Here is a 57,671-nt window from a genome sequence, read left to right as displayed (position 1 = left end):
ATCCTTCCGGCAAAGCACCTAAGACAAAATGTCCGGTTTCCCGACGAGACAAATCATAAGTCATACCGTCTAAACATTCATAATCATTCTCTAATCCGTACGAAAGCTGTATATGTGATTTCTTGGTAAAAGCATGTGTATAGCCCAAACGCACTTCATCATTCATCGAGCTTTGAGGCGTATGGCGGTACTGGTTCTGGTAATAAAGCGAATCACCTCCCGACACATTCTGCAATTGGTAATAGTCTATAGAAGAAAGTGTATAAGCATGCTGGCGGTTCTTTTGATAAGTATGGTTGACATCAAGGCTTAAAAAATCTCCCTTCGTGCCGATTTTCTGCACCAGTTCCAGGCGCAAATCATAATTGAAACGTTTGCCTCGCCCCAAAGTTTGCTGACGGTTGTCGTTTATCCACATCTCCCTGCCTATCTCGTCAATATGGGCAAAAGGTGCTTTCGTGTCAGCATCCAGAGGAGCATTGAAAGTAGCGGTACGGCTTTCGTTCCGGCTTTCATCATCGCCATAACCTCCCATAGCAGAAAAGATAAGAGTGGTCTGCTTGCTGATATCCCAGTTCATATCGAAACGTCCATTCGTATTCTGGTTCTTCCCCAACTGATCATTTTCCGACAAAAGATACTGATTACCACTACTCAAGTATTGTTCACTATATGTCCCTGATTGCCCTCCGTCACGGTTATACATGTAATTGACATTTCCCGACAGACTTAATCCTTCTTTCACATTCTTCGAAACATTCAGGTTGACCGAATTGGAAATGTTGTCTTCATCAGCGGTGGTAGAATTGCGGTTAGTCGAACGTGCGCTTACCATAAAATTATCCCCATTCTCTTTAAAACGCATCATCCTGCCATTCAGATCACGACGTTTGTGCGTGCCATAACCAGCTTCAATATTTGCCAGCAGGGTTCCATTAAACTCCCGTTTGGTTTGCAAGTCGAGCACATAATTTTTCTCATTCGATTTCATGCCGGTAATCTTTTCCTGTTTTGTCGGTTTGTCATACACTTTCAGCTGGCTGACAAATCTAACAGGCAGGTTTTCCAGAACCACATCTTTGTTTCCACGGAAAAAGTCTTTCCCGTTTACCGTAATCTGCCGAATAGGATAGCCGTTAAATTTCATTTCTCCGCTCTTCGGATCATACGACAACCCAGGGATGCGCCGTACCAAGGCTTCCAAATATGAACCTTCGGGAGTAGGAAATGCCGCTACATTGTAAATGGTAGTATCCCCCTTCTGTTCCATCGGTTTAAGTGGAGCTGTCACTATCACTTCCGAGAGACGTAAAGCTTCATCATGCATCCGCAACGTTCCCAACCGGATAGTATCTCCCACTTCATCAAGTACTTTCAGCAAAGGAACACATCCGGTAAATGAAGCCCTCAATAAATAGCCGATTTTACTTTTTCTCTTGAAGTCTAGACAAAAATGTCCACTGGTATCCGTAACCACACCTTTCACCAAGAGCGTATCCGGTAAACGAAAAACCGCCACGTTGGCATATGAAAGAGGTTCTTCATGATTCCCGTTTTCCAATACCAACCGTCCGGTCACTATCTGATGTTGAGCTTGTGCGGCTGTTATTCCCAAGAACCATCCGATTGCTATATATATAATAAGGTATAGATATTTCATGACTCTTTTGCTAACGAAAGGGCAAAAATAACGAAAAACCCGACACATCCGCATTAATAAAGTCTAAATCGAACAGTAACAACCTGCCAATACTGCATTGATATCCGGTTCGAAAAAGCCACAATCTGCACTTCTATCCGACACACTGTCTAAGCATATCTATTTAGCTTGTCAGTTTCGACCGACATTTTGTCAGTCCACACAAAACAAAACAAAGGACTTTTACGCTTGGCACGGCATTTGTTTACTAATAAGCGTAACGCTTCGGTGTTACAAAATCAACTTAATTAGCAAACAAATAAAAAAAATACAATTATGGGAAAGATTATTGGTATTGACTTAGGAACTACAAACTCATGTGTAGCAGTATTCGAAGGTAACGAACCGGTTGTGATTGCCAACAGCGAAGGCAAACGCACCACTCCTTCAGTCGTAGCATTCGTAGACGGCGGCGAACGTAAAGTGGGCGACCCCGCTAAGCGTCAGGCTATCACGAACCCGAAACGTACAGTATATTCTATCAAACGTTTCATGGGTGAAACATACGACCAAGTTCAGAAAGAAATCTCTCGTGTTCCTTATCAAGTAGCAAGAGGAGAAAACAATACACCGCGTGTAGACATCGACGGACGTCTGTACACTCCGCAGGAAATTTCAGCCATGATTCTTCAGAAGATGAAGAAAACCGCTGAAGATTATCTGGGCCAGGAAGTAACCGAAGCCGTTATTACCGTTCCGGCATACTTCTCAGACTCACAGCGTCAGGCAACGAAAGAAGCCGGACAGATTGCAGGACTGGACGTGAAACGTATTGTCAACGAACCGACAGCAGCCGCTTTGGCATACGGTGTCGACAAAGCCAACAAGGACATGAAAGTAGCTGTGTTCGACCTCGGTGGCGGTACATTCGATATTTCAATACTGGAATTCGGTGGCGGCGTATTCGAAGTATTGGCAACCAATGGTGATACACACCTGGGTGGTGATGACTTCGACCAAGCTATCATCAATTGGCTGGTTCAAGAGTTCAAGAACGATGAAGGTGCCGACCTGACTACTGACCCGATGGCTATGCAACGTCTGAAAGAGGCAGCTGAAAAAGCAAAGATTGAATTGTCTTCTTCTTCATCTACCGAAATCAACTTGCCGTACATCATGCCGGTAGCCGGTGTGCCCAAGCACTTGGTTAAGACACTGACTCGTGCTAAATTCGAACAATTGACCCACGATTTAATCCAGGCTTGTCTGGAACCGTGCAAGAAAGCCATGAGCGATGCAGGCTTGAGCAACTCGGATATCGACGAAGTCATCCTTGTAGGTGGTTCTTCACGTATCCCGGCAGTTCAGCAACTGGTTCAAGACTTCTTCGGTAAAGTTCCTTCAAAAGGTGTAAACCCGGATGAAGTAGTAGCCGTAGGTGCAGCTATTCAGGGTGCCGTATTGAACAAAGAAGCTGGTGTAGGCAACATCGTATTGCTGGATGTCACTCCGTTGACCTTGGGTATCGAAACCATGGGTGGTGTCATGACCAAACTGATTGACGCCAACACGACTATCCCGTGCAAGAAGAGCGAAGTATTCTCTACGGCAGCCGATAACCAGACCGAAGTGACTATCCACGTATTGCAAGGCGAACGTCCGATGGCAGCACAGAACAAGTCAATCGGTCAGTTCAACTTGACAGGTATCGCTCCGGCTCGCCGTGGTGTTCCCCAGATTGAGGTTACATTCGATATCGATGCCAACGGTATTCTGAAAGTATCTGCCAAAGATAAGGCTACCGGCAAGGAACAGGCTATCCGTATCGAAGCTTCCTCTGGCTTGAGCAAAGAAGAAATCGAACGTATGAAAGCCGAAGCATCTGCCAATGCAGAAGCCGATAAGAAGGAACGTGAGAAAGTAGATAAGCTGAATCAGGCAGACAGCTTGATTTTCACCACCGAAAATCAGTTGAAAGACCTTGGCGACAAGATTCCTGCCGACAAGAAAGCTCCTATCGAAGCCGCTCTTCAGAAATTGAAAGATGCCCACAAGGCTCAGGATTTGGCAGGCATAGACACCGCAAGCGCAGAACTGCAGGCTGCCTTCCAAGCCGCAAGTGCTGAAATGTACGCACAGACCGGTGCTCAAGGCGGTGCACAAGCTGGTCCGAACGCAGGTCAGGCAAACAACAGCCAAAGCACAAACAACAAAGACAATGTGCAGGATGCTGATTTTGAGGAAGTGAAGTAAGTATCAGTAAACAACGATAACTAACGATAGTAAAATAGGGTGTAACTCAATGAGTTGCACCCTATTTTCGTTTTAATGCTTTCGGATGTATTTGCTTGTTTCTCGGATTTTTATTGTATATTTGTACCATATTTGTACCGACACTTAAAAGTAGATAATGTGACACATAATACGTTGTCGGTGCTGATAGTGAATGGTTTATATTAAAAAGACAGCTATGCCAGCAGCAAAATTCGAGATTGTACGCAAATGTAAGGTCTGCGGAGAATTGTTCAAAGCGAAGACCATTGAATCTTGGTATTGCTCCCCAAGATGCTCCAAGATAGCGTGGAAACGCCGTAAGGATGAGGAACGAAAAATGCAAAGATTGGACGAGGTTGTAAAGAAGATACCTGAGTCCAGAGATTATATCACCGTTCCTGAAGCCTATGCTTTGTTTGGGATCAGCAAGGAAACTCTATATCGCCTGATTCGCAAGGGCTGCATTTCAAGCGTGAACGCTGGCCAAAGACAAATCCGTGTAAGTAAGGATGAATTAATGAAGCTATATCCACTGCGAAAGAAAGCCTTGACAAAGTCGAAGCCTGTTGCCAAACTTTACAGTCTGGAGCCAAAGGACTGTTACACCATCGGTGAAATAGCTAAGAAATATCATTTGGACGACAGTACGGTGTATCTTCATATCCGTAAATACTCTATCCCCACCCGACAGATAGGGAATTTTGTCTATGCACCCAAGAAAGAAATTGATAATCTATATAAAGGAGCGAAGCAATGAAAAAAGCGTTGGTCAATACACGAGTCTCGGTAAAACTCCGCAAGTCGGAATACCGTGAGGAATGGTATCTGTATGTTGAAGCCTATCCGGTTTTTCAAGCAGATAAGTCCACCCCTCAAAGAGTGCGTGAATATTTGAACCGCACCATTACCACTCCCATTTGGGATAAGTCCCAAAATGCCCGATCAGGCAAAAACGGCAAGATTACCTATAAGCCTAAACGCGATTTGAATGGCATTATACAATGTAAATCGCAGTTAGACCAGGAAGCATGTATTTATGCCGACAAGGTAAGGAGCCTGCGGCAGAAGGAATACGACAATGCCTCATTGTATTCGGAAACCGATGCGGAACAGGCGGAGCAGTTGGAACGTTCTCGTTGCAACTTTATCGAATACTTCGACCATGTGCAGCAGTTGCGTCACGCCCATAATTCTGATTCCATTATTGTCAACTGGAAGCGGGTACATGATTTGTTGAAAATCTTTGCGAAAAGCGATACTATCCTTTTCTCACAAATAGATTTGAAGCTGATAGAATCATTCCGTATGTTTCTGCTGAATGCCCCACAGGGCGGTAGCAAGAGTGGTACTATCTCGCAAAATACGGCTTCCACCTATTTCTCTATATTCAAAGCTGCGTTAAAACAAGCGTTCATAGACGGCTATCTGACGGTTGATGTATCTGCAAAAGTCAAAGGCATTCAAGGAAAGGAAAGCCGTAGGGAATATCTGACGGTTGATGAGCTAAACCGTCTGGCGCAAACACCGTGCGACCCGTTGTTGAAACGCGCATCATTATTTTCTGCCTTGACAGGACTCCGCCATTGCGATATACAAAAATTGAAGTGGTCAGAAATAGAGGAATTCAATGGCGGTTACCGTTTGAATTTTACCCAGCAAAAGACAAAAGGGGTTGAATACATGCCTATATCCGAGCAAGCCTACCAGTTATGCGGTGAACGCCGGGACGGTGATTTGTTAGTCTTTGCCGGACTTCCCGACCCGTCATGGATTAACCGTCCCATAAAGAAATGGGTAGCAGAAGCAGGAATAACGAAGCACATCACCTACCATTGTTTTAGGCACTCGTATGCGACCCTACAACTTGCTGGAGGAACAGATATTTATACAGTCAGCAAGATGCTTGGCCATACTAATGTCCGTACCACACAAGTGTATGCAAAGGTGGTTGATGCTAAAAAGGAAGAGGCGACAAAGACAATTAAGCTGGATTTGTCTGTGACCGAATGACCTTTATTTATACTCCTACTTATGTCATAAGCCATCTACATTTTCCATGCAGATGGTTTTTTATTTCTGTGCATTCTTATCTTCACAACCTTATGATTCGATGATGATTCCCTTATGGCGAGAGGCATAAACGAAAAAATCTAATAATGGAATTTTCCATTATAGGTGCTGATAATCAGCGTATAACGTTTATGATTCTTATGACCTGCTGATGTTTCTTTATGTGATGTTTGTCACCCATAAATCAGTATTAGGATTTTCTATTATTTCGCGGAAGAAATTAAATGATAACAATATGAACGATAAGGACATCACATTCGAGAACTTACCTAAAATTATGTCTTGGGTGATAGACAAGTTGAACAAACTTGACTCCAAGCTCGACAGTTTGAACAGCATTCCGCAAGTCCCATCAGCTGACCAATGGATGAACTTGAAAGAATTGTGTGAATATCTACCCAGCCATCCTGCAGAACAGACTGTTTACGGATGGACAAGCTGTCACCAAATACCATTTCACAAGAGAGGCAAGCGTATTATGTTCCTCAAATCGGAAATTGACGCATGGCTTCATGCCGGCAAGCGGAAATCGCAGAAAGAGTTGGCGGAGGAGGCTGCACAATTTATCAACGCCAGACAAAAAAAACGTTCTAATGGGTTCATTTAACTTGTGCAACAACATCAGAATAAAGTTCAAGGGTGTCACTCAAAACAAGATACCCTTGAGCATGTTTTTCCTTTTTATGACTTTGGTATGATGGTAGGTATGTGTATAACGACAATCATCTGCTGGGGACTGAATAGCATCCGTTTATTCCTTATGGTTAAGAAAATAAAAATGGCAAGTAAACTAAAACCATAAATCCTTGCCACTTGCGGAATATTATAGTTTGCAGAAAATAGTTATAAAAATATTTGTAGAATTTATAAATCAAATATTTAAGAATAAAACTAAATGCAAATCTAATAGCAATAAATCATTTGTATTCAATATATTATGTAGATTTTAATTCTTATCAACTAATCAATAAGTCTTGTCTTTGTATATTAGTGCGTATGTTTTTGTTTCATTTTTGTTTCTTATTTCAATATATATTTGTTATTTTTGTATAGCTCAATCAATAAATCAACAGTCATGGCAAGACCGAGGAAAATCAACAAGGCCAAAGAGCCAATCCGGCTTAGAATGAAAGACCTAAGTAACGGTAACAAGAGCTTGTATCTGGATATATATCGTGCCGGAAAGCGCTCTTATGAATACTTAAAAATGTATTTAATCCCGGAAACCGATTACAATGCAAAGATGCAGAACCAAGCCACACTCACTGCGGCCAATGCCATTAAGTCTAAACGCATCATCGAAATAATCAATAGCGAAGCAGGCATCAAACAAGAGACAGACACTTCCAAGGTTTACTTGCTGGACTGGATGGAGACATATATGGAAAATCAAGCCAAGCGTGGCAAGAAGGATAGAAACCAAATAAAGAAAACCATAGATATTCTCAAGGCATACGGGGCAGAGACCGTCACGATGGACATGATAGACAAACCGTTTTGCCAAGGTTACATCAACTACTTGACAACAGAATACCGTCCGAAAGGAAAAACTGTGTCGAATTTTACCATTCACACCTATTATCAAGTTGTCAATGGAGCACTGAACGCTGCCGTCCGTGCGGATATACTGAGTGAAAATCCGTTCAATAAAATCAGCAGCTCGGAAAAGATACATAAGCCGGAAAGTAAGCGTGAATACATGACGATAGACGAAGTGCGCTCTTTGATAAAAACGCCCACGAGCAATGAGGCTGTGAAAGGAGCCTATTTGTTTTCATGTTTCTGTGGATTACGCATAAGCGACATCAAAGGACTGACATGGGAAAACGTGTATTGCGACAGCGGACAATACCACTTGGAGGTGATGATGCAAAAGACGAAATCGCCTTTGTATCTGCCATTGTCATCCGAGGCATTGAAATGGCTGCCGGAACGGGGAAATAAATCCGGTAAGGAAAAGGTGTTCAAGCTTCCTTCTTCTGCCGGGATAAACAAACTGTTGAAAACTTGGGCTCAGAAGGCAGGTGTCAGCAAGCATATTACCTTTTGCACAGCCAGGCACACGTTCGCCACGATGATGTTGACGCTTGGCGCAGACCTTTATACAACTTCCAAATTATTAGGGCATACCGATATGCGGACAACCCAGATTTACGCCAAAATCGTTAACCGTAAAAAAGACGAGGCCGTAAACTTGGTCAATGGACTGTTCGGGTAACGGCCTATGGCATTTCCGTTGCAGAACAAATAGTAAGCAGTGCTTTTAAGCGGTACGTCACAGTTAAGTATAATAATAGTTACAACCATATTATTCCATAACACTTTAAAAACAAGAGACAATGAAGAATCAGATTGTCATCCCTCTCTCTCTCTTTTTGAGGGTAACTGCAATGAGTGCCCGCTACAGGGCAAGAACCCGTTTATAGGCAAAGACGGCCTTTACAACTTGGTTTATGCCGCTTATAGGCAATATTCGGATGAGGTAATGGTAAAAGGCAAACTGTACAGGAGGTACGTGGAAGATTTCCTGAACGGACATACCCATTCCATTTGCCCATGTTATCGTGGAAAGAACGAATACGGAAAGAACCTCGGCATCATCAAAGGCATACTTCAAAGCCGCCAGAATACCGTGGAGGAACTTTGGCGTAAAGGGTATTTCGAAAAGGGAGACTTTACGGTCATGCAGCGGCTTTACGACACTACCGACAAGCCGTTACCCCATGAACCTGAAGCACCAGCCTTACGAAATGGCACAAGCCGTCTAACGCTTGAGTGCTATCTCAATACAGAACAAATGAGTCTCATCGCGCAATGCGTAAATGAGGCTCATTTGTTTTCTGATAAAGTCTCAACTGATGATATAGAGGCCCTGTTGCATTGTAAGGAGGGATTCCACCTTTATGCCAAGCGGCTTAATCAGATAGCTAAACTATTCGACCGCTTGAGTTTTCATCACCTTATCTGCCATAACTGGCAAAGTGTATTATCCGAGAACTGTCTGCTCCGCTCTTCGAGAACCGGATTGCCCGTCAGCCGCAGCAACCTCTCTTCCGCATTGTCGCAGTTGAATAAGAGGGACGATGCCACCGCGGACCATATCGAACAGATAGTGAAAGAAGTGAAAGCAATGGGGCAAACTGACAGAAACACAAACATCTGAAACGCCAAAGAATGACAGTTGGAATGATACGTGAGAACTGTCATTCCCCTTAATGGCAAAAGAGAACGGCTTCACTCTACCTTTGTCCTCCGAGACCGGACGGTCTTGGAGGATAACCCTCCTTTTGTCTAATGTAAAAATGATTTCAATTATGCAAACGATTATGGAACGCATGGAAGAGCGTCTGTCTTCCGTGGAAGCCACCCTGCAACAGTTGGGACCTGTACAGGTCTTGCAGGAACGCTTGTCGCAACTGGAACAAAACATCTATTCGACCAAGAACATGCTGACCTTTGATGAAGCCTGCCGATACCTCGGCGTATCGGAAAGCCTGCTGTACAAGCTGACCTCCACCAAGGACGTGCCGCACTTCAAGCCAAGGGGCAAGATGCTGTACTTTTCCAAGGCGGAACTGGACGCATGGCTCAGCCAGAATCCCGTCAAGACCTTGAAGCAGGCCTCGCAAGAGGCGGCTGACGAGGCCCGGATGACACCTTATTTTAACAGAAAGCGTTATGGAAAGAGAACGAAATGACAGTTGCGTACAGGAAACGGCTGCTGATGACAGCCGCCTGTCGAAGATTCTCAATGACGCACTCATCAAGGCAACGGACACTTACGAGAACCCTCCTCAGATTATCTGGGTGGACAATTCTACCATCGCGACTCTCGGCAATTTCAGCGCATCGACCGGCAAGGCCAAAAGCCGCAAGACCTTCAATGTGTCCGCCATCGTAGCGGCGTCACTGGCGGGCGGCAAGGTGCTGAACTACCGCGCCTGCCTGCCGGAAGGCAAGCGGAAAATACTCTATGTGGATACAGAACAAAGCCGGTTCCACTGCCACAGCGTACTGGAACGCATCCTGAAACTGGCCGGATTGCCCACCACGGTGGACAACGAGAACCTGGATTTTATCGGCCTGCGCGAATACACTCCGACCCTGCGCCTGCAGCTCATTGACTATGCGCTGCGCCGGGAAAAGGGCTACGGGCTGGTCATCATCGACGGCATCCGCGATCTGATGTATGACATCAATAATGCCGGGGAGTCCGTGGAACTCATCAACAAGCTGATGCAATGGTCGTCACGTTACGACCTGCACATCCATTGCGTGCTGCACCTGAACAAGGGCGACGACAACGTGCGCGGTCATATTGGCACTGAGCTGAACAACAAGGCGGAAACGGTGCTGGTCATCAGCAAGAGCAGCAACCATCCGGAAGTGAGCGAAGTCCGCCCGATGCACATCCGTGACAAGGATTTTCTACCGTTTGCCTTTCAGGTCAGCGAAGACGGGCTGCCGGAGGCGGCGACCGGATACTCTTTCGAGGAAACTCCCAAACGAAACGTGCGCACCAACTTCAGGGAACTCTCTTTGGAGCAACACCAGAAAGCATTGGAAACCGCTTTCAACGGGAAACCCATAAAAGGATTTGAGAACACCGTGCAGGCCCTTTGCGCCGGTTATGCCTCCGTTGGTTTTGAACGCGGACGCAGTGTCATGGTCAAGCTGTTGCAATACCTGACTGACGAGCTGAAACTGGTAACCAAGCACGACAAGTGCTTCTATTACGGTGACGCAGGGACTGAAGCCGGACTGTTTGAGGATGGCAGAACGTAAAAACACTTCGGAAAACGCTTTTCTTTAGTCCGTGTATATATAATAGATATACGAAGTAAAGCGTTCAGAAAGCGGAAACACTGCATACAGGAACACAGAGAAAAAACGGAATAAACATTAATGTCATTATGAACATATCAGAAGCAAAGAAAATACGGATAGTGGACTACCTACGGTTTCTGGGCCACGAGCCGAAAAAAACACAAGGCTGGCAATATTGGTATCTTTCCCCTTTCCGGGAAGAAAAGACACCTTCTTTCAAGGTCAACGACCGCCGCAATGAGTGGTATGATTTTGCATTGGGCGAAGGCGGAGACATTATCGACCTGGGCAAGCAACTGTTCGGGACCACTTCCATAGAAGAAATATTAAAGAAAATCGAAGGACGTGCCTCCGACTGTCGGCGTATTCACCCTTTCACCAGCTTTCAGGAACGTGTGAAAGAAGAAATGAGGGATGTACAGGTAACGGCGCTCGGTCACCATGCCCTGCTGTCCTACCTTGTTTCCAGACGCATCGACCTGTCGATAGGCAGGCAGTATTGCAGGGAAATACACTACGAACTGAGGGGCAAACATTATTATGCCATCGCTTTCGCCAACCGTTCCGGCGGCTTTGAAGTTCGCAACCCGTATTTCAAAGGCTGTCTTGGCTGTAAGGACATTACCCTTGTCAGACACGGTAAACCGGGAATGCAAGACCGCTGTTGTGTGGTGGAGGGCTTCATGGATTTCCTGTCCTACCTGACCTTACAAAGTAAAGGCGACAAGGACATCTGCCGTGAAGAGCCGTGTGACTTCATCGTGCTGAACTCCGTCCACAACCTGAAAAAGTGTCTGGAATGGCTGGACGGATACCGGCATATACATTGTTACCTCGATAACGACCTTGCCGGACGAAAGACGACCGAAACCATCGCCGGACTGTACGGGGAACGGGTGACGGACGAATCCGACCGTTATGCAGGATATAAAGACCTTAACGACTGTCTGCTCGGGCGAAGCCAATAACCGTTCGTGCCGACAAGCAACTACAGGCTGAAAAAGTCCTTTCAGCCTTCCGTAAAGCCTTCCGTAAACGGAGGGCTTTTATTGTGTCCATACTCCGTGGAATTTCATATTTGAGTATGATTTTAGAGTATGATTTGAGGTATAATTATAAATCGGGTTAAGAAAATAAAGAAATATACCCGGACATTCTTTTTTGTCAAGTTTAGCCTGTTATTTTGTGCCTGTATTCGGGAATACAAGCAGTATATTCCAGTTTGTATCATTCCGGGACATTTACTTGCATAAACAGAGAAATTAAAAATCATACTTAAAATGAGTCCGTTTTTCATATTCGCCATTGTGCTGACCATCGCCTACCTTATATACTATACGGTGGTCATACTCCATGACCTGTATGGCAAGAAGGGCGAGAAGAAGCCCGAAGAGGAATTCTTTGAAATCGACACCTCCGAAGATGCGGAAGAAAGCGTGGAGGTGAGCGAGAGCGAGATGGGGTTCAGCGTAGGCGGCAACGATTACGAGGTGGGCATGGATAAACCGTCGCCTGTACCTGTTGCAGGACGTCAAGAAAATACTAAAGACGAAAGGGAATCCAAGGGAAAAGCTCTGGAAAAGGTGAAGGCAAAGGTGGAAACGAAACTGGAGGAGTTCAATTCTGAAATGTCCAACCCGTACTACAATCGGCAGCTTTACAAGCTGATGATGAGCGGAGGACGGATGGACGGGCATCCGGCCATAGAAGCCATCCCCGTAAGAAACGAAATCTGATGACAACGAATGAGCAAGACAAAAAACACCCTGACGGTATCGCTCGCGGCGGCCATGCCCGTCTTGGCGTTTGCCAAAGGCGGCAGCGTGGACTACAGCTGGGGTGCGGACGCACTGGCGACGATGCACGACTATGTCATCACGTTGGCTCTGTACGTCCTGTACCTGTGCTACGCCATTGCCGCCATCATGGCAGTCATTTCAGCCGTGCAGATCTACATCAAGATAAACATGGGTGAGGACGGGGTGACCAAATCCATCGTGACGCTCATCGGCGCGTGCCTGTTCATCATCGGCGCATCCATCGTCCTTCCGGCCTTTTTCGGCTACCGCATATAAAGAGACCCAAACATATAGTAACCATCAAAATTTAGAAGCATGATTGAAAGATTGAGACAGAAAGTGAAAACGACGCTCTTCTCCGAAAGGGCGAAGATGCTTTTCTTCATGTTGCTGGTCGGTGTGACGGCAGCCGTGGCGCAGAACTCCGCAGGAGACTACACCGCAGGCACCAACGCACTGACGACGGTGACGGAAGAAATCGCCAAGTATGTGCCCATCGTGGTGAAGCTCTGTTACGCCATTGCCGGTGTGGTTGCCGTGGTCGGTGCCATTTCCGTGTACATCGCCATGAACAACGAGGAGCAGGACGTAAAGAAGAAGATCATGATGGTCGTCGGCGCCTGCATCTTCCTGATTGCGGCCGCACAGGCATTGCCGCTGTTCTTCGGCATCACCACCTAAAGCAAGGAAAGGATGGGAAACGGGAAAGAGCGTTTTCAGGATTACCCGGTATTCAAGGGGCTGCAACGGCCTCTTGAATTTCTGGGCCTTCAGGGCCGCTACATCTATTGGGCGGCTGGCAGCGCGGGCGCGTCCATAGCCGGATTCATCGCAGGCTACTGCCTGGCAGGGTTCGTCGCCGGGCTCGCCATCCTTGCCGTGCTTGCCTCGGCAGGCGCGGCACTCATCCTCTTCAAGCAGCGCAAGGGCCTGCACAGCAAGAAGGATGGACGCGGCATATACATCTATGCCCGTTCCAGACAGATATGAAGCACTTAAATACAAACCGGATGCCTGATGTGTGGCATGAACGAGAATGTTGAACGCGGCAGGCTCTCTCCGCAAGGACGGGGCCTGCCTTTATTGAATGGAAAAGGAACATGGTAACTTACATCTTATTATCCTTCGCGGCCCTTTGCCTGGGCATGGCCATTTCCGTCAAGGCTTTCGGCACTGGCGGAAAGCGCAAGCACATCTTCCAGGACATCTACTTCTCCGTGGAGGACACGGAAGGCATCGGCGTTCTCTACACCAAGACCGGGGAATACTCCGCCATACTGGAAATGGAGAATCCGGTGCAGAAGCATTCGGCCGACACAGACAGCTATTACGACTTCACCCGCCTGATGTCCGCACTGGCCCAGACGCTTGGCGAAGGGTATGCCCTGCACAAGCAGGACATCTTCGTGCGCAGGAGGTTCGAGGAAGAAAGCGGCAAGAGGCACGAGTTCCTGACGGAAGCCTACTTCCGCTACTTCAAGGGGCGTGTCTATACCGACAGCATGACCTACCTGACCGTTACCCAAGAGGCCAAGAAAAGCCGACTGTTTTCCTATGACGGCAAGAAGTGGCGCGACTTCCTCGTGAAGATACGCAAGGTGCATGACCAGATGCAGGACGCAGGCATCCGTGTACGCTTCCTGGGCAAGCGTGAAGCCAGCCGCTATGTGGACCGCTTCTTCGCCATGAACTTCCGCGACAAGGTAGTGTCCATGACAGGCTTCAAGGTGGATGAGGAGTGCATTTCCATGGGCGACAGACGCTGCAAGGTGTACAGCCTGGTGGACGTGGACTGCGTCAACCTGCCGACCGTGATACGTCCTTACAAGAATATGGAGGTGAACGGCGCGGAAATGCCCATTGACCTGGTGTCGCTGGTTGACCACATCCCGAATGCGGAAACCGTGGTGTACAACCAGATAGTGTTCATTCCCGGACAGAAGAGGGAGCTTGCCCTGCTGGACAAGAAAAAGAACCGCCACGCCAGCATACCGAACCCGAACAACCAGATGGCCGTAGAGGATATCAAACAAGTGCAGGAAGTGGTGGCGAGGGAAAACAAGCAACTGGTGTACTCCCACTTCAACCTGATTGTGACCGTCTCGCCGGACACTGACTTGCAGAAATGCACCAACCATCTGGAAAACAGCTTCGGGCGGCTGGGCATCCACATCAGCAAGCGTGCCTACAACCAACTGGAACTGTTTGTCGGCTCGTTCCCCGGCAACTGTTATGCCCTGAACGAGGAATACGACCGCTTCCTGACTTTAGGTGACGCGGCGGCCTGCCTGATGTACAAGGAAAAGGCGCAGCGCAGCGAGGACACGCCGCTGAAAATATACTATACCGACCGCCAGGGCGTGCCGGTGGCCATCGACATCACCGGAAAGGAAGGGAAGGAAAAGCTGACGGACAACTCGAACTTTTTTTGCTTAGGGCCTTCGGGCAGCGGCAAGAGCTTTCATATGAACAGCGTGGTGCGCCAGCTACACGAACAGAACACCGACGTGGTGATGGTCGATACGGGTAACAGCTACGAAGGATTATGCGAGTACCTGAACGGCAAGTACATCAGTTACACGGAAGAGAAGCCCATCACCATGAACCCGTTCCGCATCAACCGTCAGGAACTGAACGTGGAAAAGACCGGTTTCCTGAAGAACCTCGTGCTGCTGATATGGAAAGGATCGCAGGGAACCGTCAGCAAGACCGAGGACAGGCTCATAGACCAGGTAATCACCGATTATTACGATGTATTTTTCAACGGCTTTGACGGCTTCACGCCCATGCAACGTGAGGACTTGCGCAAGAGCCTGCAGGTGGATGCCCGGAACAACGGCTACGGTACATCCGAAACGGAAAAGGAAAAGGCGGAGCGCATCGAAAGGGAGATTGACGAGATTGAGCGGCGGCGCAAAGAACTGAAGGTGGAGAGCCTCTCGTTCAACACTTTCTACGAATACTCGGTGCAGCGCATCCCCGACATCTGTCATGAAAACAACCTAACAGGCATTGACCTGTCAACCTACCGCTACATGATGAAGGACTTTTACCGTGGCGGCAACCACGACAAGACCTTGAACGAGGAAATGGACGGGACGCTGTTCGACGAGACGTTCATCGTATTCGAAATCGACGCAATAAAAGATGACCCGCTGCTTTTCCCCATCGTGACGCTGATTATCATGGACGTGTTCCTGCAGAAGATGCGCCTGAAGAAGAACCGCAAGGTCCTGGTAATCGAGGAGGCGTGGAAGGCCATCGCCAGCCCGCTGATGGCCGAATACATCAAGTTCATGTACAAGACCGCAAGAAAGTTCTGGGCCGGCGTGGGCGTGGTGACGCAGGAGATACAGGACATCATCGGCAGCGAGATTGTGAAAGAGGCCATCATCAACAATTCCGACGTGGTGATGCTGCTCGACCAAAGCAAGTTCAAGGAACGCTTCGACGGCATCAGGGCCATCCTCGGCCTGACCGACGTGGACTGCAAAAAGATATTCACCATCAACCGCCTTGAAAACAAGGACGGGCGCAGCTTCTTCCGTGAGGTATTCATCCGCCGCGGCCACGAAAGCAATGTGTACGGCGTGGAGGAACCCCGCGAATGCTACATGACCTACACCACCGAACGGGCGGAAAAGGAGGCATTGAAACTATACAAGAATGAACTGGGGTGCAACCATCAACAGGCCATCGAAGCCTATTGCCGTGACTGGAACGCCTCGGGCATCGGCAAGTCGCTGGCTTTCGCCCAAACGGTGAACAAGGCCGGACATGTATTGAAACTGGAATCCAAAACAAACGATACAAAGGAATGAAACGTACACTGCTCATCATAACCGTCTTGCTGTCAGCCGCCACATTTCCTGTTCGCGCGCAGTATTACAGCGTGAACTATGACAAGGAAACCGTGGCCGCGATGGCTGCCGCCTTTGCCGCTGAAGCCGTGGCCGAGGGCTATTATGACGAGCAGGTGGCCGCCATCCTGAAACATTACCAGGCCGCCGAGGTGGCCGCAGCCGGGATATTCGCCTCGAAGTTTCTGGAGCGTAAGGCCATGACCGACCTCGGCATCTGGAGCAGCGGCACCGAGAACTATTACTACCGCCGCATCTACAACATGGTGGCCCATAAAATCCTGCCCAAGATTTGGACGGTGGCCGGGATGATGCTGGAAAGCCCGCAGACCGCACTATATTGGGGCAGCTACCTGATGAAGATATGCGACGAGACCAAAAGCCTGTGTATGCAGTTCGAGTCCGTGGTGACGAACTCCACGCTCACGTTCTCCGACATCGCTTTTCTGGAACTCAACCCGGAGATTGCCGCCCTGCTCAAGCTGTCCGACATCGGCGGGGTGGATTGGGAACGGATGCTGGACGACCTGGCGGCGGTACCGGGCAACTTCACCGTTGACAATCTGAAAGCCGACCTCGACAACCTGTACAACATGGGTGTGTCGCTGGCCACCGCCGGCATCGGCAACATCGGCGACGCGCTGCTGCAGCAAAACCAATTCCACGATCTGTTCCAAGGGAAAATCGGCACGGTGCTGACCCTTGCGGAACACTACCACGACCTGTTCAGGAGCGTGGAGAACAGTGTGGGCAACACCCTGCTCGGCATGATCGGCGGCAAGGACAACGTGGCCGGCCTGTTCAGCCTCTCCAACTACAACCTGACGGCATGGATCTCAGACTATATGGAAGAAACCGCCGGGAACTACTACACCCAACGCTGGTACATCGCACGGCGCGACCAAGGTTCGGAAACGCTGTGCGACTACTATCCCCCGACGGACGACAACAGCATCATCAACGGAAGCGCCTGGACGCGCTTCAACACCACGGACGCGAATTTCTATCCCAACTCGGCACAACGGGAGCAAGTCATCGCCAATTCGGAAAACCATGCCGGGTGGTCGAGAAGCCGGGTGCGGCAACTGAACAACGCGAATGAAGGCTTTACCTACAGCATCAGTTACCCGATGAGCGGCTATGTCATCAGCCGGAACGGGAGGCAGACCAAGAAAGCCTACGCCTGCGAGATACACGTGCGGAAAAGCTGGAACAACGTGGAAGAAGTGTATGAGGACGTGTTCGATTCCTATTCGATGGACCTAAACACCTTCAAGGCGCAACTCAACTCCCGCCTCTCGGAGTTCAACGACAACGAGGAGGGCTACGTATATTACATCAGTTCCGACGCAAGGAACTACTACCAGGCGACGGATGCAGCCAAGCTGGCCGGATGCGAGAGCGTGACCATCAGCGTGACCTGCTCGGACGGCGTGACGCTCGGCCAGGGAACGACCCAATACAAATGCCGTGGCTGCGGAAGCTCGCTGGACGGACATTCCAAGGAGTGCGCCATGCAGACCACCGTGACGGACAACGGGCTGGACACGTCGGAACTGGACGGGATGGCACAGGAGGCCGACAGCGAGATAGCCGCCCTACAGGCACAAATCGAAGCGTTGGAAGCGGAGAACGCCGCCCTGCTGGACAAGATAGCCAACGCCAGCGTGGAGGATGCCGCCACCTACCGCCGGGAATACAACCGTAACAAGGACGAGATAAGCCGCCTGAACGGCGAACTGTCCGACTGGCAACAGAAAAGGCAGGACATCACCGAGGCGCAGGCCGAAGCCGCCGCCGACAACAGCGTGGCCACGGACGACTACTACCGCATACCGGCCATCATGCAGGACTGCAAGACCGCCTACGGCCTGACTTGGCAAGGCGAAGGCTCGTGGAACGGCTATTCGTATGTGCGCAAGGCCACCATGCCCAACATCAACGGCGTCATCACGTTCACAGCGACTCTTTCGATAGCCCGAAAGCCCAAATACTTCCTCGGCATCAAGATACACCGCGCCATCCTTCAGATCAGTTGGGAACTGACCTCGGAATACAGCACCACGAGCGTGGCCGACGTGCTGCCCCTCGATGCCACGCAGACGGACGCGGAAAAAGCGGAAACCGTGAACCGGCGCATCTCGGAAATCGCCCGGGAACATCCCGGCTGCGACATCACCACCGAATACGCGAGGAGCGCGCCGCAGGAAGAGAACGCCACAAACGACACCTACCACCTGCTGTGGTCCAGCGACCGCTTGGAGATAGCCCGCGAGGTGGACACCCGCATCACGAACATTTACGCTGACTTAGTGTCGCTGGAGAAGATGATGCACTACAAACGGAGCATCCTTGACGTGCTGAAGGACATCGCCCCAAGCATCGACAGCGACCAAGGGCGCAGGCTGACACTGGTGGAAGAATGCCACGAGCGGTGGATGGAAAATGCAAAGAACCTGCAATCAGGGGAGGACGGACTATGAAATCAGAAATCAGTCATAAGGAACTCACGCAGGTGGACATGGATAATGCCCGGATACTCGGGAAGTCCTCCACTGACCGGGTCCATCGAGACGACATACTTCGGGTAGTTGTCGCGTATGGCCTGCAGGTTGCCGAACTCCCTCACTACGGTCTCTTCCGAGCCGAGCAGGTAAACAGCCTGTACATAAAGCCGGCGCTCATCGCGCACGGCCACGAAATCCACCTCGCCATTACGGAGTATGCCCACTGTTACTTTGAAGCCTTGCGTGACCAGATGGTGGTGGATGACGTTTTCCATCACCTTCTCGATGCTGCCGCGCAGGTTGAACCCGCAGAGCAGGTTGCGCAGGCCGTGGTCAGCAAAATAGAACTTGTTGTTCTGCTCGAAGATGCGCCTGCCGTGGATGTCGTAACGCTGCACGGGGGTGATGATGAACGCTCCGCACAAATAGCGCAAGTAGGTGGACGTAAGCATCTCGGACACCTTCTCGCCGTGCGACTTCATGGTGTTGGTGATGTTCCTCACGGAAATGAGCTTGCCGATGTTGTCGGCCACGAACACGGCCAGGTTCTCGATGAACGTCACGTTGCGTATCTCCTCCCGTGCGATGACGTCACGCAGCATGATGGTATTGTAAACCCCTTGCAGATAATCCCTCACCAGGCTCTCGTCCTCAATGTCATAATGGCAAAGGCCCGGAAGTCCGCCCACGCGGAGATATGCCAGGAGGCTCTTGTCCGTGTCCTCCAGCCCGTGGAAGCGCAGGAAGCCTCTGTACGTAAGACTGTGTATGGGTATCTCCACATAGCGGCCGGAAAGCATGGTACTCAGCTCCGAGGAGAAAATGTACGCGTTGCTGCCGGTGGCCACGATTTGGCAGCGGTTCTCCGCATGGAGGCTGCGCAGTGCGTCCTCGTAGCCGGTTATGTCCTGCACCTCGTCGATGAGCAGGTAGTTGTCGCCGCCTTCGGGCAGGTGTGCCGTGGCGTACCCGTACAGGTCGTCGGCCGTGGCGATGTCCTTGAAGGCGTGAAGCTCCTTGTTGACATACACCACGTTGGCCGCACTCCTGTTGGCTTGCAGCCAGGACTGCAGCTGCTTGAGCATAAAACTCTTGCCGACACGACGTTGGCCGACAAGGATAATCATCATCCCCTTGCCCAGGTGGGATATGATGTGATGAAGATAGGCAGGACGCTCGATTATTTCCATAAGCAAGATATATTGGTGCAAAGATATAAAATACGGATGACAAAAACGAACAATATCTGCAAAAATACAAAATATACATTGGTAAATAAAACAGCATCAGGAAATATGCAGAATACGTTTATATACAGATTAGGCTTTCTCATGGTTCTTTTATGCTGCTTTCATACAGCCGGAAAGGCGCAGTGGAGCTTTGACATCACCTCCATAGAGGCGTACATTAACGACCACAAGAAACAGCGCAGCCTGCTGCTGGCCCGCAGTACGCTGGAATACAGCAACAAGCTGCTGCACGAATACAGCCGGGAGGCGACGGTGGAATACAAGAATATCAATATCGACCTCGACAAGTACACCCGCGCCTTTGACATTATCGACGTGATGTACCAGTCGTTGCGCACCGTGCTGAACGTGAAGGACAGCTACGAGACTGTCCGGGAGCGGCTGTCGGACTACGAGCGGCTGATGGGCGACTTCCATGAAAAGGTCATCCGGCGGAACCGCATCGAGCTGGCCGACACGCTGCTGATAGCCATCAATGCAAGGGCGATACGCAACATTGCGGACGAGGGCGAACACCTGTACCGCTCTTTCTCCGACCTGGTGCTGTACGTCACCGGAGCTGCCGCCTGTTCCACCGCCGACCTGTTGATGGTGCTGGATGCCATCAACACTTCCTTGGATAATATCCAACGCCACCTGAACCGCTCCTATTTCGAGACCTGGAGGTACGTGCAGGTACGCATCGGCTACTGGAAGGAACAGGTGTACCGGCGGAGAAGCATCAGGGAGATGGCGGAGGACGCCTTTTCCCGTTGGAGGGTGGCCGGAAAACTGGACTATTAAAAATTAAGAATGAAGAATGAAAAGTGAAGAACGGAGAATTTGAGAATTGTGTAATCCTATAATTAAATAAGGTATATGAGACATACGGGAACTCTTATCGGTATGGGGCTGCTATGGCTGGCAGGAGGAAACATTCTCCATGCGCAGAGCGTGACCTACAACCATGATTCGTCGAAAAAGAACCAGGTGACGGTAATGGAGACGGGAGGTGGCGCACTGACCCCGGAAATCTATTACACCCTGCTGCACAACAACTACAAGAAGTCGGCAGCCGCCAAGAACAAGCTGTCGTTTCGCACCCAGGCAGGCATCCACCTGTACAACCAGGTGGATGAAGCGGAAGCCATCGACTCGGCGTTGGTCAAACGGGCCGAGATTGAAGCATTGAACATGGCGGACCGGACTGCAGACCTGGCCTGGCTGGCAGAAGGCGGCAAGATAGAGAAGCAAATGGAAAACTTCAAGGGGAACATTGACCGCATCCTCCTTGTGGGCGGCACCCTGTCCGAGAAGGAGCGGTGGACGGAGTATTACAATGTGTATGACTGCGCTATCCGTGCTACCAAGGATGCCTATATGCCCAACGCACAGCGGAAAAAGGAATACCTGCGTATCTACGCTGACGTGGCCCGGCAGAACGAGATACTGGTGAAATATCTCGTGCGGCTGCATAACGCCTCTCTGACGGACGAGTTGCTTTCGGCGACCCATCAACGAACGATTGATAATGGGAACATAGCAGCGAAAGCCTTGAACCGATGGAAAGCCGCCCGCCAGGAAGTGCGTAGCTTATCGTCCGGTGACGGGAACGGAAATACAGACAACGGTAACGGAGAGGAAACAGTGGAAAGGTGACAAGGACGAAATAAGGGAAAAGAAGAAATTACAACCAAATATGAAACGGATATGAATGACAAGATTCAGGTGTTCAATCATCCGAAATTCGGGAATGTCGGCACCATAGAAACGGAGAATGGGAAAGTGCTTTTCAAAGCAACAGATGTCGCAAAGGCATTAGGATACTCAGACTCCCCGAAGGCTGTAAGAATGCACTGTAAGGGGGTGGCCATTTTGTCCACCCCCTCTGAAAACCAGTTCGGTGCGGTCGTGATGCAACCGACCAAGTACATCACGGAAGCGGACATCTACCGGTTGGTGATGCGCAGCAAACTGCCGGAAGCGGAGAAGTTCCAGGACTGGGTTTGCGAGGAAGTGCTGCCCAGCATCCGCAAGCGCGGGGCGTACCTGACCGATGCGGCCCTGCAGCGCGTAGTGACCGAGCCGGATTTTCTTATCGGACTGGCCAACGTCATCAAGGAGGAACGCAGGAACCGCATGGCAGTGGAAGCCCGATGCGAGGAACAGAAACTGCTTATCGGGAAACAACAGGAACAGATTGAGGAACTGGGCAAGCGGACAAACTATGTGGAACTGGTGCTGCAATGCAAAGGTTTGCTCGATATTACCCAGATTGCACAGGACTATGGCTTGTCCGGGCGCAAGCTGAACGCCCTCCTCCATGAAAAGGGCATCCAGTACAAGGACAACCGGCAATGGATTCTGTATGCTCCATACAAGGACAAGGGCTATGTGCATAGTGCCACTCTCTCGCTGGAAAGTGGCAAATCGGTGATGCGCACCCAATGGACGCAGAAAGGAAGGCTGTTCATCTACGAGCGGCTGAAGAAAGACGGCATACTGCCAGTCATGGAACGTGAGCAGGCAATGAAAGTAACCACGGAAAAAGAATAAGTATGGCAGACAACATATTATCCGACTTCGGCATCAACATCCTTGAGGAAGAGATTGATGACGTGATATTCCAGACCAACGAGTTCCTGACCGATGCCACGTTTACCGGTGCTCAAGGTCCGTTCTGGTGGATTCTTCAAATGTGCATGGCACTTGCCGCCCTGTTCGCCATCGTCATGGCAGCGGGCATGGCCTACAAGATGATGGTGAAACACGAGCCGCTGGACGTGATGAAGCTGTTTAAGCCGTTGGCCGTGTCCGTCATCCTGTGCTGGTGGTATCCGCCCGCCGATACGGGCATGACCCACAGCGGAAGCAACTGGTGTTTTCTGGACTTTCTGTCCTACATTCCGAACTGCATCGGGTCGTACACCCATGACCTGTATGAGGCGGAAGCCACGCAGATAGCGGACAAGTTCGAGGAAGTGCAGGAACTTATCTACGTGCGCGACACCATCTACTCCAACCTGCAGGCGCAGGCGGACGTGGCCCATTCCGGCACCTCCGACCCCGACCTGATAGAGGCCACGATGGAACAGACCGGCGTGGATGAAGTGACCAACATGGAGAAGGACGCAAGCCGCCTTTGGTTCACTTCGTTGACTGCAGGTATTGTGGTAGGAATCGACAAAATCATCATGCTCATTGCCCTGGTGGTATTCCGTATCGGGTGGTGGGCGACGATTTACTGCCAGCAAATCCTGTTAGGTATGCTGACGATATTCGGGCCGATACAATGGGCTTTCAGCCTGCTGCCCAAGTGGGAAGGCGCGTGGGCGAAATGGATAACGAGGTACTTGACGGTACATTTTTACGGGGCCTGCCTGTACTTCGTGGGGTTTTACGTACTGCTGCTGTTTGACATCGTGTTGTCAATACAGGCAGAGAACCTGACGGCCATCACCGCATCCACGCAGACGATGGCGGCCTATCTGCAAAATTCGTTCTTCTCGGCAGGCTATCTGATGGCGGCCAGCATCGTGGCCCTGAAATGCCTGAACCTTGTGCCAGACCTGGCCGCATGGATGATACCTGAAGGCGATACGGCATTTAGCACGAGAAACTTTGGCGAGGGTGTGGCCCAACAGGCCAAAATGTCGGCTACCGGGGCGATGCACACCGTATTGAGATGATTATCAACTAAAACAATGACAATATGAAGATTGAAAAGAAAATCGAAAGCTGGTGCCAAGATGCGCATTTCATGGATTTTGTCCACCGGCGTATGCACCAAGAACTGACGGAAAGACCCGAAAACGGGCGTTACGACGACCTCTTTGAGGAACTGGACGAAGCGTTTGACCATGACGACCGCTACATCGAGCCGCTGGTGGAATACCTGACCTGCCGCCTGCATATCGCCAAGCTCTGCAAAAACGCCCGCCAGCGTGAACGGGGCATCTGGTGGGTGTGGTTCCAAGTGGTGATGGAAGGCCATTACGTGCAAGCGTTCTCAGAATACTTTGACCCATTGCTGGCCGAATTGCAAACCACCCTGATGCCCATGCTGTACAAGGAATATGTCCGCCTGAACACCCTAAAAGAGAAATAAGCCTATGGTAATAAAGAATTTGGAAAACAAAATCAAGTTAGTGACCATTCTCTGCTGCTGTTTCCTGCTGGGCTGCATCCTTATCTGCATCGCCAGCATCTGGACGGCACGTGGCATGGTGGCAGACGCTCACAAGAAAGTGTATGTCCTGGACGGCAACGTGCCGGTGCTGGTGAGACAGACCGACATGGAGGAAACGCTCGACGTGGAAGCCAAGAGCCATGTCGAAATGTTCCACCACCTGTTCTTTACCCTTGCGCCGGATGACAAATACATCCGTTATACGATGGAGAAAGCCATGTACCTGGTGGACGAAACGGGACTGGCACAATACAACACGCTGAAGGAAAAAGGCTTTTACTCGAACATCATGGGAACGAGCGCGGTGTTCAGCATCTTTTGCGACAGCATCAAGTTCGACCGCGAGAAAATGGAGTTCACCTACTACGGCAGACAACGCATCGAACGCCGCAGCAGCATCCTGATGCGTGAGCTGGTAACGGCAGGAAAGCTGAAACGGGTGCCGAGGACGGAGAACAATCCCCACGGGCTGCTAATAGTGAACTGGAGGACGCTGCTCAACAAGGACATCGAGCAGAAGACAAAGAACAGCTATTAGCTGACTTACGAAACGAAACAAGTGAAGACATGAATATGAACATAAGACATTACGGACATGAAAGGATTTAAGAGAATGCTGTTGGGCGAAAAGATGCCCGACAAGGACGACCCCAAGTATAAGGAGCGGTACGAGCGCGACGTGCAAGCCGGACGGAAATTCGCCCATGCCCTCGGTATTGACAGGGCGGCAGCCTGCGTGCAACGTTTCGCGGACCGCCACCGGACGCTGTTCCTGGTCATCGTGTTCGCCTTTGTGGCCTTCAGCCTCGGTCTCAATATCTACCGCATTGCCACGGCCTGCCAACGTCCGTCCGTGCGGCAGACCGCCACAGCCGTGCAGGATTCGGTGTGGAAAGCCCGGCACAAGAGCCATCCGCACACCATTCAACCAATGAAAGAACCCATAAACAGTGAAGGACAATGAAGATAACCGACAGAATCAATTTCCGACAGACCAAATACAGGCTGCCCGCCATCCTGTACGTCCCCCTGCTGATTGCAGCCTATCTTATCTTCGACCTGTTCGATACGAAGGTGGCCGAAACGCCGGACAAGGACATGCAGACAACGGAGTTCCTAAATCCCGAACTGCCCGACGCGAAGATACGCGGCGGAGACGGCATCGGGGGCAAATACGAGAACATGCAGAAGGCATGGGGAAAGATTGACGACTACACCGCCATAGACAACATTGACAGAGACGAACCCGATGAAAACAAAGAAGAATATGAATCCAAGTACACCCAGGAGGACATCGCCCTGCTGGACGAACAGCAGAAGGACAAGGATGTGGATGCACAAGCGTCCGATAGCCGGTCGGGAGAGCAGGAAGCCTTCGAAGAGCTGCGGAAAGCCCTTGCCGAAGCGCGCCTGAACGGACAAAAGGGACTTATGCCGCCAGACACGGCAACTATCGCTCCCCAAGACACCGCCAGGCAACATATCCCCACGCAGGGCAAGGTGGAGGAAAACAGCCGGGCGGTCAACGCCCTCACCGACGCGGAAAAACCCGTGGAGATGGTAAAGAAGATAAAGACAGCCTCCGACTACTTCCACACCATTTCCCAAACACAGCACGAACCCCACCTTATCAAAGCCATCATCGACGAGGACATCAAGGCCGTGGACGGTTCCCGCGTAAGGTTGCGCCTGCTGGACGACGTGGAAATCGGCGAGGCCGTGCTGAAAAGCGGCACCTACCTCTACGCCACGATGAATGGCTTTGGCTCGCAAAGGGTGAAAGGCAAAGTACAGAGCGTGCTGGTGGACGACAGGCTGGTGAAAGTGAACATTTCCCTCTACGATACGGACGGGCTGGAAGGACTGTACGTGCCTGAAAGCAGTTTCCGCGAGACGAGCAAGGACGTGGCCAGCGGAGCCGTGACGGGCAACATGAGCCTGAACAGCGGCAGCTACGGCAACAGCTTCTCGCAATGGGGTATGCAGGCCATACAGAACGCCTACCAGAAAACCAGCAACGCCATCGGCAAGGCCATCAAGAAGAACAAGGCCAAGCTGAAGTACGGCACGTTCGTCTATCTGGTGAATGACAAGGGAGAAACGAAATGAACGAAATAACGGATAAATAAAGAACAGCTTATGATTGAGAAAGACCATATTTACTTAGAAGACTGCTTGGAGGGTATGAAGCGCATGGAAGCCCGCAGTGTGGATGCCGTGATAGCCGACCTGCCCTACGGAGTGCTGAACCGGCAGAACGAAGCGGCCCGGTGGGACAACAGGATTCCGCTGGAACCCCTGTGGAAACAATACAAACGAATCACCAAGCCCGACAGTCCCATCATCCTGTTCGCGCAAGGGATGTTTACGGCCGAACTTGTCCTCTCACAGCCCAGGCTGTGGAAATATAACATGGTGTGGCACAAGGACCGGGTGAGCGGACACCTGAACGCTAACCGTATGCCCCTGCGCCAGCACGAGGACATCCTGGTTTTCTACAAAAAGCTGCCTGTGTACCATCCGCAAATGAGACCGAGCAGCCCCGAACAGCGCAACCACGGGCGGAAAGTCCTGTCCGGCTGCACGAACCGGTGCTATGGGAACATGAAACTGACACCCGTGCGCATCATGGACGAGAAATATCCCACCTCCGTCATCTACGCGCCCAAGGAGTTCAAGAAAGGCACCTTCTACCATCCGACCCAGAAGCCGGTCAGCCTGGTGGAATACCTGATACGCACCTACACAGACGAGGGAGACGTGGTATTGGATAACTGCATCGGTTCCGGAACGACTGCCGTCGCCGCCATCCGTTGCGGCAGGCACTTCATCGGATTCGAGACGGACAAGGGCTATTACGACATCGCCCTCCGGCGGATAGAGGAAGAACGAGAAAAGATGAACAACCACCCCGAAACAAACCTACAGCAACAATGAAAACGAGTATCAGACTGTTCCTGCTGCTGGCAGGAATGATGTCCGCATGGACGGACATCCATGCCCAACAGACCTACGAAGAAATGGTGCGGCTGACTGTGAACGAGCAGGTGACGACCGTCATCACCGCCTCCGAGCCAGTCCTGTTCGTGGACATCTCCACCGACAAGGTTGCCGGAGACCAGCCGATGAAGAACACCATCCGCCTGAAGCCCAAGGAAGCCGGACACGCGGACGGCGAGGTGTTGGGCATCGTCACCATCGTAACGGAACGTTACCGCACCCAATACGCCCTGCTCTATACCACCCGGTTGCAGGAGGCGGTGGCGGACAAGGAAATCGCCGTGGCTGAACGCCATGCCTACAACAACCCTGCGGTCAGCATGTCCACCTCGGAAATGCTGCGCTATGCCCGTAGTGTGTGGAATTCCCCGGCCCGCTACCGCAACGTGGGCACCAAGGCACACCGGATGACCATGCGACTGAACAACATCTACGCCGCAGGCAACTACTTCTTCATCGACTTCTCCGTGGAGAACAAGACCCGCATCCGCTTCGACATCGACCAGATACGGGTGAAGCTGGCCGACAAGAAGACCTCGAAAGCTACCAACGCACAGGTGCTGGAACTGACGCCCGCCTTGGTGTTGGAAAATGCCTCGTCATTCCAACGCGGCTACCGCAACGTCATCGTGCTGGAGAAGATGACCTTCCCGAATGACAAGGTGCTGACCATCGAAATGAGCGAGAAACAGATTTCAGGGCGCACCATCGCACTGAACATCGACTATGAGGACGTGCTATCCGCCGACTCGTTTGACGCCGCCCTGCTGGAAGAAGAGTAATATCAATTAAGAATGAAGAATTAAGAATGATGAGTGAAGCATTGAGAAACAAGGGAAGGACAAGAAACAGGCTGCTTGCCTTGGTGATAGTCGTGTTCGCCTTGTCCGTGACCGCTTCGGCGCAGAACAGCACCGGGCGGATTGCGGTAGGCGTGGGTCTGCTGTATGAGAACGGGCTGGATGCCACGGTAGCCTACGAATGGGAAACGAAGCACCACAACGCATGGGAGTTTTTCGCCAACGGCTACCTGAAATGGGACGAATGCGCCACGTGCGGACATATCTGCCCGGAAAGTTTCTGGAACAACTACCGGAGCTACGGTTTCGGGGCGGCCTACAAGCCCTGCGTGGTGCGCGGACACAACCACCACGGCAACCTGCGCATCGGGGCATCGGCAGGAAGCGACACGGAGCGTTTCCTGGGCGGCATACACTTAGGCTACGAACACAACTATGCGTTGCGCTCGGGCTGGACGTTGTACTGGCAGGTGAAAGGCGACCTTATGATAAAGGGCGAAGACCTACTGCGCACGGGCATCGTGCTGGGATTCAAGATACCTTGTAAATGAAGAATTGAGAATGATGAATTTAAGTGAAAGTTATATGAAAAAGCGATTGAACAGTCTACTGACGTTAATGACCGCAGTTCTGCTGGCCGCCTGTGACGCCCATATTGAGGAGCCAGATACGGCGGTGAAAGTTGGTCATGTGCTTTGTACGGACGGCAAGGCCATAAGCTATAAAGACTATACAGGAAGCGGCAAGGAAGCCATTGCCATCGTGTTTTACCTGAACCGCGACCCGGAAATGGCAGGCAACGGCTATGCAGTGTACCTGCACGACCTGCCTGCGGAAGCCTTCGCGGACAGTATCGGCGTGGCTCAAGGCACGTCAGCCGACCTGACAACATACGATGGTAACGAGAACACCTTTGCGCTGTATGACACGGAGGAAGTGTCATCACCGATAGCGGAACGGGTGTTCGACCTGTGGCGGTACGGGCAAAGTGCCTATATCCCCTCGGTGGCACAGATGCGCCTGCTGTACGCCGCCAAGGACATCATCAATCCATATATTATACGTTGTGGCGGCGAACCCTTGCCTGATACTGCTGACGACTGCTGGTACTGGACAAGTACTGAGGTGGAGGGACAGGAAACGGCCAAGGCGTGGCTTTACTCAATGGGCAGCGGAGCCATACAGGAAACTCCGAAGTGGCAAGCACACAAGGTGCGGCCGATAATAACCTTAAACGAATAAGACAAGAAATATAACATAAAAGAATAAATGGAAGAAAGCAAGGAACTGCAAGGTGCATACAAGATATTCAGGGCGGTCATCTACTTGTCTGTTCTGATGGAGTTTTTCGTGTACGTCTTCAATCCCGCCCCATCGGACGGCTGGGAGAATATCCTGTATGACATTCATGCCAGAATCCGGCACTGGCTCATCTATCAGGACGGACATATAGTGTATAGCAAGGTTGTCACCTTTATATTAGTGTGCATCACCTGTGTAGGGACGCGCAACAAGAAGCATCTGGAGTTCAATGCCCGGAAACAAGTGCTTTATCCCCTGGTAAGCGGCATACTGCTGCTTGTGCTGTCCGTGTGGCTGTACAACCACCCCATAGATGTTTACCTCTATTCCCTTAGATTGAACGTCATCCTTTATATGCTCACCACCGTCATCGGCGTGGTGTTGGCGCATATCGCATTGGACAACATCTCGAAATTCATCAAGGACGGTCTGCTGAAAGACCGTTTCAACTTCGAGAACGAGAGTTTCGAGCAATGCACGGAATTAGTGGAAAACAAGTACAGTGTGAATATCCCAATGCGCTATTATTATAAAGGTAAGTTCCGCAAGGGCTGGGTGAACATCAGCAACCCCTTCAGGGGAACGTGGGTGGTCGGCACTCCGGGAAGCGGCAAGACTTTCTCCATCATCGAACCGTTCATTCGCCAACACTCCGCCAAAGGCTTCGCGATGGTGGTGTACGACTACAAGTTCCCCACGCTGGCCACCAAGCTGTATTACCATTACAAGAAAAACCAAAAGTTGGGCAAGCTGCCACCGGGCTGCTCGTTCAACATCATCAATTTCGTAGATGTGGAGTACAGCCGGAGGGTGAACCCGATACAACTGAAATACATCAACAACTTAGCGGCAGCGAGCGAGACAGCGGAAACATTGCTGGAATCCCTGCAAAAAGGCAAGAAAGAAGGAGGCGGCGGCAGTGACCAGTTCTTCCAAACTTCGGCGGTGAACTTCCTTGCCGCCTGCATCTACTTCTTCTGCAACTACGAAAAAGAGCCTTACGACAGCCAAGGAAAGAAGCTGCTGGCTGAAAAGGTGGAGGATAAGGCCACCAAACGGATGGTGCCGACCGGCCGTGTGTTCGACGCCGACGGCAACGAGGTGGAGCCGGCCTATTGGCTGGGCAAATACTCGGATATGCCGCACATCCTCTCCTTCTTGAATGAGAGTTACCAGACTATTTTCGAGGTGTTAGAGACCGACAACGAGGTGGCTCCGCTGCTCGGTCCGTTCCAGACTGCCTTCAAGAACAAGGCGATGGAACAGTTGGAAGGTATGATTGGTACATTGCGTGTCTATACTTCAAGGCTTGCCACCAAGGAAAGCTATTGGATATTCCATAAGGACGGGGACGACTTCGACCTGAAGGTGAGTGACCCGAAACATCCCAGCTACCTGCTGATAGCCAACGACCCGGAGATGGAGAGCATCATCGGCGCGCTGAACGCCCTGATACTGAACCGCCTTGTGACCCGCGTGAACACCGGGCAGGGCAAGAACGTGCCTGTAAGCATCATCGTGGACGAGTTGCCCACCTTGTATTTCCACAAGATAGACCGCCTGATAGGCACAGCCCGAAGTAACAAGGTGAGCGTGGCGTTGGGCTTCCAGGAACTGCCGCAGTTGGAGGCCGACTACGGCAAGGTGGGTATGCAGAAAATCATCACCACGGTAGGCAACGTGGTGTCAGGCTCAGCCCGCTCCAAAGAAACCTTGGAATGGCTTTCAAGTGACATCTTCGGCAAGGTGGTGCAACTGAAGAAAGGCGTGACCATAGACCGAGACAAGACCAGCATCAACCTGAACGAGAACATGGACAGCCTGGTGCCCGCCTCGAAAATCTCCGACATGGCGACCGGTTGGATATGCGGACAGACCGCCAGAGATTTCGTTGCCACCAAGACCGGAAGGGGCGGTACGATGAAGATACAGGAGAGCGAAGAGTTCAAAACCACCAAGTTCTTTTGCAAGACCGATTTTGATATGGCTGAAATCAAGAAAGAGGAAGCCGGGTATGTACCACTACCGAAATTTTATACTTTCAAGTCTAAGGAAGAACGGGAACGCATCCTGTACAAGAACTTCGTGCAGGTAGGGCAAGAGGTGAAAGAAATGATTGAAGACGTGGTGAACAAAAAGAACGCCCGATAAAAATATGGAATTTCCGTATGGATACGAATTAACTAAAAACTATAAATATGGCAACAGTAAAAATCAAATTCCGCCCATCGTCAGTGGCAGGCAAAGAAGGAACACTCTACTATCAGATTATACACAACCGGATAGTACGGCAAGTAAGTACGGGATACCGCATATTCCCAAGAGAATGGGACAACGGCAAGTTGGCTTTCCCTGTGCAAGGTGAACAGACAGAGCGGAGCCGCTATCTTGCCACGTTGGAAAGCCGGCTACAAAAAGAAACAGACAGGCTGGCAGCCATCATAAAGCGGTTGGACCAGTCGGAAAACGCATATACATCCGAACAGGTAGCAGATGCCTTTCTGGCATCGGACGATGACGAAAGCCATCTGTGCGTATTTGTCCGGGCAACGGCCAAATTGCTAAAGCGCATAGGGAAAGCCCGCTTGGCAGAAACTTACACCTCTTCCATGAACAGCTTTATGCGTTTCCGTGGAGACAAAGGTGACGTACGCTTTGATGAAATGACATCGGACATGATGATGGAATATGAAGCCTATTTGAAAGAACAGGGATTGGTGCCGAACACCACATCTTTTTATATGCGCAACCTCCGTGCCGTTTACAACCGTGCCGTGGAAAAAGGGCTGACCGATGATCATGCTCCGTTCAAACATGTCTATACAGGCATTGACAAGACTGTCAAACGTGCCGTATCGTCCAAGGTCATTACGGAAATCAAAGAGTTGGACTTATCATTGAACGCCTCGTTGGCACAGGCTCGTGACCTCTTCATGTTCAGTTTCTATACACGGGGAATGTCTTTCATAGATATGGCCTTCCTGAAGAAGAAAGACCTGCAAAACGGGGTCTTGGTATATAGAAGGCAGAAAACCGACCAGCAGTTGTTCATCAAATGGGAAAAGCCCATGCAGGACATAGTAAACCGGTACTCAAATCCGGACTCCCCCTACCTGTTACCCATCATAACACTGCCAGGCAGTGACGAGCGGAAGCAATACCTGAATGCCATCCACCTGATGAACGCCCACCTGAAAGCAATCGGGGAAAAAGTGAAATCACCGGTCCGGTTGACATCCTACGTCGCGAGGCACGGTTGGGCCAGTATAGCCAAAAGCCGGAATGTGCCCCTCTCGGTAATCAGCGAAGCCATGGGACATGATTCTGAAAGCACCACACGCATCTATCTGGCTTCGCTTGATTCCTCTGTGGTGGACAATGCGAACAACAAAGTGATTTATTCTGTCTAAAAGGAATCACCCTCCAGCATGACAAAAGCCGACAACAGCAAATAGCATACCTGACAAGTATGCAATTTATTTTGGAACTATCGTTACACATCTTGGGGAAGCATCTGCAACTTGGATGTGCAGGACATTATTGCCTTTCAAAATCGAAAGCCTTTTATTTTTGACACCATCTCATTTTCTTGAAAAGGGATAATACATTCTTGAGGTTATAAAACACTAAAATAACTCCATAAACGCAAAACTCCAGTCAGAATATCCATTTTACACTGCCATTTTTGTTTTGCAAATATTCCTATCTCTCTTTAAGAGATGGCTTTACGACGTGCAAAGGTAAGAAAAAACCAATAAAACCAACTATATGATAAAGAAAAATCATACAAAAACACATGCTTTTATTGGACATGTTTTGGTAGGAAAGATAGTTTGTTAAGCGAACTTTAATGAATGCAATTAGTAAAATGCAATAAATCAGAGATTTATTATTCTCTTTCATCTCTTAAAGAGAGATGAACCATAAACAGACAAAATTAAACCAAAAACGCCAAGGATTTGGATGTAGAAAAAGGGAACAGAGTAATATTCAACTGAATAAGATATGGTGGAACAGAGTAGGAAAGTTGGGCAAACTTCATCATCTCTTGGTAAGAGATGTTTAGGCATATTTGAGAGTGTGTAACAGACAGAAAAAAAGGCTGTAACAGCTCCAAAGATTCTATATTTGCTCAACAAATGTTTGATAAATCCAAACTGGGCTTATTAAAAAATATGTTTCGGAAACATCTTTTTTGCCTCTTCTTACTGCTTTGTTTTCATTTTTGTGTATCTTTGCACCCGTCCAACATCTCTTACCAAGAGATGTACTATTCCAAACATCCATTTTGCTTGGGGTATTAAGACTGAGGAATAAAGTCCTCATAGGTAAAAAGATGAAAGAGGAGGAAACAGGCGAAATGCTTGAACTTTTTTGTGGAATGCGTGTAACTTCAAGTTTTTCAATAAGATACAAAAACTTGAAGGATTAGAAGGTTTTGTCTTTACCCTAAACAGAGGACATTATGAACGATAATGACATCAATTGGTTTGTGATGCGTGACCTGACCCGATACCATTCTAAACTGCCGGCTTATCAGATGCTTGACAACCTAAAAATAGAAAATTATACGCCAAAGGTTCAAAAGATATTCATCAAGAACGGGAAACGGGAGTGCAGGGAAGTCCCTTTTATCCACGATTTGCTTTTTGTGCATGATAGCCGATTGCACATAGACCCGATTGTAGAAAAAGTAAATACCCTTCAGTACAGGTACTTGAAAGGCCGGATACCGATGGTGGTGAGAGATAAGGATATGGAAAAATTCAAAAATGCAGTGGAATCCTCTTTTGCTCCACAATTTTATCTGCCCAAAGACATCACTCCGGATATGCGAAAGCGGAAAATACGCATCATAGGCGGAGTGCTTGACGGATATGAAGGAACATTGGTGACGGTGAGAGGTTCAAAAGTGAAAAGGATTTTAGTGGAACTGCCAACTTTGTTGGCGGCAGCCGTGGAAGTGAATCCGGAATATATCCAGTTACTATAAATTTTTATTATATATAAAATTCAACTAATAAGCAGGTATCAATTACATCAACACATCCAAAGAAAAATTTAAAGTAATGAAAAAATATACCTTAGTTTTATGCTCCTTGCTTTTATCCGTTATGAGTGCAGGAGTATTGAGTTCTTGTGGCACATCAAAGGATGTGGTCTATTTTCAAGACCTTAAGCCCGGAGAGAGTGAGATAACCATGCCAGAAGTGCAAGCCATCACTGTGCGACCTGAAGACAAGATTTCCATCATCGTGAATAGTCGTGACCCACAGTTGACAGATTTGTTTAATCTGCCGATAGTTTCCAGACAGTTAGGACAATCTCTACGAACAAGTTCCTCTAATGCCTCAAACTCTGGCATTTCAGGTTACACTGTAGACGCAAAAGGTTATATAGATTTTCCCGTATTAGGCAAAATACAAGTAGCAGGCATGAAGCGTGAGGAAATTGCCGAACACATTAAAAACGAGTTAATAACTAAGAATTTGGTGAAAGATCCTGTGGTGACCGTGGAGTTTATGAACCTTTGCGTATCCGTGATGGGCGAAGTGAACAACCCTGGACGTTTCGCAATCGACCGCGATAGGTTGACCATCCTTGACGCACTGAGCATGGCGGGCGACCTGACCATTTACGGCAATCGTCAGAAGGTACTGGTACTGCGTCAAGAGAACGGGCAGCAACGGGTCTATGGTGTCAACCTCACTTCGGGTGAACACGTATATACCTCCCCCGCCTATTACTTGCAACAGAACGATGTTGTATATGTAGAGCCAAACGAAGTAAGGTCCCGCCAGTCCACCGTCAACGGTAACAACGTGCGCTCCACTTCGTTTTGGATTTCATTAGCATCGCTGTTAACTTCAGTAGCGATACTCATTTTCAATTAATAACTATTTATGTATTAACTATTATGAACGAAAATAATACCAAATCAGATCTTTTCCTACAGGAATCACTAAATTTAAAAGATTTATTATTTTCATTATTAAAAAAGTGGTATTGGTTCGTTATTTCAATACTTATCAGCATAACCATTGCTATCTTTTATATTATGTGTACACCTCCTATTTACACTCGTTCCGCTTCTTTGTTAATAAAGGAAGACAATAAAAGCAATTCGCCTTCAGGCAATGCCGGAGTTTTGTATGATTTGGACTTATTCCAAACAGGTACAAATGTAAATAATGAGATACAATCATTGCAGTCGCCTGCAGTAATGTACGATGTCGTAAAGCGATTACATCTAAATATTAATTATTATACAAAAGGGGTATTCTATAATCATATACTGTATGGACAAAACTGCCCATATGAAGTGGAGTTTTTTGATTTGCAAGACAATGACGTAGCTTCATTCACTATTTTTCCCGTTTCTGGTAACAAAGGCGTGGAATTGACAGATTTCATACATGGAGGAGAAGAATCGGATAAACGTATCGTGGTTGAGTTTAACGATACAATCAGCACTCCTGTTGGACGATTGTTGATAAAGCCCACACATGGAATAAAAGATTTTAAAGAGACTGTTTACATATCTCATTCGGGGCTACAAGCGACGACATCTGTTTATTCAGGTAAACTGACAGTAGCACTGAAAGATGAAAAATCTACAGTCATCAATCTTTCAATAGAAGACGTATGTATCCAACGTGCGGAAGATGTATTAAATACTTTGATAGCAGTATATAATGAAAACTGGGTAAAAGACAAAAACCAAATAGCTGTCAGTACGTCGATGTTCATTAATGAACGTTTAGAGGTGATTGAGCAAGAGTTAGGTCATGTAGACGAGAACATATCTTCTTACAAAAGTGAGAACCTGCTACCAGATGTACAGGCTGCGGCTAATATGTATATGACACAAAGTAATGCCACCAATTCGCAGATACTTGTTTTGAACACTCAACTTGCAATGACTCGCTATGTTCGAAACTACCTAACAAATAACAATAACAAGAACCAACTTCTACCAGCCAATTCAGGTATCGAAAGTTCTGGCATTGAAAATCAGATATTGGACTATAACACCTTACAATTACAACGTAACAACCTCGTAGCCAACAGTAGTGTGAATAACCCTTTGGTAGCAGATATGGATCAATCATTACAGAATATGCGAAATGCCATTATATCGTCAATAGACAATCACATCACAACTCTTAATACTCAGATAAAAGCCCTTCAACAAAGTGAGAGGCAGACTACGGCAAGGATTGCAGCCAATCCGACACAAGGGAAATATCTTTTATCTGTAGAACGACAACAGAAAGTGAAAGAAGCCTTGTATTTATTCCTGTTGCAAAAGCGTGAGGAAAATGAGCTTTCACAAGCATTTACAGCTTATAATACACGCATCATTATGCCTCCTTCTGGTAGCATGTACCCTACGAGTCCCAATAAAAAGAAAATTATTATGGTAGCTTTTGTTTTAGGGTTAATTTTACCAGCTTGTATAATCTTTGCTCAAAAACAACTTTATACAAAAGTACGTGGACGAAAAGATTTGGAGTTTCTCTCACTTCCTTTTGTAGGAGAAATTCCCTTGGCTTACAAAAAGAAAAATAGCCAAGAAAGTGGCAAGGAAGAAAGTCACTTCACAATACTTATCAAGCAAGGAAGTCGAGATGTCTTGAATGAGGCTTTTCGTGTGTTACGCACAAACATAGAATTCATACTTAACGCTAATAATACAGGGATGGCTGATGTCGTAATTGTTACCTCCTTCAATCCGGGCAGTGGAAAAACATTTGTTACAATAAATATTGCAGCCAGCCTTTCTTTAAAAGGGAAAAAAGTGTTAGTGATAGACGGTGATTTACGAAGAGGTACACTATCACATTATCTACGCTCACACACAAAAGGACTAAGCGATTATTTGGGCAAACGTGAAGACAATCCACAGACTCTAATACAGGATGTACCTAATTATCCTGGCCTTTCTATTTTGCCTGTAGGAACTATTCCTCCAAATCCGACAGAATTATTAGCAGAATCACGTTTTTCGGAATTTATTGAAAAAGTACGTGTTGAATACGATTGCATTTTCATAGACTGCCCCCCAATAGATATAGTGGCAGATACTCAAATAATTGGACAATATGCAGACCGAACACTATTTGTCATTCGAGCCGGATTATTAGAGCGTGAGATGTTGCCAGAACTCCAACGTGCCTATGATGATAAGAAATTTAAGAATATGGCAGTTATATTAAATGGAACAGATAGAGGAAGTGGGCGTTATGGATATAAGTATGCATATCATTACGGATATGGAAATGAAAACTACTTAGCAAAAGATAAAAATTAAGAAATAAAACGTATTCCTTACATACATTCTTGATAAAATATGTGGCCTTTTAATAAAAAGAGACAGATACCGCTACGAAATAGTCTGTTTTGTGGCTTTACTGATTGGCATAGCCACATTCTTCCTGGAGTAGATGACGGGGTACAGACCATGAGCGAAGCCTTACAAATTCTTACGGAATATGAACGGCTCGGTGTAAAGGATGTGTGGCTTACACCTCACATTATGGAAGACATACCGAACACGACAGCCTGTTTACGAGAACGTTTTTCTGAGTTACAAAGTAAATATCAAGGAGCTATCACGTTGCATCTTGCTGCCGAGAATATGCTAGACAATCTGTTTGAGGAACGTTTGAAAAATGATGATTTATTACCTATTGCTATAAACAAAGATCATCTCTTAATAGAAACTAGTTACTATAATCCTCCGATAGATATGGAAAATATCCTCCGATGCATAAAAGCAAAAGGGTATCATCCTATACTAGCGCACCCTGAAAGATATATTTATATGTCAGAAAGAGATTACCATAATTTAAAGGAAATGGGGGTTAAGTTTCAATTAAGTATTCCGTCAATAGTAGGAATGTATGGAAAAGACATTCAGAAAAAAGCAAAAAAATTGCATAAAAAAGGATTCTATAATTTTAAGGGAACAGACCTGCATAGCTATAAAACATTAGAATTCCTATTGCAGAATCTATAGAGCGATAAATACTATTTCAATATAATCATGAGTGAAACTCTTTATCAATTCATTGTATAAGTCATAATCTATGAATAAGAACTATAAAATCGCTGTGGCTGGAACCGGTTATGTAGGTCTAAGTATAGCCACTTTGCTCAGTCAACATCATTCGGTAACGGCAGTAGATGTCATACAAGAAAAAGTGAATTTACTCAACCAACGTAAATCGCCTATTCAAGACGAATATATCGAAAAATATCTTGCTGAAAAGGATTTAAATTTGACAGCAACATTAGATGGAGCAAAAGCATACTCTGATGCTGACTTTGTAGTGATTGCCGCTCCGACCAATTACGATCCGATAAAGAACTATTTTGATACCAGTCATGTAGAAGAGGTGATAGAATTAGTGATGAGTGTCAATCCGAAAGCCATTATGGTTATCAAAAGCACCATTCCCGTAGGTTATACCGAAATGATTCGCAAGAAGATGCATTCTGACAACATCATTTTCTCACCTGAGTTTCTGCGTGAAAGCAAAGCTCTGTATGACAACCTTTACCCAAGTCGCATTATTGTAGGCAGGCCTGAAGACAATAAACGATTGGATGAAGCCGCCCACATCTTTGCCGGTCTTTTGCAAGAAGGCGCGATAAAAAAAAATATCGATACATTGTTTATGGGTACAACAGAAGCCGAGGCTGTGAAACTCTTTGCCAACACTTACCTTGCTTTACGTGTTTCTTATTTCAATGAGCTGGACACTTATGCCGAGATGAAAGGATTGGACACAAAGGCCATTATCGATGGCGTGTGTCTTGACCCGCGTATCGGAGCACATTATAACAATCCAAGTTTCGGTTATGGCGGTTATTGTTTACCGAAAGATACGAAACAGTTGCTTGCCAATTATGCTAATGTGCCGGAAAACCTCATTCAGGCCATAGTGGAAAGCAACAGAACACGTAAAGACTTCATTGCCGACCGTGTGCTTCACAAAGCCGGTTACTATGACTATTACAATCGAGGAGATTTTAATCCGTCAGATGAAAAGAAGTGTGTTATCGGTGTTTACCGCTTAACTATGAAGTCAAATTCAGACAATTTTCGCCAATCGTCAATCCAAGGCGTAATGAAAAGAATAAAGGCTAAAGGTGCAGAAGTTATAATATATGAGCCTACATTGGAAAACGGTAGTACATTTTTCGGCAGTAAAGTAGTAAATGACCTTGATTATTTTAAGCAACAAAGTCAGGCTATTATAGCCAATCGATACGATGTCTGTCTTGACAATGTTAAGGAAAAAGTCTACACACGGGATATTTTCAGAAGAGATTGAAAGGTTGTCTTTGTCAACTGTAAATTTATGCCTCATACAACAACTGATAACAAACGAATTGCTAAAAATACATTGGCTCTATATGTGCGAATGATATTATCCACACTCGTTTCTTTGTATACATCGAGAGTGGTTCTCAATACCCTTGGTGTCGTTGATTACGGTATATACAATGTGGTAGGTGGTATTGTTGTAATGTTTGCATTTCTTAATAGCACTATGGCCGTATCAACACAGCGTTTTCTCTCCTATGACATAGGGAGGAATGATTCTGTAATGATGAACAAAACATTCAACATTGCAATGGTCATTCATATTATGATTGGTATATTCGTAATACTACTTGGAGAAACTGTTGGCTTATGGTTTTTATACAACAAGATGATTATACCGGTAGAGAGAATGACATCGGCATTATGGGTTTATCACTTGTCATTAGTTTCTTTTTTCTTCTCTGTAACCCAAGTTCCATATTCTGCCTGCATAAACTCGCATGAAAAAATGGACATATTTGCCTATTTTGGTATATTGGACGTTTTACTAAAATTAGCAATTGTGTTTCTTTTACGAATTGGAAATACAGATAAACTTATTCTATATGCTATACTTATGTTTACAGTAACGCTTTTGATGCGTATTATATATAGGTGGTATTGCATAAAACAGTTTAAAGAAACGAAGTTACAATTAGTATGGAATACTAAAAGGTTTCACGATATGCTTGGGTTTGCAGGATGGAACTCTACAACACACTTTTCTTTGGTTGCGAGAACTCAGGGAGTAAACATATTGATTAACCTTTTTTTCGGACCGGCTTTAAATGCAGCAAGAGGTGTTGCCACAACTGTATCTATGAATATATCGTCTTTTGCTAATAACTTCATTTTAGCAATTATCCCACAAACAGTTAAATTGTATGCAAATGGTAATGTAAATGATATGAATAACCTTGTGATTAAGGGATGTAAATACTCTTTTTTACTATTATATTTTATTTCTTTTCCAATGATTATAGAAGCTAATTATGTCATGACACTATGGCTTAAGAATCCACCAGAAATGTCCGTATTGTTGTGCCGATTAGTACTTTGTTCCGCATTGATAGACAACTTGTCCACGGTAATTGGTTATGGTCCCCAAGCCGTAGGCAGAATAAAAATATATCAGACAACCATGAGTTGTTTATTCCTTATGGTTCCAATTATTACATATGTTGCTTACCGTTTAGGATATGGGGTTGAAATGTGCATCTATTCTGAAATAATTATATATATATGTGCCTTGTTTTTACGTCCGCTACTATCGCAGAAAGTAACCAAACTTAATATTAGGATTTTTTTTAAGGAAAGTGTTTTTAGAAATATATTAGTCGTTTTAATATCTATGCCTATCCCCATAATCATTTATATCAACATGAATGAAGGATTTGTTAGATTGCTTATTGAATGTATTACTTGTGTTATCTGTACAACATTATCAATCCTCACTATCGGATTAAATTCAAGCGAGAGAAAAATGCTTATTTCATATATATCAAATAGGATTCATCATACATGGAACAGAATGGAGAAATAGAAAAAATATTTATGAAGCCACTTTTTCGATGTATTTAATCGTTTATTTGTTTACTTATTATTCTTCCTCTTAACTTTTATGTTACTACGAGTATAATATTTGTTCTATGTTTAATTTTATAAAGTATGAAAGAAACAGATTCAATTTTCAAATATGGAGTAATCGTACATGGTTCTTCAAAAGTTGTGAATATAGGTGATTATATCCAGGCTGTAGCTTCAGCACAATTTTTGCCCCATGTTGACATATTTCTTGAAAGAGAAAAAATCGGAGAATATGACGGAGAGGAAGTAAAAGCAATTATGAATGCTTGGTATATGTATGATGCGAACCAATGGCCGCCATCAAAAAAAATTCACCCTTTATATATTTCTATTCATATAAACAAAACAGCCAAACATATTTTTTCCACTCCTGAAAGTATTGATTATCTCAAAAGCTATGTTCCGATAGGTTGTCGCGACAAAAGCACAAAACAATATCTTGACAATCTTGGTATTAATGCATATTTTAGTGGTTGTATGACACTTACACTTGGTTTCAAGTATAAAAGCAATGTTCATAATAAAAATGTCTATTTCGTAGATCCAGCAATGCCTGGCATTGGTAATATTTTCAATCAAATGCGCTTACTTTTGAAATCTATATTTCATTATAAAAAAGTAAGTTCTGTTTTTAGGAAGAAATACCCTCAGGCTAAGACAATATTTAAGGAACACAGACGTTGGCTTGCTACTGCTGCTTTTTATGTTGAATACCGAAAATATTTTGATGAAAATATTCTGTTAAATGCAGAATATATAAATCAAGAAAATATTTACTATAAACAAAATTTTCAAACGCATAAAGAAAGATTCATTGAAGCGGAACGATTGGTAAAGCAATATGCAACAGCCAGATTAGTAGTAACATCTCGAATCCATTGTGCTTTACCATGTACAGGCTTAGAAACACCTGTCATCTATACTTATCAATGCTCACAGGATGAGAATTCTTCTTGCAGGTTGGATGGATTATTGCAACTTTTCAATGTGATGAACATTGACCCAGATGGACACATTCATCCTCTTTCGGGCTTTGATAGTTCCAACAAAATTTCAGTCAATAACTTGCCTATTGTTAAATATGAATGGAAAAAACTTGCTAACGACATGATAGCGCGATGCAAAGAATTCATTAATTCATAGTAACAAATGATGCAAAATATATAAGATACAATGATAAAAGTATTATGGTTTAGCCGCACATCATCCTGTTATTCAAGAACTAAGACAAATGGTTATAATGGTGGTGGATGGATTTCATCTTTGGAAAAAGAACTCACTAAATGTGGCAATATACAGTTGGGGGTCGCTTTTATGTCCAGAACATCAAAAGGAAAAGAGATACAGCACGGAGTGACTTATTACCCTATGACTTATCCAAAGAAAACATTGGGAGAAAAATGGAAATACTTCTTTAATTATACTGTAGAGGATGAATACAAACCATATATAGCACGATTTAAAAGTGTAGTGGAGGATTTTTGTCCGGATGTAATACATATATTTGGATCAGAATCATTATTTGGCTTTGTAAAACTGATAACCAATACTCCTTGCGTCCTGCATATTCAAGGCATACTCAACCCATATAAGAATGCTTTTTTCCCTCCATCAGTTTCAAAGGAATCATATATGATGCGTTCCTTATCCCCAAGAAAGATATTGCAATCATACCGGGAAATGATAACATGGAGAAACTCTTGTTTAAGAGAAAGGGCTTTGATTAAAATAATCGATAACTACATTGGCCGTACAAAATGGGATGAAATAATCACTAAAACCATCAACCCACATGCAAGATATTTTTATGGTTCTGAGATTCTTCGTCCGTCATTTTATACTGAAGCCCAGCATAAATGCCCAGAACAAATGACAATCATTTCAACAAGTTCCGGAACATTATATAAAGGACTGGATTTAATTTTGAAGACAGCACAGATATTGAAGCTATTTCATCATTGTGAGTTTAAATGGATTGTATTTGGCAACACTGACAATCTTCGTTATATAGAGAAAATGACAGGCATAGCCCATGAAGATGTAAATGTTGACATGGCTGGTATTGGTACAGAGGAGGATGTATATAATGCTTTGGTAAATGCAACAGCATTTGCACATCCTTCTTATATTGACAATTCACCCAACGCAGTCTGTGAGGCCCAACTTGTGGGTTGCCCTGTTGTTGCGACAGATGTCGGCGGTATTAAATCTTTGATAGTCGATGGAGAGACCGGTTTCCTTATCCCTGCAAACGACCCATATCAAATGGCATGGCGATTGAAACAGCTCTTTGAAAACAGGTCGTTAGCGCAAGCAATTTCCCAAAAGGGGAAAAGTCAAGCAAAAGAACGACATAACAAAGAGAAAATTGTCAATGAACTAATAAATGTTTACAAAACATTGCTTAAATAGCCTATAATGCGAGAATTACATTTAAGTAGTTCATCCTAAGAAATATAGAAAACATTAATAGCGAACCTACAAATAATTATTCATCTTGTGAAAATCATTCATTTTGAATCTGGTCTTGGCAACCAAATGTTACAATGGTGTGTGTATTTGGCACAAAAGGAAGCTAATCCCAATGATTCTTTTTATGCAGAAACGTTTTGTTATGATATACCAGAATGCAATGACGTAATTCGGCAATGGAACGGATATGAACTTGAACGAATTTTTGGATTAAAATTGCCCAATATCAAAGAACTATTTTCTGATAACGAATGGCAGAAAATAATGTGTGATGTTCGAAAAAGCGAATTTTGGAATCATAAGTGGAATTATGGCAAATATGTGTCTAAAGCGTTGAAGGGAGTTGGTATGGACTTGGAATATATAGGGGTAGACTTGGAAAAGCCAGGAGCAAAGCCTATAATACCACCCCTAAATACATCTGGCTTAATGAAAATTAAAGAGTTTCTTAACCATCATTTTTACCCCTATACATGCCTTCATGAACATATAATGTATAAACGGGCAGAAAAACTTTTGGAAAATGCTAATTATTCATATCTTTTCAAACAGAGTAATAAAAATTTGTATATTCCTTTAAAATTGGATTTCTGCCGAAAAAATAGTGGTATAGAAAAAATAGAAAAAAAAATCAAAGATGCCTTTCGCTTTCCTGAAGTAGCAGACGAGAATAATATTGCGGCCTTGGATTTTATCAAAACGCACAATACAGTAGCCATCCATGCCAGACGTGGGGATATGCTCGGTATAAATTATGGCTTTTATGTTACCGGATATTTTAGAAAAGCTGTAAAATACATACGCCAACAAGCTGCAGATCCTGTATTTTGCATATTTTGTGACCCGTCAAGTGTCCAATGGGTCAAAGAACACTCTAATATTTTCGGACTTCACCCCAAGACAGACAAAATATATTTCATAGATTGGAATAAAGGAACTGAAAGCTTTCGGGACATGCAATTGATGGCAGCTTGCAAACATCAAGTGATTACAAATAGTACATTCGGTTGGTGGGGAGCATTTCTTAATGAAAATCCCAATAAAATTACCTGCTCTCCTATTCCATATATAAACACTACACATACGTTTTAAATTAAATATGCGGATACTTTCTGTTGGTTCACTACTAGGCGTCAGTAATACATGTGTTCAAAGAACAAATGCAATGAAAAACTTGGGACATAAAGTAGACGAAGTAAATACTACAGCTCCATATTCTTTTATTGATCATGTAATAAACCGCCTTTTTCGTTATCATATACCTGTATATCATCGTGATAAAACTGGGGCTAACAAAAAAATAATAGATTTGGTTAATAAAAATAATTATGATATTGTTTGGATAGATAAAGGCTTAACTATTTACCCGACTACATTAAAATATATTCGTAGAAAACTCCCAAATATTAAAATAGTGAATTATTCTCCTGACACAATGAGTTTGCGTCATAATCAATCTCAACAATATCTAGAATCCATTCCATTTTATGATATTTTGTTTACTACAAAAAGCTTTATGCTTGATGATATGCGCAAATTAGGTGCAAAAAATATACAATTTGTAAATAATGCATATGAATCAACCTTTCATTATCCGAGGACACTTTCAACCGAAGAGAAGAAAGAGTTAGGTGATGATGTAGGTTTCGTTGGATATTGGGAAAAAAAACGATGTAAAAGTATACTCTATCTAGTTGACAATGGCATACATGTAAAAGTCTTTGGAGATTTTAAATGGAATAAATATAGAAATTACAGTCCAAATTTGACTATTATACCCCACCTTCTCAAAGGAGAAGACTATGCAAAATCATTTCAAGCATTTAAAATATCACTTTGTTTTTTAAGGAAAATGAACAAGGATTACCAAACGACACGCACAATGGAAATTCCAGCATGTGGAGGATTCATGTTAGCTGAAAGGACTAACGAACATTTATCTCTATTTGACGAAGGCAAGGAAGCAGATTTTTTTGATGATGATGAAGAATTATTGAGAAAATGTATTTACTATTTGCAACACGAAGACAAACGTAAGGCAATAGCAGCCGCAGGACTGCGACGTTGCATTAACAGTGGATATTCAAATATAAATAACATAAATCACATGCTTTCAATAGTGCAATCTTTAAATTAGTAATGGAATGAAATACAGTTTATCATTACGTACATATAATTTTTTAAGTCATAAATTGTTATTATGCTATTCAAGAATTACTACATTATGGACTTACTTCATAGGACATATACAAAACGTATGTATTGGAAAGAAGTGTAATTTCATTGGCGTTATGACATTTAATGTTTTTCGTGGTGGAGAAATTATAATAGGTAATCGATGTGTATTTGTTTCAAAAGAAACATCAAACCTATTGGGACTCAATCATAGATGCATATTCTCCGCAACTCCAGCTATTCCTTCTTCCAGCTGTTCTTTAATTATTGGCAATAACTGTGGATTCAGTGGAACAACCATTTGGTGTTTCTCACGAATAGAATTAGGGAATAATGTGCGCTGCGGTGCAAATACATTGATTATGGATGGAGATGCCCATTTTGAAGATTCACGAACATCACCACCACGCCCAATAATTATAAAGGATAATGTTTTCTTAGGAGCAAATGTGGTTGTAAAGAAAGGAGTCACCATTGGAGAAAATTCTGTTATTGGAATGAATAGCGTAGTAACTCATGACATACCAGCAAACTCAGTTGCTGTGGGCGTTCCTTGTAAAGTAATTCACCAAGTTGAACTTTACAGCAAGTAGCATTGCTTCTATATAACTAATACCATATAAATCAATTTGTAACATTCAATTATGTTTGTTTTACTGTTTATAATTACAGTTATTCCAATTGCCTTTTCTGTGATAAAGGTATTTAGGCGGGAGGACTTGAACATATTTGACATAACTATAATTTTTTCTGCTTTATATTTTTGGGCAATTCCTCTACAAGATTTTATTTTCAATCATCTCCGGCCATTTTATTTAGAGCATACATCAACGGTAATTGCATTAATCATTTATATGTACGGATTAGGAACTTTAGCAAAGGTCTGTTCACTATATAAAAATTCTCCATTAAATATAACTGAAAGATTTTCCATAATACATATTAGAAAGATTAAGGATTCGTTCCAATGGTTTGCCTTAATATACATCACTTTCATGTTTTGGAATATCACAAATTATTCAGCACTGTCTGAAAGCAACATAGAAGGCAACAACAATTTCTTTTATGGCACCAATCAAGGATTTGTCATGCGGATTATCAGTCTGTCGTTTAAGACTTTTTTCCCTGTAATATTTTTGATGCTCTTTGAAAATTCCCCTGAAAGGCTTGTATATAAGATTCTCCGTAAAATTAATTTGATAATACTTATTGCCTCTTTATTGCTTGGAGAAAAAACATTCATGGTATTTAATCTTACATTTCTTCTTCTATATTTATATTCCACCAGGCGATATAAGTTAAGTAATAAAAAAATAATTATACTTTCAACTGTACTTATTGTTTTTCTTATAGCATTTTTTCCATTATCTCAAGCATTTCGACTGTATAAGCAAAAAGCTGTTGCCAGAACAGGCGGCCATTCATTCGTAGAAGTAGTATCAGGCTTCATAACTGATGGTATAGACCCAAACTTGGAAAACAAGGTTGAACGGTATCAGAAAGGACGTTCCCTGAATCTGTATGACGCTTTAGATTGGGCTGCAACCAGAACTGATTATAGAGGTAACGGCAAACTGTCTAGCATTGTATTACGCTATATCATACCACAGAAAGTTGGTACAGATGGTAATATTATGGGCGATTTAATGAGTGGTAGCGGTGTTGATATAGGAGAATCCACTTTGTCTTGGTATGTTTTGGATTGGGGCATAATATTGGGACCGATTGTAGCATTATTGCATATTCTTCTCTTATACCTTGCCATTTACTATTTTGGAATGATTTTTTATCGGTATATCAAATCACCTATATATCCTTTAGTCGTATATTCATTTTTAATGAGATTCGCAATCTCAATAGAACATAATCCGGCTTTAGACATCAAAATGTTCTACAATACATATTACCTTGTGATATTGTTTACTGGTGTCATACTATATATATTTAATGAGAAACATGAGGAAACTATTGCTTAAAATCGCATTTTATGCCTGTAACGCAACTGACAATGAACACAGCGACAAAAATGGCATAATACAAAAAATATTCTATAACGGATTGAAGTTGTTATGCATGGCAATGCTTACGTTATGGGTAAAGGTAGATTATTTATTTAATTTCAAGAACATTGAGGGATTGGATGAAAATAGCAAAGGTCCAATACTCTCTCTAACGACCTTCCCTGCAAGAATCAATAATTTATGGATTGTGATTGATTCTTTTTTTCATCAGACATATCGTCCATCAAAAATCCTATTGGTTTTAACGAAAGAGGAATTCCCTGAACAAATGAGGAATATACCAAATACTTTAAAGAGACTGATGAACAAGGGTCTGGAAATAGTGTTTATTGATTATAATCTTCGGCCTCATAACAAATACTATTACGCACTAAACAAATATAGAAATCGAGATGTCATTACATTTGATGATGACTTATATTATTGGGAAGATTCCATAGAAAGACTTTATACACTCAAACATAATAACCCATTTTGTATTTGCGCCAATAGGGCATTAAAGGTTTCATTTCAAAATGGCTGTGTAAAATACAACAAAGCACATAATGAATGTGGATATAACTTAATGGCGCAAGGTGTTGGCGGTGTTTTGTATATACCCCAATTCAGGACAAAGGAAATGTTTAATAAAGAAAATATTGCAAAGTTCTGTTTGCCGGCAGATGACAATTGGCTAATGATACAAGAAAATTTAGCAGGAATCAAAGTCGCAACAGGAAATAATTATCCTCATCCTCTCGTTTTGTTTAAATCACAGGCTTCTGCACTTTGGCATAAAAACATCGGTGAAAGAAGAAGTGAAAAGATAATGGCTGAACTAATAACAAAATATCAAATTCACTTATAAATATAATATACTATGATGATTAATAGGTCTTATTTACAACGTTCACTAAAAAACAATCCGTTAGTTCAGTTTGTATTTATCGTTTATATCCTTATCATCACGAAATATTTTGAAAAGAACAAGGACAAATGGCTAGATTTTCAGAAAGAGCGTTTGGTTAAAATATTATCTTACGCTCAAAAACATTGCCAATATTATAATAGAATATTGGCTAAAAGAGTAATAACGAATAAAAATGCCATTAAACTTCTACAATCCTTACCTTTTCTGGACAAACAGATTATCCAAAAAATTGGCAGAGAAATCTATAGTGATGAAATTACTGAGCATTGGAAACTATGGGTCAATACAGGAGGTTCAACGGGAAATCCTTTAAAATTCCCCGCATTATATCATGGATTGCCTTTGGAGGCAATTTGTCAAATGATGTTGTATCGAAAAATGGGATATAAATTAGGAGATGTCATCGTTTCTGTAGGTGGAAATAGGGTGTCAGAAACTGATTTAAATAATAATATTTATTGGGAAACGAGAGGCAATTTCCCATACGGAAAAGTAAAACTATCAACTTTATATCTTAACATTTCTACAATAAGATATTATTGGAATAAACTAAATACAACAAAGCCTCAATATATAAGGGGGTATCCATCTGGCATAACTGATTTATGTAAACTTGCACAAGAAAAGCAACTACCGATGAAGTTTCAACTAAAAGGTGTATATCTGTCAAGCGAAAACTTCACACAGGCAGATAAGGAATTAATAGGTAATTTCTTTCATTGTCCTGTTTATGGTCAATATGGTCATACAGAGAGTTCGGTATTTGCCATACAAAATTCCAAAGAAGACTTTTATTTGTGTAATCCAATATACGGATATACAGAAATACTAAACGGCAGCGGAAACCACGTAAAGGTAGGCGAAACAGGTGAGATAGTTGTAACAGGGTTTGTAGAGTATGGGTTGCCATTTATACGCTATAAGACTGGAGACTTGGCAATATATGGTGGTAAAACAGAATATGGTGAAACGATTATAAAGGAACTGTTAGGACGAAGTGCAGACTATATAATAAACAATAACAACGAAAAAATATATTTAGTCGGATTCATCTTTGGAGGCCATTTAAAAGCCTTTAATTATATAGAAGCATGGCAAATACGGCAATCTCAAGTTGGTAAAATTGAACTTTATATAGTCCGTGGCAAGGGATATTCGGATAATATAGAAAAAGAGTTGATAGAATTATTCATAAACAACTATTTTACTGTTAATGTTAAATATGTGAATACCATAAAAAAAACACCTCGTGGAAAACAAAAATTTTTGATACAAGAAGTTGAATTATAACGATTAAATAATATACACAATGAACTATTCACCAATTGTAGTATTCGCTTATAATCGTCCGGAATTACTGCAACAGACATTGTTATCACTAAAAAAATGCAGACTGGCGACTGTTTCAGATTTATATATTTACATTGATGGACCACGTAATGAAGCTGATATTAAAGAAGTTAATGCAGTAAGAAATATTGCCAGCCATATCAGTGGCTTTAAAAGCGTGACTTGCAAAGCATCTGACACAAACAAGGGATTGGCAGATTCGGTGATTTCTGGGGTGACAGAAGTTATTAATAAATTCGGAAAGGTCATAGTAGTAGAAGACGACCTTGTCGTATCTGCCGGTTTTCTTGAATTTATGAATTTTATGCTTGACAAATATGAACATGATGAACGAATTTTTCAAGTTTCCGGTTTTGGTGTAAAAATTCATCCACCAAAAGACTATATCTATGATTATTATATACATATTAGGGCACATTCATGGACTTGGGGAACATGGAAAGACCGTTGGGAAACAATAGATTGGCAAGTGAAAGATTTCCACTATTTACTTCATGACAAGAAAAAACAACGAGAATTCAACCGAGGAGGTAGCGACCTTTTCGGAATGTTAAAAGGATATATGGAACATAAAAACAATTCATGGTATATCCGTTTTACTTATGCCATGTTTTGCCAAAAAAGATATGCTATTATGCCTGTACGTTCCCTTGTGTTAAACAATGGATTTGGAGAAAGATCTACTCATTGTCATGCTTACAATAGATATAAGGTCGAATTTAACCAGAATGGTTATGGAAATTGGAATAATCCCAAAAAAATTGAGTTTGACAGCAGAGTAAGTCATAAAGCTACTAAATATTGGACAATTCGTTATCGATTATATGGGAAAATACGTTCTTTATTGATGAAATTATAAAAACAGATGGAACTCAAACAATATCTTACAAATTTTTTTAACAGGAAAAAATTGAATAAAAGCATCTCTTGGTTCGCTTTTTGGGATAAAGATACAGAATTGTCCGATTTAGTTTATATAGGATTCTCTGCTAGACTTCATAAATGTAAAGTAGGAAAATATACAAGAATCAAACCTGGCTGCATTCTAAAGAATGCGATAATTGGAAATTATTGTAGCTTAGCCAATGACATCATGATAGGATTAGGACAACATCCTACTAATCTTATCTCAACGAACTCCATTTTTTACAAACCTGGAATTACTAATATATTTGCTCGCCATATAGATTATGAGGAGGAGAAAAAAACTTATATCGGCAATGATGTTTGGATAGGAAATGGGGCAGTAATAATGGACGGTGTAACAGTTGGAGATGGAGCGATCATAGGTTCAAGGGCTGTAGTTACCAAAGATGTACCAGCATACGCGATTGTCGGTGGTATTCCTGCTAAAATCATAAGGTATAGATTTTCATCAGACATTATAGAAACATTGGAAAAATCACAATGGTGGAATTTATCCGATGAAAAAATAAAAAAAATACTACCTATATTTACAAAAGAAAACATTACTAATCAAGAAATCATAGAATCTTTAAAATCGATCCATTAGATTCAAGAGGAGACAAACATTATAGCAGCAATCATTGACGAGAAAATCGGCCACAAAATAGAACTATCCAACCCACAGCAATCCGTCAAGGAGTTTGCGGATGCGCTGAACCGTTTCGAGGGAGACAGGGAGCTGCTGAAGGAGCACTCTCTGAACTGCATGTCCAGACAGCAAGAACTTTCGTGGGAGAACAAGGCCAAACAAATGGTAGAACTTTATCAAAAAGCATTATCAAAAAATGAAACAACGTGACATCAGCATTGACATCCTTAAATTCATAGCAGCTCTGGCCATCACCAACTCCCATATGGAACTGCTTTACGGCAAATATAGTGCACTCGCCACAGGCGGTGCCATCGGCGACGTGCTTTTCTTCTTCGCTTCGGGATTCACGCTCTTTTTGGGAAGAATGGGAAGATTCGACAACTGGTACAAACGGAGAGTCAACCGAATCTACCCTACCGTTTTTGCTTGGGCGGCCATGAGCGCGCTGTGTTTCAACCGACATGACGACATGATCCATACACTGATTCATGGAGGCGGATGGTTTGTGACGTGTATCATGATGTATTACGTGGTTCTCTATCTCATCCGCCGATTGATGATGGACAAGCTGAAATGGGCGTTCATCCTAACCGGAGCTATCATCGTTGTCTGGTATTTTATCATGAACCCGCCTTTCGGCTTCAACATTTATGGCAATACCTATTTCAAATGGGGGCATTATTTCCTGTTCATGCTGATGGGAGCTTCGTTGGGAGTAACCGACAAGCAAGGGTGGAAGTTCAGCTTCGCCAAAGACGGTCTGAAGCTTATCGGCTGTACGGTGGTCTATTACGGGACGCTCATCATCAGCAGAAGATATGAAAGCCTGCAACATCTGGAGCTGTTGTCGCTGGTTCCGCTATTGGGCATCACGTATTACCTGTACAGGCTCTGCAACACAGACGCGATGAAAAGCCTGTATTACAACCGATACAAGGACCGGTTATCAAGTTCGTGGGAGGGTTGTGTCTGGAAATCTATCTGGTGCAATATCCGCTTTTCACCGACAAGATGAACCATCTCTTCCCTCTCAACCTGCTCATCATGCTGCTGGCAATCATCGCCGCCGCATACGTGCTGCGCTGTCTGGCACGGATCTTCGCGCAGACGTTCAAGGCGGAGGACTATTGCTGGAGAGAGGTGTTCAGGGGGTATTAGATAAATGATGAAGAAGAATCAAGAGATATAAGCGAAAACAAATCTGTAATAATCTGTTTCTCGCAATAAGATTTTGCAATAAATTTAACTTGCAATGCAACAGATTCTTCAACAAATCATTTATCTTTGCAAACGAGTCTTAAATACTAATAACATGACCATGAATACTGAAAGCTTTTCCAGAACAGCAAAAAGCTATGCAAACAATCCTCTCGGTATTATTGCCTTATTCACCGTACTGATTTACGGTCTGGCCTGTCTTGTCATTATGCAAAGCAACAACCTGCATACACATGACATAACAGCATTGGTATGGTTCCTGATAGGATTTCCAACTATTGTATTTGGAGGTTTTCTATGGATAGTTATCAAGCATCATACGAAGTTGTATGCACCCAAAAATTATAACAACGATGAAGATTTTTTAACCGCCGTATTATTGACAACGGCAACAATCAAACGAAATAAGCATGAAAACCTACCTACACTTGAGGAATTGAAAAACATCATCAACGAATCCCATAACGGCACTCGCAACAACCGCAAACAACTGCACAAAGAAATTCTTTGGGTTGATGACAATCCGGAAAACAACTTATATGAAAAATACGCATTTGAGATTTCTGGCATACACATCACTTTTGCAAAGTCTACCGAAGAAGCCTTACTCCGGATAAAGACTCATTCCTACTCGGCCATCATTTCCGACATGCAAAGAAATGAGAAGGAAAAAGAGGGAATTGCATTACTTAAAAAAATCAGGGAAGCAAATATATGGATTCCATTTTTTATCTACACCGGGAAATGTACACATGAAAAAGAAAAAGAAACAAAAGAAAACGGAGGCCAAGGCTGCACTGACAATCCGGAAGAACTCTACAAGATGGTTTTAAATCTTTAAAAAACAATGCCAGGAGAAGCAAAGTCCTCATTCTTCGTTAATGTTTTTTAATCAAAGAGGGAAAAAGTGAGCAGGACTTAAGAAAGTTCACTTTTTTTATTAATTTTGTAAACCTATCAATTTACTATAATCATGCTTAACGTTTCTATCAAGCAAAAGGAAAAGCCTACGTATGTGAAGATTGCCCCGATAAGCGAACTTATCAACAAAACCAAAGGGGTGTCGTTCACAACAAACAGATACAGACAGGTTGTGCGCGCACGAGCTCCACGCATAGGAGAAGTGTATCTGGCTCCTCTTGAAAGAACGGTTTTTCTGCCTGAAGATACGGCCAAATATATCAGAATAAACAATATAGAAAAAACAGCGATACTCAAGTCATGCGCCAAGGCGGTGAAAGGAAACATTGTAACCATTAGAGACAAAGAATAAGGGAAGTACGCTTCAACAAACCGATAACTTTAAATCTATATTTTTATGGTGCAAAGCTACTATGAACAATTCAAGGATCTGGTGAAATGCTCGCCTCTTGAGAACAGATTCTATGAGAAACTGATCCGGAACAACTTTAACAAAAGACGCAGATACATCGTCTTCACGAACCTAACAGAAGAACTTTTAAACACGATATCCATAATCAAGATAACGCTGGAGGATGAAGATATAAATCCATCCATCGTGATAAATGAAAAAAAGGGGAAGATTACGTGGAAAAAAGATGAACTAGATAAAGGATCAGTCTCCTATAATCTTACCCCCAAAGAAGGAGAAAAAGAGATAAAAGAGTTCTTTCATGATATCACTGACGCGTATACCAAAAGTTTCATGCCAGACAATGAGATTCTGGAAAAATACATAGAGGCCTGCTGCAATCTGATTTTCAACTATAACGACAATATAAAGGGGGAAAACCTGGAAAAATACAGCAACGCATACATCAAATATCTCTACAGAAACCCGGACGTGGGAACCGTGCAAACTGACTTCCTGGACTTTCTTGTACTGCTTTTCGACAACCTCTGCCAATCGCTGCTCAAAGGGGAATATCTGACGTATGATATTCCCAAAAGTTCAGATTGCAGGAATTACAAGCGGATTGACGGGGAATACAACAAAATCCGCAAAATCAATACGGAAAAAAGACAGGATGAAGCAGAAGCTTCAAGCGACCTGACATTCGACCGATTTCTGACTGACACTGCCGACTTTATGACCAAGAAAACAGATGCAAACCTGATAAACAGCATCATACTGCCAATCATAGACCGCAGCACGGACACCGGAGAGAAAGACGAGCATCCTTTCAACATGTACCTCAACATAGACAGAATGCTGTATGACTATCAGGTGTTCAATGAAAAGGTAAAGTCTTACTCTGAAATAAAAAGGCATCAGCATCATTTCGAAGAGGACGACAGATATCCGATCGACTATGAAAAGGAATATATTTCATGCAGCAGAACACTGCTTGCCGCACCGGTCGCTCTTGCAAACATCATGGAATATATATTCAGACTGCTGTTGGAGATGTGCCTGATCGACCATAACTATATCGCTTCGGACAAGAACTTCAAGCTGCTGATGAAGCTGCATTCATTGCTATCGTCCGCTCCGGATTCTTCCGCTGAGAATACAGAATACAGACTTCCCGATCTGCTGGAGTCCATAAAAAAGAAGGCGCCCTACATCAATCAGGAACACGTGGACAACCTCAAGGAAACTATCCGTTTGTTCAAGACCAAGACGGACATTCTTCTGCTGAAAATGTGGGAGAAAACCTACAAGAACGAGCACATGACCTATACTGCAAGATACGGGAATGCTCCAGAAACAGACAAATCCTATAAAAGCGAGTACCCATGCTTCGACATAGAAAAAGAAATCCGGGAGAAATTTGCGGAAAACGACATAAATGACAGATTCAACGACCTTCTGAACAAGGAAATAAGCATCAAAGGGGACAGCTTCAAACTTAAAAAATACGAAGAACTTTTCACAAGGCTGATATGCGAATCACAGCAGGACTACAGAATGATGTTTTCTGATCTGGAACGCATCATCGAACAGCCTGCGTATGAAATTTCGGGCAAAGACTTCTACAATATTTACAATTACAACAATGTCATCTACCTGAATTTTATCTATCATTTCGGAAAATACGGAAGGTATATCAAAAAGCTGAAAACCGAGATCCAAGGCAAAAGAGATGACGGATATCTGGAAGATGTTGAATATTTCATCAAACAAAACAACGAAAAAGACATGCTGTCGTGTGCTTTTATCGTCAAACACATAAAATGGCTGCTCGACGTACTGGAGAACTCCTTCATTAACAAGACAGAATTTGAGGACAGCAATTATGACACTGGATTCAAATATCTCAGATTAGCCGAGATACTGCTCAAGCACTTTGAAAAACTCATAGACAGCATTGAGGCAGACACTTATTGCATGAACTACAGCTCGTTTTTTCAGGACTGCTTTTTCTGCAACGAAACGGAAAAGGCAAAAGAAACAGAAAAATGCAGGCTGAAACGCATCAGTCCGGAAAAGATTACATTCAGTCCGGAAGACAAGGAGAGCAAGAACGTGATTTTCATATCCTCGACATGGCAGCCGCCCGTAGATTTGGTCAACCTGAAGAGGAGATACAACGCCTTCTCATCCCGTATCCAATTGCTTACAACGGACTTCTATCATAAGTACTACCAGCATTTCGTTGCTATCCAGAAAACGGATCTGAAAAAAATGAAGGAAGAAACGCAAGAAAACTTATCAAAGAAGGAGCAAGATCTGACCCGGGAAATGAAAGTGCAGCTGACCGACAACAAAAAAGAAACAGTTCAGATTCTCGGTATCTTCGCGGCCTTTCTGGCAATAGCCACCATAAGCATGGAAAAAATCGGGGACATTGCTTCATCGGACACACTAAGCCTTATTTTCGGCATCTGCACGTGTTTCGGATATTTCATCATTTTATTGCAGCTGATTACGCGGAATACAAACAAAATGGTTACCACTATTATCATCGCCATATTAACCGGTCTGCTGCTTTACTGTACATTTTTCATAAGAAACGGAGAACAATTTTCCAAGGAAAGCCAGCCGGAGCAATCGGAAAGAACTCACATTTCCATCCACAACAACATGCAATAAAATGCTGGCATTCTCAAATAGCCATGACATTTAACAGGGAGGGAAGTGCTTCTTCATGCGAAGCGGCGGGAGGACGCCCGCACTCATCCGGGAAGAGGCTCTTCATCTGGAATGTGGCGAAAGAAAGGATTTTACTTTGACAATCAGACGAAATCAATGAAGTGATTTGAGCTTTCTGCTTTCATAAAATAATTCCATGCAGAAAACTTAAGTCGTAAGCTTCCAAAATTGGCGTATTGACTAGCATGGTTCTTTCCCATACCTTCGTGCTAAACTTAAAACTCGACAGATCATGTTTAGCGAAAAAGACTTTGAAAGACTGTGGTTCCTCTACAAGACTGAGGGTGAGCCCAAAGGAGTTTCCGTAAGCAGTCAAAAAAAGGCTATTGATTGAAATGGGTACCTTCGCTGCCAACCAAATTTATAGAATTATGTATAGCAGTGAAGATCTTGAAAGGTTTTACTTTCAGTACCAGACGGAGGCGTTACCCCGTGGAGAATCTCTCCAATCG

General features: G+C 44.5%; 52 protein-coding genes (1 of these 52 running past the window's edge). 50 read left to right on the top strand and 2 right to left on the bottom strand.

Features of this window, described 5'->3' with window-relative positions; all coding sequences use genetic code 11:
• On the bottom strand, window positions 1-1,660 hold the 5' portion of the coding sequence (locus tag B5F78_RS03470; RefSeq protein WP_087406029.1) for an outer membrane beta-barrel protein. The gene continues 1,094 nt to the left of window position 1, outside the view; only the first 1,660 of its 2,754 coding nucleotides appear in the window; it begins with the start codon at window positions 1,658-1,660; its stop codon lies beyond the left edge, outside the window.
• A 315-nt stretch (window positions 1,661-1,975) separates the two neighbouring features.
• Here B5F78_RS03470 and dnaK point away from each other — a divergent pair, with 315 nt between their 5' ends.
• The 15 genes from dnaK (at window position 1,976) to B5F78_RS03395 (ending at window position 18,952) form a co-directional block, all read left to right on the top strand.
• Window positions 1,976-3,892 carry a molecular chaperone DnaK gene (gene dnaK, locus B5F78_RS03465; RefSeq protein WP_087406028.1) on the top strand — a complete coding sequence of 639 codons (1,917 nt, stop codon included), beginning with the start codon at window positions 1,976-1,978 and terminating at the stop codon, window positions 3,890-3,892.
• A gap of 217 nt (window positions 3,893-4,109) precedes the next feature.
• Entirely contained in the window at window positions 4,110-4,670 is a 561-nt protein-coding gene (locus B5F78_RS03460) for a helix-turn-helix domain-containing protein (RefSeq protein WP_087406027.1), read from the top strand.
• Window positions 4,667-5,923 carry a site-specific integrase gene (locus B5F78_RS03455; RefSeq protein ID WP_087406026.1) on the top strand — a complete coding sequence of 419 codons (1,257 nt, stop codon included), beginning with the start codon at window positions 4,667-4,669 and terminating at the stop codon, window positions 5,921-5,923. The genes B5F78_RS03460 and B5F78_RS03455 overlap by 4 nt, the downstream gene beginning before the upstream one ends.
• Window positions 5,924-6,218: 295 nt before the next feature.
• Complete coding sequence (locus tag B5F78_RS03450) at window positions 6,219-6,590, top strand: helix-turn-helix domain-containing protein (RefSeq protein WP_087406025.1); 372 nt, start codon at window positions 6,219-6,221, stop codon at window positions 6,588-6,590.
• A 468-nt stretch (window positions 6,591-7,058) separates the two neighbouring features.
• On the top strand, window positions 7,059-8,201 hold the full coding sequence (locus B5F78_RS03445) for a site-specific integrase (protein WP_087406024.1): 1,143 nt from the start codon (window positions 7,059-7,061) through the stop codon (window positions 8,199-8,201).
• A 267-nt stretch (window positions 8,202-8,468) separates the two neighbouring features.
• Complete coding sequence (locus tag B5F78_RS03440; protein WP_140400027.1) at window positions 8,469-9,146, top strand: hypothetical protein; 678 nt, start codon at window positions 8,469-8,471, stop codon at window positions 9,144-9,146.
• Between the two features lie 163 nt (window positions 9,147-9,309).
• Complete coding sequence (locus tag B5F78_RS03435; protein WP_204502455.1) at window positions 9,310-9,681, top strand: helix-turn-helix domain-containing protein; 372 nt, start codon at window positions 9,310-9,312, stop codon at window positions 9,679-9,681.
• Window positions 9,662-10,768, top strand: a complete 1,107-nt coding sequence (locus tag B5F78_RS03430) for an AAA family ATPase (protein ID WP_087406021.1) — start codon at window positions 9,662-9,664, stop codon at window positions 10,766-10,768. Before B5F78_RS03435 ends, B5F78_RS03430 begins: the two co-directional genes overlap by 20 nt.
• A gap of 128 nt (window positions 10,769-10,896) precedes the next feature.
• Window positions 10,897-11,778, top strand: coding sequence for a toprim domain-containing protein (locus B5F78_RS03425; protein WP_087406020.1), 882 nt, complete (start codon window positions 10,897-10,899; stop codon window positions 11,776-11,778).
• Between the two features lie 312 nt (window positions 11,779-12,090).
• A complete protein-coding gene (locus tag B5F78_RS03420) occupies window positions 12,091-12,546 on the top strand; it encodes a hypothetical protein (RefSeq protein ID WP_087406019.1) in 456 nt (151 codons plus the stop codon).
• Between the two features lie 9 nt (window positions 12,547-12,555).
• Window positions 12,556-12,885, top strand: coding sequence for a DUF4134 domain-containing protein (locus B5F78_RS03415; protein WP_087406018.1), 330 nt, complete (start codon window positions 12,556-12,558; stop codon window positions 12,883-12,885).
• Between the two features lie 39 nt (window positions 12,886-12,924).
• Window positions 12,925-13,290 carry a DUF4134 domain-containing protein gene (locus B5F78_RS03410; RefSeq protein ID WP_087406017.1) on the top strand — a complete coding sequence of 122 codons (366 nt, stop codon included), beginning with the start codon at window positions 12,925-12,927 and terminating at the stop codon, window positions 13,288-13,290.
• 12 nt (window positions 13,291-13,302) lie between these two features.
• A complete protein-coding gene (locus tag B5F78_RS03405; protein ID WP_087406016.1) occupies window positions 13,303-13,599 on the top strand; it encodes a DUF4133 domain-containing protein in 297 nt (98 codons plus the stop codon).
• A gap of 110 nt (window positions 13,600-13,709) precedes the next feature.
• Complete coding sequence (locus B5F78_RS03400) at window positions 13,710-16,430, top strand: TraG/VirB4 family ATPase (protein WP_087406015.1); 2,721 nt, start codon at window positions 13,710-13,712, stop codon at window positions 16,428-16,430.
• Window positions 16,427-18,952, top strand: coding sequence for a hypothetical protein (locus tag B5F78_RS03395; RefSeq protein WP_087406014.1), 2,526 nt, complete (start codon window positions 16,427-16,429; stop codon window positions 18,950-18,952). The genes B5F78_RS03400 and B5F78_RS03395 overlap by 4 nt, the downstream gene beginning before the upstream one ends.
• Window positions 18,953-18,954: 2 nt before the next feature.
• Here B5F78_RS03395 and B5F78_RS03390 read toward each other — a convergent pair whose 3' ends face one another.
• Window positions 18,955-20,166, bottom strand: a complete 1,212-nt coding sequence (locus tag B5F78_RS03390) for an ATP-binding protein (RefSeq protein ID WP_087406013.1) — start codon at window positions 20,164-20,166, stop codon at window positions 18,955-18,957.
• Window positions 20,167-20,271: 105 nt separating this feature from the next.
• On the opposite strand from B5F78_RS03390, the gene B5F78_RS03385 reads away from it, so the two are divergent.
• The 35 genes from B5F78_RS03385 (at window position 20,272) to B5F78_RS03215 (ending at window position 57,159) form a co-directional block, all read left to right on the top strand.
• Complete coding sequence (locus B5F78_RS03385; protein WP_430746765.1) at window positions 20,272-21,009, top strand: hypothetical protein; 738 nt, start codon at window positions 20,272-20,274, stop codon at window positions 21,007-21,009.
• A 102-nt stretch (window positions 21,010-21,111) separates the two neighbouring features.
• Window positions 21,112-21,864, top strand: a complete 753-nt coding sequence (locus B5F78_RS03380; protein ID WP_087406012.1) for a DUF5045 domain-containing protein — start codon at window positions 21,112-21,114, stop codon at window positions 21,862-21,864.
• A 51-nt stretch (window positions 21,865-21,915) separates the two neighbouring features.
• Window positions 21,916-22,761: a phage antirepressor gene (locus B5F78_RS03375; RefSeq protein ID WP_087406011.1), complete on the top strand. Its 846-nt coding sequence runs from the start codon at window positions 21,916-21,918 to the stop codon at window positions 22,759-22,761.
• Between the two features lie 2 nt (window positions 22,762-22,763).
• Window positions 22,764-23,894: a hypothetical protein gene (locus B5F78_RS03370; RefSeq protein ID WP_087406010.1), complete on the top strand. Its 1,131-nt coding sequence runs from the start codon at window positions 22,764-22,766 to the stop codon at window positions 23,892-23,894.
• Between the two features lie 23 nt (window positions 23,895-23,917).
• Window positions 23,918-24,313, top strand: coding sequence for a hypothetical protein (locus B5F78_RS03365; protein WP_087406009.1), 396 nt, complete (start codon window positions 23,918-23,920; stop codon window positions 24,311-24,313).
• A 4-nt stretch (window positions 24,314-24,317) separates the two neighbouring features.
• A complete protein-coding gene (gene traK, locus B5F78_RS03360; RefSeq protein WP_087406008.1) occupies window positions 24,318-24,932 on the top strand; it encodes a conjugative transposon protein TraK in 615 nt (204 codons plus the stop codon).
• 57 nt (window positions 24,933-24,989) lie between these two features.
• Window positions 24,990-25,358, top strand: coding sequence for a hypothetical protein (locus B5F78_RS03355; protein WP_087406007.1), 369 nt, complete (start codon window positions 24,990-24,992; stop codon window positions 25,356-25,358).
• Complete coding sequence (gene traM, locus B5F78_RS03350; protein ID WP_087406006.1) at window positions 25,355-26,503, top strand: conjugative transposon protein TraM; 1,149 nt, start codon at window positions 25,355-25,357, stop codon at window positions 26,501-26,503. Before B5F78_RS03355 ends, traM begins: the two co-directional genes overlap by 4 nt.
• A gap of 30 nt (window positions 26,504-26,533) precedes the next feature.
• Complete coding sequence (locus B5F78_RS03345) at window positions 26,534-27,331, top strand: DNA-methyltransferase (RefSeq protein WP_087406005.1); 798 nt, start codon at window positions 26,534-26,536, stop codon at window positions 27,329-27,331.
• A 35-nt stretch (window positions 27,332-27,366) separates the two neighbouring features.
• Complete coding sequence (gene traN, locus B5F78_RS03340; protein WP_430746766.1) at window positions 27,367-28,176, top strand: conjugative transposon protein TraN; 810 nt, start codon at window positions 27,367-27,369, stop codon at window positions 28,174-28,176.
• A gap of 29 nt (window positions 28,177-28,205) precedes the next feature.
• Window positions 28,206-28,745 carry a hypothetical protein gene (locus B5F78_RS03335; RefSeq protein WP_087406003.1) on the top strand — a complete coding sequence of 180 codons (540 nt, stop codon included), beginning with the start codon at window positions 28,206-28,208 and terminating at the stop codon, window positions 28,743-28,745.
• A 34-nt stretch (window positions 28,746-28,779) separates the two neighbouring features.
• On the top strand, window positions 28,780-29,436 hold the full coding sequence (locus B5F78_RS03330) for a DUF1566 domain-containing protein (RefSeq protein ID WP_087406032.1): 657 nt from the start codon (window positions 28,780-28,782) through the stop codon (window positions 29,434-29,436).
• Window positions 29,437-29,463: 27 nt separating this feature from the next.
• Complete coding sequence (locus tag B5F78_RS03325) at window positions 29,464-31,647, top strand: type IV secretory system conjugative DNA transfer family protein (protein ID WP_087406002.1); 2,184 nt, start codon at window positions 29,464-29,466, stop codon at window positions 31,645-31,647.
• A gap of 47 nt (window positions 31,648-31,694) precedes the next feature.
• Complete coding sequence (locus tag B5F78_RS03320) at window positions 31,695-32,906, top strand: site-specific integrase (RefSeq protein WP_087406001.1); 1,212 nt, start codon at window positions 31,695-31,697, stop codon at window positions 32,904-32,906.
• Between the two features lie 1,055 nt (window positions 32,907-33,961).
• The gene (locus B5F78_RS03310) at window positions 33,962-34,489 is read left to right on the top strand and encodes a UpxY family transcription antiterminator (protein WP_140400026.1); all 528 of its coding nucleotides are present in this window, start codon (window positions 33,962-33,964) and stop codon (window positions 34,487-34,489) included.
• Between the two features lie 121 nt (window positions 34,490-34,610).
• Window positions 34,611-35,390, top strand: coding sequence for a polysaccharide biosynthesis/export family protein (locus tag B5F78_RS03305; RefSeq protein WP_239473375.1), 780 nt, complete (start codon window positions 34,611-34,613; stop codon window positions 35,388-35,390).
• Between the two features lie 23 nt (window positions 35,391-35,413).
• Window positions 35,414-37,810, top strand: coding sequence for a GumC family protein (locus B5F78_RS03300; RefSeq protein WP_087405998.1), 2,397 nt, complete (start codon window positions 35,414-35,416; stop codon window positions 37,808-37,810).
• A gap of 39 nt (window positions 37,811-37,849) precedes the next feature.
• A complete protein-coding gene (locus B5F78_RS03295; protein ID WP_087405997.1) occupies window positions 37,850-38,518 on the top strand; it encodes a tyrosine-protein phosphatase in 669 nt (222 codons plus the stop codon).
• A gap of 70 nt (window positions 38,519-38,588) precedes the next feature.
• A complete protein-coding gene (locus B5F78_RS03290) occupies window positions 38,589-39,839 on the top strand; it encodes a nucleotide sugar dehydrogenase (protein WP_087405996.1) in 1,251 nt (416 codons plus the stop codon).
• 27 nt (window positions 39,840-39,866) lie between these two features.
• Entirely contained in the window at window positions 39,867-41,414 is a 1,548-nt protein-coding gene (locus B5F78_RS03285) for a lipopolysaccharide biosynthesis protein (RefSeq protein ID WP_140400023.1), read from the top strand.
• A gap of 125 nt (window positions 41,415-41,539) precedes the next feature.
• Window positions 41,540-42,601 (top strand): polysaccharide pyruvyl transferase family protein, encoded by a 1,062-nt coding sequence (locus B5F78_RS03280; RefSeq protein WP_087405994.1) that lies wholly within the window; start codon window positions 41,540-41,542, stop codon window positions 42,599-42,601.
• A 30-nt stretch (window positions 42,602-42,631) separates the two neighbouring features.
• The gene (locus B5F78_RS03275; RefSeq protein WP_087405993.1) at window positions 42,632-43,870 is read left to right on the top strand and encodes a glycosyltransferase family 4 protein; all 1,239 of its coding nucleotides are present in this window, start codon (window positions 42,632-42,634) and stop codon (window positions 43,868-43,870) included.
• 87 nt (window positions 43,871-43,957) lie between these two features.
• Window positions 43,958-45,022: an alpha-1,2-fucosyltransferase gene (locus B5F78_RS03270; RefSeq protein ID WP_087405992.1), complete on the top strand. Its 1,065-nt coding sequence runs from the start codon at window positions 43,958-43,960 to the stop codon at window positions 45,020-45,022.
• A 73-nt stretch (window positions 45,023-45,095) separates the two neighbouring features.
• Entirely contained in the window at window positions 45,096-46,067 is a 972-nt protein-coding gene (locus tag B5F78_RS03265) for a CgeB family protein (RefSeq protein ID WP_241148252.1), read from the top strand.
• A gap of 7 nt (window positions 46,068-46,074) precedes the next feature.
• Window positions 46,075-46,698, top strand: coding sequence for an acyltransferase (locus tag B5F78_RS17930; protein ID WP_087405991.1), 624 nt, complete (start codon window positions 46,075-46,077; stop codon window positions 46,696-46,698).
• Between the two features lie 402 nt (window positions 46,699-47,100).
• Window positions 47,101-48,081, top strand: a complete 981-nt coding sequence (locus tag B5F78_RS03255) for a hypothetical protein (protein ID WP_140400021.1) — start codon at window positions 47,101-47,103, stop codon at window positions 48,079-48,081.
• On the top strand, window positions 48,062-48,973 hold the full coding sequence (locus tag B5F78_RS03250; protein WP_140400019.1) for a hypothetical protein: 912 nt from the start codon (window positions 48,062-48,064) through the stop codon (window positions 48,971-48,973). The genes B5F78_RS03255 and B5F78_RS03250 overlap by 20 nt, the downstream gene beginning before the upstream one ends.
• Before the next feature lie 12 nt (window positions 48,974-48,985).
• Window positions 48,986-50,326 carry a phenylacetate--CoA ligase family protein gene (locus tag B5F78_RS03245; protein ID WP_087405988.1) on the top strand — a complete coding sequence of 447 codons (1,341 nt, stop codon included), beginning with the start codon at window positions 48,986-48,988 and terminating at the stop codon, window positions 50,324-50,326.
• Window positions 50,327-50,345: 19 nt separating this feature from the next.
• Window positions 50,346-51,245 carry a hypothetical protein gene (locus tag B5F78_RS03240; protein ID WP_087405987.1) on the top strand — a complete coding sequence of 300 codons (900 nt, stop codon included), beginning with the start codon at window positions 50,346-50,348 and terminating at the stop codon, window positions 51,243-51,245.
• Between the two features lie 6 nt (window positions 51,246-51,251).
• A complete protein-coding gene (locus B5F78_RS17990) occupies window positions 51,252-51,899 on the top strand; it encodes a CatB-related O-acetyltransferase (RefSeq protein ID WP_087405986.1) in 648 nt (215 codons plus the stop codon).
• A 238-nt stretch (window positions 51,900-52,137) separates the two neighbouring features.
• Window positions 52,138-52,959 carry an acyltransferase family protein gene (locus tag B5F78_RS03230; RefSeq protein ID WP_337959687.1) on the top strand — a complete coding sequence of 274 codons (822 nt, stop codon included), beginning with the start codon at window positions 52,138-52,140 and terminating at the stop codon, window positions 52,957-52,959.
• Window positions 52,908-53,102: a hypothetical protein gene (locus B5F78_RS18015; protein WP_337959686.1), complete on the top strand. Its 195-nt coding sequence runs from the start codon at window positions 52,908-52,910 to the stop codon at window positions 53,100-53,102. Before B5F78_RS03230 ends, B5F78_RS18015 begins: the two co-directional genes overlap by 52 nt.
• A 154-nt stretch (window positions 53,103-53,256) precedes the next feature.
• Window positions 53,257-54,003, top strand: coding sequence for a response regulator (locus B5F78_RS03225; RefSeq protein WP_162608473.1), 747 nt, complete (start codon window positions 53,257-53,259; stop codon window positions 54,001-54,003).
• 132 nt (window positions 54,004-54,135) lie between these two features.
• The gene (locus tag B5F78_RS03220; RefSeq protein ID WP_087405984.1) at window positions 54,136-54,435 is read left to right on the top strand and encodes a hypothetical protein; all 300 of its coding nucleotides are present in this window, start codon (window positions 54,136-54,138) and stop codon (window positions 54,433-54,435) included.
• Window positions 54,436-54,828: 393 nt separating this feature from the next.
• On the top strand, window positions 54,829-57,159 hold the full coding sequence (locus tag B5F78_RS03215) for a hypothetical protein (RefSeq protein WP_140400018.1): 2,331 nt from the start codon (window positions 54,829-54,831) through the stop codon (window positions 57,157-57,159).
• Window positions 57,160-57,671 lie beyond the last annotated feature (512 nt).

It is taken from the genome of Bacteroides sp. An279, assembly GCF_002159615.1.
Taxonomy (GTDB): domain Bacteria; phylum Bacteroidota; class Bacteroidia; order Bacteroidales; family Bacteroidaceae; genus Phocaeicola; species Phocaeicola intestinalis.
The sequence above is the reverse complement of the archived record's forward strand: the minus strand, read 5'-3'. Positions and strand labels throughout refer to the sequence as shown.

What these genes read in the sequence shown, in the direction of transcription:
- B5F78_RS03245 (WP_087405988.1), top strand. Translation starts at nt 48,986, where the DNA reads ATGATGATTAATAGGTCTTATTTACAACGTTCACTAAAAAACAATCCG.
- B5F78_RS03430 (WP_087406021.1), top strand. Translation starts at nt 9,662, where the DNA reads ATGGAAAGAGAACGAAATGACAGTTGCGTACAGGAAACGGCTGCTGAT.
- B5F78_RS03395 (WP_087406014.1), top strand. Translation starts at nt 16,427, where the DNA reads ATGAAACGTACACTGCTCATCATAACCGTCTTGCTGTCAGCCGCCACA.
- B5F78_RS03300 (WP_087405998.1), top strand. Translation starts at nt 35,414, where the DNA reads ATGAACGAAAATAATACCAAATCAGATCTTTTCCTACAGGAATCACTA.
- B5F78_RS03230 (WP_337959687.1), top strand. Translation starts at nt 52,138, where the DNA reads ATGAAACAACGTGACATCAGCATTGACATCCTTAAATTCATAGCAGCT.
- B5F78_RS03385 (WP_430746765.1), top strand. Translation starts at nt 20,272, where the DNA reads ATGCAGAATACGTTTATATACAGATTAGGCTTTCTCATGGTTCTTTTA.
- B5F78_RS03365 (WP_087406009.1), top strand. Translation starts at nt 23,918, where the DNA reads ATGAAGATTGAAAAGAAAATCGAAAGCTGGTGCCAAGATGCGCATTTC.
- B5F78_RS03275 (WP_087405993.1), top strand. Translation starts at nt 42,632, where the DNA reads ATGATAAAAGTATTATGGTTTAGCCGCACATCATCCTGTTATTCAAGA.
- B5F78_RS03305 (WP_239473375.1), top strand. Translation starts at nt 34,611, where the DNA reads ATGAGTGCAGGAGTATTGAGTTCTTGTGGCACATCAAAGGATGTGGTC.
- B5F78_RS03390 (WP_087406013.1), bottom strand. Translation starts at nt 20,166, where the DNA reads ATGGAAATAATCGAGCGTCCTGCCTATCTTCATCACATCATATCCCAC.
- B5F78_RS03445 (WP_087406024.1), top strand. Translation starts at nt 7,059, where the DNA reads ATGGCAAGACCGAGGAAAATCAACAAGGCCAAAGAGCCAATCCGGCTT.
- traK (WP_087406008.1), top strand. Translation starts at nt 24,318, where the DNA reads ATGGTAATAAAGAATTTGGAAAACAAAATCAAGTTAGTGACCATTCTC.
- B5F78_RS03370 (WP_087406010.1), top strand. Translation starts at nt 22,764, where the DNA reads ATGGCAGACAACATATTATCCGACTTCGGCATCAACATCCTTGAGGAA.
- B5F78_RS03250 (WP_140400019.1), top strand. Translation starts at nt 48,062, where the DNA reads ATGAGGAAACTATTGCTTAAAATCGCATTTTATGCCTGTAACGCAACT.
- B5F78_RS03310 (WP_140400026.1), top strand. Translation starts at nt 33,962, where the DNA reads ATGAACGATAATGACATCAATTGGTTTGTGATGCGTGACCTGACCCGA.
- B5F78_RS03325 (WP_087406002.1), top strand. Translation starts at nt 29,464, where the DNA reads ATGGAAGAAAGCAAGGAACTGCAAGGTGCATACAAGATATTCAGGGCG.
- B5F78_RS03265 (WP_241148252.1), top strand. Translation starts at nt 45,096, where the DNA reads ATGAAAAACTTGGGACATAAAGTAGACGAAGTAAATACTACAGCTCCA.
- B5F78_RS03335 (WP_087406003.1), top strand. Translation starts at nt 28,206, where the DNA reads ATGAGTGAAGCATTGAGAAACAAGGGAAGGACAAGAAACAGGCTGCTT.
- B5F78_RS03225 (WP_162608473.1), top strand. Translation starts at nt 53,257, where the DNA reads ATGACCATGAATACTGAAAGCTTTTCCAGAACAGCAAAAAGCTATGCA.
- B5F78_RS03460 (WP_087406027.1), top strand. Translation starts at nt 4,110, where the DNA reads ATGCCAGCAGCAAAATTCGAGATTGTACGCAAATGTAAGGTCTGCGGA.
- B5F78_RS03450 (WP_087406025.1), top strand. Translation starts at nt 6,219, where the DNA reads ATGAACGATAAGGACATCACATTCGAGAACTTACCTAAAATTATGTCT.
- B5F78_RS03255 (WP_140400021.1), top strand. Translation starts at nt 47,101, where the DNA reads ATGTTTTGGAATATCACAAATTATTCAGCACTGTCTGAAAGCAACATA.
- B5F78_RS03295 (WP_087405997.1), top strand. Translation starts at nt 37,850, where the DNA reads ATGTGGCCTTTTAATAAAAAGAGACAGATACCGCTACGAAATAGTCTG.
- B5F78_RS03425 (WP_087406020.1), top strand. Translation starts at nt 10,897, where the DNA reads ATGAACATATCAGAAGCAAAGAAAATACGGATAGTGGACTACCTACGG.
- B5F78_RS03410 (WP_087406017.1), top strand. Translation starts at nt 12,925, where the DNA reads ATGATTGAAAGATTGAGACAGAAAGTGAAAACGACGCTCTTCTCCGAA.
- B5F78_RS03240 (WP_087405987.1), top strand. Translation starts at nt 50,346, where the DNA reads ATGAACTATTCACCAATTGTAGTATTCGCTTATAATCGTCCGGAATTA.
- B5F78_RS03455 (WP_087406026.1), top strand. Translation starts at nt 4,667, where the DNA reads ATGAAAAAAGCGTTGGTCAATACACGAGTCTCGGTAAAACTCCGCAAG.
- B5F78_RS03375 (WP_087406011.1), top strand. Translation starts at nt 21,916, where the DNA reads ATGAATGACAAGATTCAGGTGTTCAATCATCCGAAATTCGGGAATGTC.
- B5F78_RS03415 (WP_087406018.1), top strand. Translation starts at nt 12,556, where the DNA reads ATGAGCAAGACAAAAAACACCCTGACGGTATCGCTCGCGGCGGCCATG.
- B5F78_RS03400 (WP_087406015.1), top strand. Translation starts at nt 13,710, where the DNA reads ATGGTAACTTACATCTTATTATCCTTCGCGGCCCTTTGCCTGGGCATG.
- B5F78_RS03440 (WP_140400027.1), top strand. Translation starts at nt 8,469, where the DNA reads ATGGTAAAAGGCAAACTGTACAGGAGGTACGTGGAAGATTTCCTGAAC.
- B5F78_RS03215 (WP_140400018.1), top strand. Translation starts at nt 54,829, where the DNA reads ATGCCAGACAATGAGATTCTGGAAAAATACATAGAGGCCTGCTGCAAT.
- B5F78_RS17930 (WP_087405991.1), top strand. Translation starts at nt 46,075, where the DNA reads ATGAAATACAGTTTATCATTACGTACATATAATTTTTTAAGTCATAAA.
- B5F78_RS03220 (WP_087405984.1), top strand. Translation starts at nt 54,136, where the DNA reads ATGCTTAACGTTTCTATCAAGCAAAAGGAAAAGCCTACGTATGTGAAG.
- dnaK (WP_087406028.1), top strand. Translation starts at nt 1,976, where the DNA reads ATGGGAAAGATTATTGGTATTGACTTAGGAACTACAAACTCATGTGTA.
- B5F78_RS03435 (WP_204502455.1), top strand. Translation starts at nt 9,310, where the DNA reads ATGGAACGCATGGAAGAGCGTCTGTCTTCCGTGGAAGCCACCCTGCAA.
- B5F78_RS03380 (WP_087406012.1), top strand. Translation starts at nt 21,112, where the DNA reads ATGGGGCTGCTATGGCTGGCAGGAGGAAACATTCTCCATGCGCAGAGC.
- B5F78_RS03345 (WP_087406005.1), top strand. Translation starts at nt 26,534, where the DNA reads ATGATTGAGAAAGACCATATTTACTTAGAAGACTGCTTGGAGGGTATG.
- traM (WP_087406006.1), top strand. Translation starts at nt 25,355, where the DNA reads ATGAAGATAACCGACAGAATCAATTTCCGACAGACCAAATACAGGCTG.
- B5F78_RS03420 (WP_087406019.1), top strand. Translation starts at nt 12,091, where the DNA reads ATGAGTCCGTTTTTCATATTCGCCATTGTGCTGACCATCGCCTACCTT.
- B5F78_RS17990 (WP_087405986.1), top strand. Translation starts at nt 51,252, where the DNA reads ATGGAACTCAAACAATATCTTACAAATTTTTTTAACAGGAAAAAATTG.
- B5F78_RS03405 (WP_087406016.1), top strand. Translation starts at nt 13,303, where the DNA reads ATGGGAAACGGGAAAGAGCGTTTTCAGGATTACCCGGTATTCAAGGGG.
- B5F78_RS03355 (WP_087406007.1), top strand. Translation starts at nt 24,990, where the DNA reads ATGAAAGGATTTAAGAGAATGCTGTTGGGCGAAAAGATGCCCGACAAG.
- B5F78_RS03320 (WP_087406001.1), top strand. Translation starts at nt 31,695, where the DNA reads ATGGCAACAGTAAAAATCAAATTCCGCCCATCGTCAGTGGCAGGCAAA.
- traN (WP_430746766.1), top strand. Translation starts at nt 27,367, where the DNA reads ATGATGTCCGCATGGACGGACATCCATGCCCAACAGACCTACGAAGAA.
- B5F78_RS03330 (WP_087406032.1), top strand. Translation starts at nt 28,780, where the DNA reads ATGAAAAAGCGATTGAACAGTCTACTGACGTTAATGACCGCAGTTCTG.
- B5F78_RS03290 (WP_087405996.1), top strand. Translation starts at nt 38,589, where the DNA reads ATGAATAAGAACTATAAAATCGCTGTGGCTGGAACCGGTTATGTAGGT.
- B5F78_RS03285 (WP_140400023.1), top strand. Translation starts at nt 39,867, where the DNA reads ATGCCTCATACAACAACTGATAACAAACGAATTGCTAAAAATACATTG.
- B5F78_RS03280 (WP_087405994.1), top strand. Translation starts at nt 41,540, where the DNA reads ATGAAAGAAACAGATTCAATTTTCAAATATGGAGTAATCGTACATGGT.